A 57,671-nucleotide genomic window follows, 5' to 3' on the forward strand; every position below is an offset into this window, starting at 1 on the left:
TCGGCGCGGAAGGTCGGACCGAAGGTATAGATGTTACGAAATGCCATTGCGTAGGTTTCACCGTTTAGCTGACCGCTGACGGTAAGATTGGTTTCTTTTCCGAAAAAGTCTTTTGAATAATCCGGAAGTCCATCGTCGGTCAGAGGCACATCCTTCATATCAAGTGTTGTCACATGGAACATTTCACCGGCCCCTTCGCAGTCGTTCGCTGTGATCAGCGGGGTATGAACATATACAAAATCATGTTCCTGAAAGAAACGGTGGATTGCATAGGCTGCCAGAGAGCGGATGCGGAAGACAGCCTGAAAGGTGTTGGTGCGTGGACGCAGATGTGGGATTGTCCGCAGGTATTCCAGTGTGTGCCGTTTCTTCTGAAGTGGATAATCCGGCGAGGAAGCTCCTTCAATCCGGATGGATCCGGCGTGAAGTTCAAACGGCTGCTTGGCATCCGGTGTAGCGATAAATTGTCCGGTAATGATCAGTGCGGCACCAACATTGAGATGGCGGATCTGCTCCAGGTTGTCCAGAGATGAATCATAGACGATCTGGAGAGGCTCAAAAAACGTACCGTCATTGATGACAATAAATCCGAAATTTTTGGAATTGCGGATGCTTCGCACCCACCCGCATATGGTAATACTTTTATTATAATATTTTTTTGAATTTTCGAATAATTCCTTGATATGAATCGTGTGCATGATGTCCTCCTTTACTGATAGAACGATTAAACTTAACTTTCTAAATTATAGTATGCTCATTTTCACGGATAAGTCAAGAAAACATAATACCATTCACCTAATAGTATTATTGACTTTTAAACATGAACATTATACAATAGAAATATGTTTTTTAATTTTGGAGGAGATTATGAAAACAATTTTAATCAGTGGAGAACCCTGTGTGATCGAAGGATTTCTTCACGAAGCAGGAAATGTGGAGGAACTGGAGGTCTTAAGAACCTTCCAGGAAGAAAATGAAGCACTGGATATGGTCAGCAGGCAGGAGGTTGATCTCGCTGTGATCGATCTGGAAATGCAAAAGGTAAATGGTGCAGATATAGGCTGGGAGTTAAAAAAACGAAACCCGGACATACAACTTATTTATCTGACCAGACAACAGAGGAGCCTGATGGATCTGATCACACTTCATCCGGTAGCGGTTCTGGAAATGCCGTTTCAGGAGGGAGAGATCGAATACGTTGTCGAATCGGCTTATTTGCTGTCAAAACGAAAAAGAAAGCGGATCTATGCCAGAACTTTTGGTCATTTTGATGTATTTGTAGACGGACGTCCGATTATGTTTAAAAGTGCCAAGGCAAAGGAGTTTCTGGCGTTTCTGATCGACCGGAGAGGAGGTACCGTTTCGACCGATCAGATGATCAACGTGCTCTGGGAGGACAGGCCTAATGATGAGTCAACACAGAATCTGTGCTGTAAGCTTGTCAAAACTTTGCAGAGGGAGCTGCGTGCAGCGGGTGCGGAGGAGATGCTTGTGGTAGCACGGGGAAGCAGAAGCATCAATGTCGAAACATTTCAGTGTGATATGTATGAGATGCTGGATGGCAATCAGAAGATCAGATCGCAATATATGGGTGAGTATTTGGTTGACTACAGCTGGTCGGAAGGTCAGACGGCATTCTTAGACCGTTTTTTACATGAATAGCTATATTTTGCGGTGAATTCCATTTTGGCTCCTTTTTATTGACAAATAATTTCACTTTTTGTTCCATACTATGGCAAAGGAAGGTTGTAAAATGACGTTGTCAAAGAAACTTGAAAAAAGTAAAAAAGGAGAAAAAATATGGAAAAGAAAGGATTAAAAGTGGTACTTGCCGATAATAATGTACAAGACAGGGAAACCAGGACGAAGGCAATCGAAGAAGCGGGAATGCAAGTGGTCTTTTCGACAGGAGACGGAAAGAAAGCACTTGATGCCATTTACCGCGAGCAGCCGGACATTGTTGTAATGGACATGATTCTTCCGGGACTTGATGGCATTGGAATACTGGAAGAGATTGAGAAGGTGGACATGCTTCACAGACCGGTGACGATGATCGTAACAGCACTGAAAGCGTCACAAATGGTTTCAAGAGCACTGCAGAGAGGGGCAGGCTATTATATGATGAAACCAATCTCCAACAAGGTATTTGGAGAACGTTTGCAGCAAATTGCAGAGGAAATGAAGGAAAACAGCACAAAACAAGATAATTTGACAAAATCGGAACAGGAATATGCCGTAACGGAATATGCGGCAGCCGAGGAAAGCATGACAATCAGAAACAGAGAAGCCGGAAGGAGAGATAATGTGGTGGCAATTGAAACAAATCCATCCTGTCCGGAGAGAAAACAGGGATTTCCCCATAGCAGCAGATATTCCGGAGATCTGGAAAAGGATGTGACGAATGTATTGCTGGAAATTGGGATTCCCGCACATATCAAAGGATATCAGTACATACGGCAGGGAATCATCATGTCGTTTAATGATAGAAGTATGCTCCAGTATATTACGAAGTATCTGTATCCGGCAATTGCAAAGAAGAATAAAACGACTTCCAGCAGTGTCGAGAGAACGATACGCCATGCAATCGAGGTTGCATGGCGCAGAGGAAGTATGGATGTGCTGGAGGATATTTTCGGAAATACGGTCTGCGCCGGAAAGGGTAAGCCGACTAATTCCGAGTTTCTGGCATTGCTGACGGACCGGTTCCGTCTGGAATACCGCGAAAAGATTGTTTCTTAAGCAGCGCAGCTACAATCAGGACAATTAAATATTTTTGATTGAAATTTACGGGCGGGATGTCATTGATCGCAGGATCAAAATGACATCCCGCTTGACGTAACAGTGAAAATTAGGGTATACTTGAAAAGTTGTATGTTATATATAAGGAATACAATATGTAAACTCTGTATACATGTATACAATATAGTCGAGAAAGGGGGCCTGTATATGGATAGCAAATCAATGATGGAATTAACAAAGGAGCTTGATGCGGAATTTGACAATCTGGTGAACAATTGTATGACATCGGGCGCCATTGATTTAAATTTATATCAGGAATATGATGTGAAAAGGGGACTTCGTGATAGTGCCGGAAAGGGTGTACTGACGGGATTGACAGAGATCTCGGATGTCGTTGGTTTTCAGGTAGTCAACGGAGTGAAGGAGCCTGCCGATGGTAATTTATATTATCAGGGCTATGATGTGAAGCAGTTAGTAGGCTCTGATCCGCAGAAGCGATTTGCGTTTGAGGAGGCAACCTATCTGCTGCTGTTTGGACGTCTTCCGAATGAGACGGAGTTTAAGGTGTTCCAGCAGATCATAGCAAGTCTGCAGGAGCTTTCCGGTCCGTTTGTCCGTGACGTTATAATGAAGGCACCGAGTGAGAATCTCATGAACGGTCTGATGAAGAGTGTCCTGACACTGTATTCCTACGACAGCTGCCCGGATGATATTTCCGTTGCCAACGTACTTCGTCAGTCTCTGCAGCTGATCGCAAAGCTTCCGTTGATTGCGGTGTACAGTTATCATGCATACCGTCATTTTACATTTGCGGAAAGTCTGGTCATTAAGCAGCCGAAGAATGAGTATTCTACAGCAGAGAATATTTTATATATGCTTCGTCCAAACGGAAAGTTCACACCGTTGGAGGCGAGAGTGTTGGATGCAGCACTTGTGCTTCATGCAGAGCACGGTGGTGGTAACAACTCAACGTTTACGAATCATGTAGTTACTTCCTCCGGCACCGATACATATTCAGCAGTGGCAGCGTCCATTGCTTCTCTGAAGGGACCTCGTCATGGTGGAGCGAACCTCAAGGTTCAGCAGATGTTCGATGATCTTCGCGCAAATTGCGGCGATACGACAGATGATGAGCAGGTAAGAGCATATCTTTCCAAGGTATTAAACCGTGAGGCATTCGATAAGAGTGGTCTGATCTATGGTATGGGGCATGCCGTTTATACGATTTCCGATCCGAGAGAGGTTGTTTTGAAGTCGCTTGCCGGTATGCTTGCTGAGGAGAAGGGACTTTCTGAGGAATTTGCATTGTATGACAGAGTAGAGCATATTTCAGCAGATCTTCTGCAGAAGAACAGGCATGTGTTAAAGCCGGTTTGTGCAAATGTCGATTTCTACAGTGGATTTGTTTATACCATGCTTGGAATCCCGAGAGAGATGTTTACGCCGCTGTTTGCAATCTCACGTATTGCGGGATGGAGCGCACATCGTCTGGAGGAGTTGGTCAACAAAGGAAAGATTATTCGTCCGGCGTACAAATATGTAGGACATCACAGAAGATACAAGGAAAGAAGCAAGAGAAAATAGTGATGTCCGTGATCCCGTTCAGACGGAATAGTGCTTGAGACAGAGTTTTTCCAGCAGTGATATCAACAGATACAGCCCTGTTGATATCAGGCACAGGATCACAATGGAAAGCAGTACATAATCCAGCTTAAATACCTGGCTGCCATAAATGATCAGATAACCAAGACCGGCTTTGGCAGCAACAAACTCTCCGATGATAACTCCGACCAGAGTCAGCCCGATGTCAACCTTCATGGCACTGATGATGGCCGGGACATTACCGGGGAGTATTAATTTGCACAAAATATCCTTCTTTTGTCCGCCAAGCGTCCGGATCATCTTGATCTTGCCCGGATCCATTTCCTGAAATGTATTATAGAGCGTGATCGTTGTGCTGAACACGGCGACACTGACGGCGGCAACGATGATTGTTTTCATGTTATTGCCGAGCCATACGATAAATACCGGGGCGAGTGCTGTCTTTGGAAGACTGTTTAACACAACAAGATAAGGCTCCAATACCCTGGCAACGGTTTCGTTCCACCACAGCAGCACGGCGAGAAGGATTCCGATCACAATAACAAGGAAAAAACTGAAAAAGGTTTCCCCGAGAGTCACACCGACATGATAGAAAATGGTGTGGCTCTCTGCCATTTCAAGAAAGCAAAAAAGGATGCGGGAAGGACTGCTGAAAATAAACGAATCAATCCATTCCAGCTTTGTGGAAATTTCCCAGAGAGCAATGAAAAGAACAAAAATGAGCAGGCGCAGACCGAGAATGATTCTCTTTTGCCGGGCTGCCTGACGGATAAATGCAAGCTGACGATCACTCATCATGATTCAACTCCTTCCAAACCAGATTGAAATAGTCTTTAAATTCGGGAGAACTGCGGGAAAGAAATGGTGTCCGTTCTCCGGGACAGCTCAGTTTTACGGAAATCTCCTTTTTGACGGTGGCAGGACGGGCGGAGAGGATGATAATACGGTCTGCCATGCTGATCGCTTCCGAGATATCGTGGGTGATCAGAAGTGCGGTCTTTTTTTCATGTTTTAAAATATCCCACACATCATCGGAAACGGACAATCTTGTCTGATAATCCAGAGCTGAGAAGGGTTCGTCTAAAAGGAGCAGATCCGGCTCCGTCATCAGCGTGCGGATCAGGGCTGCCCGCTGGCGCATGCCGCCGGAAAGCTGGTTGGGCTTGGCGTTGCGGAAACCGTCAAGTTGATAATTGGTGAGCATGGTGTCTATTTTTTGGGACAGATCCAAGGATGACTGACAGGCGATTTCAGGACCGAGTGCAATGTTTTTGTAGGTTGTACGCCATTCTAACAGATGATCCTTCTGGAGCATGTAGCCGGTTTTTTTGTGATCACCCAGCACAATTTCGCCGCTGTCCGGTTCCAGAAGATGGCAGATCAGGGAAAGCAGCGTTGATTTGCCACAGCCGCTTGGACCGACGATCGCAACAAATTCGCCCTGCTCAATGGAAAAATTGACATGATCCAGTACAAGCGTTTCTCCCTGCAGCGTGTGATAGGCATAGGAGAGATTGTTTACTTCCAACAGGTGTTTCATATCCGCCCTCACAGAGACATTTATTTACGATAATATATTCAATAAAAAAAATAATGTGAAATCCGTGATAATGCATATTTTTAATTCCGGGTGAAATAATAGTACAGAACAATGAAAAGGAAAGGTATGGTATTGATATGAGAAAAAAGATATTGTTACTGGGAACTGTAATGACGTTGACTGCATTCTGCCTGGCAGGATGTGGCGCAAACAATTCCGTGACCGATCAGGCAACAGCATCTCCGGCGGCAGAGGATGATATGGATCGTACCAATGAACCGGCGGTTTCTCCGAATGGCGATGACAACAGTGCTGTGGATGATCTGGGAGACGGAGTGGAGGATGCTGTAGATGATGCCGGAAACGCTGTGAATGACGTGATCGATGGTGCCGAGGATGCTGTGGATGATGTCGGTGATGCGTTGGACGGCGATGACAGCACGAACAATACGGACAACAATCAGAAAAACAATAAGAATACGAAAAATAATCAGAAAAAGAACGCGAACAAAAATACAACAAAAAACAGATAACGGGATCCGGGGATCAAGGGCAGGGGACGGAAATTTTTATGCTTCCGTTCCCTCCTCGTTTACATATAAACGGCATGTCTGATTCTGGTAAACGGTATCCTTGACAAAGGTAAAACCGAGCTTCCCGGCAAGCCGGACCGATGCTTTATTATCCGGCGCGATCACAGCAGTGATACGGTCAAATTCCAGCTCTTCGCGGGCATATTCCAGAATTTTCCGACAGGCTTCCGCAGCGTATCCGCATGACCGGTAACGTCTGTCCAGAAAATAGGACAGCATGATCTCACTTTCTTCATCGATGCTCTGACATTCCAGACCCGCCTGACCAATCAGGGTGCCTGAGTCCTTCTTGAAAATACCCCATAATCCGAAGCCGTAAAAGCCGTAGACCATCTGGATGTATGACACAAAACGGGCATATTCCACATCGCGGTTGGTGGTGATGTGGGACAGATATGGATGAATCTCCTTCTGATGGCAGATGGTAAAATAGTCATCGAAATCCGCAGCAGTCAGCTCGCGTATGATGAGTCGTTTTGTTTCCAGTGAAAGCATAATAAATGAAGTCCTCCCGATTGTTGGATTTTGTAAGATACGTTCTTTAGAGTATATCATATTTTTTGTGAAAGGGGATAGGATTTGGCGTCATTTTTTGGTATAATTGATTTATTATTTTCAGGAGGTTGACAAAATACTATGGCACAGATAAAACCTTTTCAGGCAGTAAGACCAACGGAGGAGTTTGCAGACAGAGTTGCGGCACTTCCTTATGATGTATATAACCGCGAGGAGGCAACGAAGGAAGTACAGAGGGAGCCCCTTTCTTTTCTGAAGATCGACCGGGCAGAGACACAGTTTCCGGCGGACGTGGATACCTATGATGACCGGGTATATGATAAGGCAGCCAAGCTGCTTGGTGAGATGGAGAAGGACGGCGTATATATTTCGGATAACGAGCAGGCATATTATATCTACCGGCTGACGATGAACGGCAGAGCACAGACCGGAATTGTAGCCTGTGCAGGCGTTGATGATTATCTTAACAATGTGATCAAGAAGCATGAGAATACCAGAGAGGAGAAGGAACAGGATCGTATTCGTCATGTCGACACGTTGAGTGCGCAGACAGGACCGATCTTTCTGGCATACCGTTCCAGAAGTGAGATCAATGAGGTGGTAAGCCGGGTGATGGAGACACAGAAGCCGCTGTATGATTTTACGGCAGTGGACGGAATCTCTCATACAGTGTGGAAGATTGCGGATCATAAGCAGGTTGCACAGATTCAGGATACCTTTGCATCCATTAACGAGATCTATATTGCAGACGGACACCACAGAGCCGCTTCTGCAGTGAAGGTGGGACTCAAGCGCAGAGAGGAGCATCCGGGATACAATGGAACAGAGGAGTTCAATTATTTCCTGTCTGTACTTTTCCCGGACGACCAGCTGATGATCATGGATTATAACCGTGTGGTAAGCAGTCTGAACGGTTTATCCACAGAAGCATTTCTCGAGGAGACCGGTAAGGTATTCAAGGTGACGAAGCTTGGGGAGACTGCAAAGCATCCGGTGCATAAGGGACAGTTTACGATGTATCTGGATGGACAGTGGTATAGTCTGGATGCATCTGAGGAGATGCTTAAGGAGACCGATGCGGTGAAGTCACTGGATGTGTCTCTTTTGCAGAATTATCTGTTAGAGCCGGTGCTTGGTATTCATGATCCGCGAACGGATGCAAGGATCGATTTTGTCGGTGGTATCCGTGGATTGGAGGAACTGGAGCGACGTGCGCAGAGCGATATGAAGGTGGCGTTTGCAATGTATCCGACGTCTATCGCTGAGTTGTTTGCTGTGGCGGATGCAGGACTTTTGATGCCGCCGAAATCGACCTGGTTTGAGCCAAAGCTTCGCAGTGGATTATTTATTCATAAGATTTAGGGGATAGTTATGGATCGTTTTTTTGAGAGTAAACCTGTAGTATACATGTCTAAATTTTTTGACATGGTTCTTTTGAATGTGATATTTGTGATCAGCTGTATTCCAATCGTTACGATCGGAGCGGCATGTACGGCACTTTATTATACCTGTGTAAAGGTGATACGGCGTGACCGCAGTAAGCTCTGGAAGGAGTATAAGCAGAGCTTTGTGGACAATTTTAAGACATCGGTCGGGATATGGATTCCACTTATTCTGACGGAGACGGCACTTGCGGTTGTGACATACCGGCTGCTTTCACAGGGACATACCAGTATGTCGGCAGCATTGATCGGAATTTGTATGGCATTCTTTCTGTTTATACTTGCGATCATGATTTATTCGTTTGCAGTTCTGTCCCGTTTTACGGTCAGTGCAAAGGAAGCGATCCGGAATGCGACCGTGCTCTCAATCCATCATGGCGGAGAGACGATCTATATGCTGGTCATGACACTCGGACTTGCCACAATGTTTGTTATGGGTTGGAAGTTCATGCCATTGATCCTGCTGATCATGCCATCGGTGTATACCCTGCTGATCTCATATTTTATGGAAAAGGTTTTGATTCAATATACTCCAGAGGAGGAACAGGATGCTTCGGACGAGGACGAGGCGGTTTCTGAGGACATGCTTTATACCGAGGAACATAAGGAGAAGCCTTGGTATCTGGAGGGAGGAGATAAGGATGAATAAAAGGTTATATGATTTAATGGATTGGGAGGCAATCGAGGGGATTGTCTATTCGGAGGAGGATCACCCGGAGAATATTCTGGGACCGCATAAGATACGTGGCGGATTTCTGGTACAGACCTTTATACCGGGAGCACAAGAGGTTACGCTTCAACTCAGAAAGAGCGGTAAGACGATCGCAATGGAGCTGGCGGATGAGGCAGGCTTTTTCGCGGCGATCCTTCCGGAGAAGAAGCCGGTGTCATATTTTTATAATGTTGTGTACGATAATGGGGACAGTGAACAAAGAGAAGATCCATACCTTTATCCGGACCTTCTTGGCGCCAACGAATTAAAGCGTTTTGAAAGCGGGATCCATTATTCTGTTTATGATTATCTGGGTTCCCATACGATGGCAGTGTATGGCTGCGGAAGTCAGGCTGAGCCGGAGTGGGATGTGCGCACGGTGAAGAAGGACGGCGTGTTCGGTACTCATTTTGCAGTGTGGGCACCGAATGCCATGCGTGTCAGTGTTGTGGGGGATTTTAATCATTGGGACGGCAGAGTGCACCCGATGTGCCGCATCGGCGATTCCGGCGTATTTGCCCTGTTTATTCCGGGAGTGGATCAGGGAGCGGTCTACAAATACGAGATCAAGGTTAATTATAAGACCCTTTTACTAAAGACAGATCCGTACGGAACATATTGTGAAGAGCGTCCGGCGAATGCAAGTATTGTCTGCAATACGACGGGTTACAAATGGAAAGACAAGAAGTGGATGGATGCCCGTAAGAAGGACAGCTTTGAGAACGAGGCAGTATCTATTTACGAAGTTCATCTTGGTTCCTGGATGAAAAAGGAATGGGATGGAGAGGGTGAGCTGACCTGTGATAAGGAGTTTTATAATTATCGTGAGCTTGCACCGCTTTTAGCAGATTATGTCAAGAAAATGCACTATACACATGTGGAGCTTATGCCGGTGATGGAGCATCCGCTGGATGAATCCTGGGGATATCAGGTGACGGATTATTATGCGGTGACATCGCGCTATGGCAGTCCGGAGGACTTTATGTATTTCATCGATCATCTGCATCAGCAGGGAATCGGCGTGATCCTGGACTGGGTTCCGGCACATTTTCCGAAGGATGAGAATGGTCTGGCAAGATTTGACGGAACCTGTCTGTATGAGCATCTGGATCCAAGGCAGGGAGAGCATCCGCACTGGGGCACACTGATCTACAATTACGGACGCCCGCAGGTGGCGAATTTTCTGATTGCAAATGCATTGTTTTGGGTGAAACGTTATCATGCAGATGGTATCCGCATGGATGCGGTTGCTTCGATGCTTTATCTGGACTATGGCAAGAAGGATGGCGAATGGGTTGCCAACATGTATGGCAGTAATGAAAATCTTGAGGCGATCGAGCTTCTTAAAAATCTCAGTGAGATCTTTAAAAAGGAATGTCCGGGAGCATGGCTGATCGCAGAAGAATCTACCGCATGGCCGCAGGTGACAACGAGAGCGTCCGAGGGCGGACTCGGCTTTGATATGAAGTGGAATATGGGCTGGATGAATGATTTCATTGCCTATATGCAGACAGATCCTTTGTTTCGTAAGGGACGCCATGGCATGCTGACCTTCAGTATGATCTATGCGTACAGCGAGAAGTTTATTCTGGTGCTGTCACACGATGAGGTGGTTCATTTGAAGGGGTCTATGCTTGCCAAGATGCCGGGAGATGAGGATCAGAAGTTTGCCAATCTCAGGGCAGCGTACGGCTTTATGATGATGCATCCCGGCAAAAAGTTATTATTTATGGGACAGGAGTTCGGACAGACCACGGAATGGAATGAAAAGCAGAGTCTTCCATGGGATGAGGCGGAGAAGCCGGAGCACAGAAAGCTTCAGAAGTTTGTTGCCGGGTTAAATGAATTTTATCAGGCACATCCGGCATTGTATGAGATGGATTATGACGAGGACGGCTTTGAGTGGCTCAGCAGCATGGATGCGGATCACAGCATCATCACGTTTATGCGGTACAGTGCGCAGAAAAAGGAACGGTTGTTAGTGGTATGCAATTTCACGCCGGTATTATATGAGAATTTCAAGGTAGGTGTGCCGGAAGCCGGCAAATATAAAGAGATCTTCAACAGCGATGCAGAGGTCTATGGAGGATCCGGACACGGCAATCCGAGACAGAAACGTGCCAAGAAGGTTGCATGGGATGGAAAGGATTATTCCATTTCCATTGAGGTGCCGCCGCTTGGTGTCTGTGTATTTCGTTATATTGAGTCGTAATTAAATAGAGAGAAGTGGGCTATAATGACAGGAACAAGGATATATTCCCAAATGATGCTTTTGGCGGCATCGGCAACGCCAAGACCAACAGACAGTGCAGTGCCGGATGTGCAAGAGGTTGTGAATCAGATGAATTCCAATGCCTCGGCGGAGGATAAAACAAGCTTTCTTTTGGAATATCTGATGGCACAGAGAGAACCGCTGTTAAATTTCGGTAAGACATTACTGATCGCATTGATTGTATTTCTGATCGGTAAAAGGATCATCGCACTGCTGTTAAAGCTGTTGAACCGCTGGATGGAACGCAGTCATGTGGAGGTCAGTGTGCATAAGTTTATTATGTCGCTTGGCAGGGTGCTCCTATATATTTTATTGATCTTTTGCGTGGCAGGCATTCTCGGTGTCGGCACCAGCTCGATCATTGCAATCATCGGATCGGCAGGTCTGGCGGTTGGTCTTGCTCTGCAGGGAAGCTTATCGAATCTGGCGGGTGGTATTTTGATCCTTCTGATGAAGCCGTTCCTCGTTGGTGATTATATTGTCGCAGGTGGCGTGGAGGGAACTGTTCGCAATATTGATATTTTCTATACACGGATTGTTACAACAGACAATAAAGTGATCGTAATCCCGAATGGAACATTGTCAAATGGGAATATTATCAATACCTCACAGGAGGAATACCGTCTTTTGATTCTGGATTTTATGGTGGGATATGATGCGCAGATCAGTAAGGTACGCGAGGTTGTGTTAAATCTCATGGAGAAGGATGAGGGTGTCTGCAAGGATCGTCCGCAGAGCGTGAACATTGATAAGCTCAATCCCGGACGTGTCAGGCTTCAGCCAAGGCATGGGTAACGAATAAGGAATACTGGGACGTTCGCTACCGGATGCTGGAGGCGATCAAGGAAGAGCTTCCGAAGCAGGGGATTTCTCTGTTTTAGCAGGCGTTTTGTAAAAAGCAGGTAAAGATAGGGGCATTCCGGAAAATGTGCCTTGTCGAAATATGAGAGAACATGGTATACTTATATTTAGTGTAAGGGTATCAGATAGAAACTATAGATTGGTGTGATTGTATTGGTTAAGATATATCGTACGGATGACAGAAAGATTCACGAAGAGGAAGAACTGACCGAGGGTGTATGGGTTCAGATGGTTAATCCTTCCGAAGGAGAGGGCGAAGAATATGCCAGAAAGCTGGATGTTGATATTACAGACCTGCTGGCAGCGTTGGATGAGGAAGAGAGCTCCCGTATTGAACTGGAGGATGGATATACCCTGATTCTGGTGGATATCCCAACGACGGAGATCCGCATGGACAAGGAGGCATACACGACCATTCCTCTGGGCATCATTTTGACGAAGGATGCGATCATTACGGTGTGTACCGAGGATACACCTGTGCTTCAGTCCTTTGTGCTCGGCAGAGTTAAGGAGTTTAGTACCAAGAAACGTCTGCGTTTTGTGTATCAGATCCTGTTTCGGATCGCAACGCTGTATCAGAGTGCACTGCGCATTATAGACAAGAAGCGGACTGAGATCGAGGAACGGATTGACGGTGATACCGAGGACATCGATCTGATCGATCTGCATGCACTTGAGTCAACGCTTGTATATTTTGCAACCTCGCTTCGTGCGAATGCCGTTGTGTTGGATCGTCTGACCAGATATAAGAGACTGGAGCAGTATCCGGAGGATAAGGAGCTGCTTGATGATATTATTGTCGAGAACCAGCAGGCGATTGAGATGACGGGAATCTATCGAGATATTATAAACGGAACAAGAGAGCTGTTATCTTCTGTGATCGATAACCGGCTGAATAACGTCATGAAGTATTTGACATCGATCACGTTAGTGATGGCAGTGCCAACCATTATCTCCGGTTTCTTCGGAATGAACGTAAGAGTTCCGCTGGCACTGGCAACACATGCGTTTTTGATTATATCACTTGCCACAACTTTGATCTGTGGAGTAATCTTTGTTGTTCTGAAAAAGAATCGAATATTATGATCGGGTGATCCGATGAATTGTTTCATTCACCTTGGCGTAGATCCGCTCCGGATCCTCGTCAAGGTGAAATTTTTCGTTTTCGTATAAAATTTTCCCTGCAACCATAGTTAATTTCACATTTTGTTTGCTGCCGCTGTAGACGATATTCTTGGAAATTTCATTGACCGGCTGCATATTTGGCTGATGAAGGTCGAGCATGATCAGATCTGCCTGCTTGCCCGGGGCAAGACTGTCGCAGTCCGGCAGACACATTGCATGCGCACCGTTAGAAGCCGCCATTCGTAAAACGACATCAGCGTCCATCGCAGAGGCGTCCTGATCCTGAACCTTCTGCAAAGCGGTCGTAAGAAACATTTCCCGGAACATATCCAGACAGTTATTACTTGCTGGTCCATCCGTTCCGATGGCAAGCCGGATTCCGTTGCGAAGCATGCGTGTCAGAGGCGCGATACCGCTGGCGAGCTTGAGGTTGGAGGAAGGATTGGTGATGACCCAGAGTCCCCCGGAAAGACAGATATCAAGATCTTCCTCAGTCATGTGTACGCAGTGAAATCCACCGCCGCCATGCTCAAACATACCAAGACGATTCAGATACACGGTTGGTGTCGCACCATGACGTTTGATACAGTCAGCCACCTCGGAAGCTGTTTCGGAGCTGTGTGTATAAACCGGAGCACTGTATCTCTGACTTAAAGCAGCAATTTTCCGTAAAAGCTTCTCGTCGGTTGTGTATTCTGCATGAAAACCAAGCTGGAAGGAGATCAGCGGATCTGTGTCGTTGTAGCGTAAATACTGTTGCTCCAGCTCGGCAGGGCTGCTTACAAAATTGTTGACACTGCCGCACAGAACCGTGCGGAAGCCGGAATCAATCGAAGCCTGCACGATAGATTCTGTTTTCTGGTACATATCGAAATTGGCAGTGATACCGCTGGTTAAGTATTCCAGAATCGCAAGACGGGAGCTCCAATATACATCCTCAGCAGTCATTGCCGCTTCCAGAGGGAATACTTTATCATAAAGCCACTGCTGTAGCGGAAGATCATCTGCGTAGGAACGCAAGAAGGTCATGCCGGAGTGTGTGTGTGCGTTTTTGAAACCGGGCATGATCACATTGCCACAGGCGTCAATTTCCCGGTCCCACTGAGTCGATACCGGTGCATCGGCGGAGTTACCGACATAGGTGATCCGGTCATCGGCAATCTGCAGCTCGCCCTCTATGACAAGGGGCTTTGCAGTAACGTCTGATTCTGTCAGGGGAAGGATCAGGGCGTTGTAGATGCGGATCGTATGAGCTTCCGGTGTTGCAAATGTTTCCTGTGTCATATAAATCATCTCCTTTTATTCCGTTAAGTTCAGTTCTGCAGCGATATCCAGGATACATCCGGTCACAAGCTGTTCAAATACAGGAGCCCTGCGGTCGGCGACCTCCTGCACCTCCTTATGGTTTAACGGCTGGTCGGAAATGCCGCAGGCAAGATTCGATATGCAGGAGATACCGCAGATATGCATACCCATATGGTTGGCGGCGATCGCTTCACAGGCAGTGCTCATACCGACGGCATCTGCCCCCAGAGCCTTGCACATCTGAACCTCTGCAGGGGATTCGTAATTTGGTCCGGTAAGCTGGATATAGACGCCCTCCTGCAGCGGAATATCCAGTCTCGCTGCCGTGCGGCGGATTGTCAGGCGGAGCCGGTGGTCATAGATATCGCTCATATCCGGAAAACGAACGCCGAGTTCATCGATATTGGATCCGATGAGAGGGGATGGCACAAAGCTTGCGATCTGATCGCGGATCAGCATAAAATCACCGGCATGAAAATTCGCATTGATGCCACCGGAGGCATTGGTTAAGAACAGCACCTCAGCCCCCATCAGCTTCATCAGACGAATCGGGAGCACGACATCCTCCATCGCATAGCCCTCATAATAATGAACGCGTCCCTGCATGCATACGACAGGAACATCCGCCACATAACCGAAAATGAATCTGCCTGATGACCGGGAACCGTAGAAACCGGAAAACCATCAATATCATGATAATCCAGTGTAGATACAACATGGATCCGGGAGGCATAGTTGCCAAGCCCCGAACCAAGAACAAGTGCAATCTTCGGAGTGAAATTGATTTTTGACCGGAAACACTCATAGCATTTGGTCAGTTTATCGTAAATTGGATTCATAAAATTACCTGCCTTTCTGTCCACAAAAATGTACTGATAAGTACGAAATATTATGTAATTATATTGTAGCTGTAAAACAGGAAAATGTAAACGGTTTCAGGGGGAGAAACTGGCTTATATTCGTTGACATAGCGGATTAGAAGATATATAATTTTTTTTATATTAAAGAGTTATTTTAATTTTAGGAAGGGATAGAAAGTAATGGAAACGAGCAAGGGGAAAAAGAGAAAAAATATTGCAGTTTATCTTCCGCAGATATACTCAAGTTATTTTTCCGAATTACGAAACTCCATTGAGAAAGTTGCGAAGGAACGTGGATATCGTCTTGTGATTTTTACTTGCTTTGGGGATGAGAGCAGCATCGACAGCAGGGCTGCCACTAATGTCCGTTATGACGAGGGTGAGCGAAGCATATTCCGTATCGCCAACACGGATGCGGCAGACGGTGTGCTGATGCTTTACGATGCGTTCGCTAAAAATCAGTATGAGGAGATCTACGATCTGGTTTTGAACAGATACCGGTGTCCGATCGTGAATTTCAGGACGCCGATGGAGATTGAATCGGACAGGATCTATAATGTATATGTGGATGATAAAGCGGCGTTTGCGGATATGATACAGCATTTTATTGATGAACATCACTGCTCTAAGATTGATCTGGTGACAGGTCCGCAGGACAATATGCATTCTATGTTCCGACTGGATATTTATAAGGAAGTTCTGGAGCAAAACGGTATTTCTGTGCAGAAAGAGAGAATACACTGGGGGAATTTCTGGAAGAACTGCGGGGAAGGCGTTGTCGAAGAGATTCAGAATTCGGGAGTGGATTTCCCGGAGGCGATCGTGTGTGCCAATGATTATATGGCGATCTCAGTGATACAGGCATTACAGGCTCGGGGAATCAAGGTTCCGGCTCAGGTGCTTGTGTCCGGATATGACAATGTTGTGGAGAGCCGGTTCTCCAAACCGTCAGTTACAACGATCCGGCAGCCGATGCGTGCAATGGGTCGGAAAGCCTTTGAGATACTGGAACGATGCTGGGCAGGAGAGAAGGTCGAACAGGATAATTACCTGAAAGAAGAGATCGTGTATCGTCAGTCCTGCGGCTGCGGCGCAGAGGGCGGCGATGAGAATGGACAGTACGCGACAAAGCTCAGCGCCGAGTTAGACAAAGTTCTTTATCTGGAGACAGCCGCATCCGCCATGGTTACAATGCTTGCCAATGCCAAGGACATGAATGAATATACCGATTGCCTGAAACAGTATGTGCTGCGGGAGACAGGCTTTAAGAGCTTTGCACTTTGTCTGGCGGAGCACTGGGAGCAGAAGCTTCCTCTGCCGGAGAAGAATTATGGCACAAGTATGTGCAAGGTGGATATGGTTATGGGAATCCATAAGTCGAAAGTGCTGAAACCGGAGCGGTTCCCAATCTGTCAGATGGTTCCGAGTGAATTTGCAAGAGATTCGGATCCGATTTATGTGATCCCGCTTCATTATCTGCAGCAGTATATGGGATATGCGGTTCTTCAGATTGACTATGACCTGGTGTCCAATGTCAATATCAAGTCATGGTTTATTCATCTGGACAGTGCCCTGGAGAATTTCCGTATGAAGCAGAGATTACAGCAGGTGGCAAAGGAGTTGGAGTCTCTGTATATTCAGGATACTCTGACCGGTTTATACAACAGACGTGGTCTGGAAAAGTTCGGCGAGAGGATGTGTGAAGAGTGTATCCGTAATAACGGACAGTTCATGATCATGGAAATTGATATGGATGGACTGAAGCAGGTCAATGACAGATATGGTCATGAGGAGGGCGATGTCTGCATTACCACGATTGCCAATGCGATGATGTATGCTGCCAAAGACGGAGAGATATGTATTCGATCCGGAGGTGATGAATATATTGTCATGGGTAAGAATTATTCGGAGGAGAAAACGCAGAACTATATCCGGTTATTCCGGGAATACATCGACAGCGCCAATGCTTCGCTGAACAAGCCGTATACGATCGGTGCCAGTCTGGGATATTATATGGGAGTCCCGGATGGAAAGCGGACCATCGAGAATTATTTGAAAATTGCCGATGACCGCATGTATGAAAACAAGAAAATGCGAAAAGCGAAATCGCATCCGGGAGTAGAGGTACGATGATCAGTCCTCTGCCAGATTTTCCCATTCTTCCATGAGAGTAAGAAGCCGTTCATCGTTGGCTTCCTTTTCAGAAGCGAGTTTCTGGAGCAGAGCAATGTCTGTCCCGTTTTTGGGATCGGACAGCTGCTCATCCAGAGACTCGTTTTTTGCTTCTAATTCGGAAATTTCTTTCTCGACTTTATTCAGTGCATTCTGCTTCTTGCGAAGACGTGCCTGCTCTTCCTTCTGCTGCTGCCAGGTCAGCTTGGAATCGGAGGCACCGTTGTCTGCGGTATCGGTCGCTGGTTCTACAGGAGTCGTAAGCTGTGCCTGCTCATTTGCCTCCTTTTTCTCAAGATAGTAATCATAGTTACCGATATAGTTGACAAGCTGTTTCTGTGTCAGATCAAGGATACGCGTTGCGGTGCGGTTGATGAAGTAACGGTCATGTGATACATACAGAACCGTTCCCTCAAAGTGATTGACGGCACGCTCGAGGATCTCCTTGGAGTCGATATCCAGATGGTTGGTCGGCTCGTCCAGAATCAGTAAATTTGCATCGGACAGCATCAGCTTGGCGAGGGAGACGCGTCCGCGCTCACCACCGCTTAACTTAGAGATCTGCTTGAAAACATCATCGTCCGTAAACAGAAATGCGGCAAGAATATTGCGGATCTCTGTATTAGTCATGGATGGGTAATCATCCTGTAATTCTTCAAAGATCGTCTTCTCTGCATGCAGTACCTGATGTGCCTGATCGTAATAGCCGATCTCCACATTCGTTCCAAGACGGATCGTGCCGGCATCTGCCTTGACAAGGTCATTGATGATCTTAAGGATCGTCGTCTTGCCGGAGCCGTTATCGCCGATGATGGCAACACGCTCGCCACGTTTGAGCTCAAAGCTGATATCGGTGAAAAGAATCTCACTGTCAAAGGCTTTGCTGAGATGCTCGATAGAAAGGACATCGTTGCCGCTCTGGATCCGCGGGGAGAACAAAAGGTTCATGCGGGTATTTTCCTCAACCGGTTTGTCGAGACGTTCTATCTTGTCGAGCTGTTTCTCGCGGCTTTCCGCACGTTTGACAGATTTCTCGCGGTTAAAGGATTTAAGCTTGGCAATGACAGCCTCCTGATGCTTGATCTCTGCCTGCTGGTTCAGGTATTGCTTCATCTGTGTATCAAGAAGAGCCTGTTTTTTCTCGGAAAACTGGCTGTAATTTCCCTGATAAACGGTTGATTTATGCTGGCGGATCTCCACAACCTTCGTTACGATACGATCCAGAAAATAGCGGTCGTGTGCAACGATGATCACGGCTCCGCGGTAGCCGGAGAGATATCCCTCCAACCAGCGGATCGCCTTCATATCAAGGTGGTTGGTCGGCTCATCGAGGATGATCAGATCCGGGGAGGTTAAAAGCATTTTACCGAGGGCAACACGCGTACGCTCGCCACCGGAAAGGGCAGATACCGGTTTATTAAACTCTTCCTCGGTAAAGCCAAGCCCCTTTAAGACACCGATCAGCTCACTGTGGTAGGTGTAGCCGCCCGCCAGCTCAAAGCGGTGGCGGAGAGTGTCACTTTTGGCAATCAGGTGTTCTAACTCTTCGCCGGAGGCGTGGTTCATCTGCTCAGTGATATCGTTTAACTCCTGCTCAAGAGCGATCACATCCTTCTTGGCATCCTGCATTTCCTCCAGAACGGACTTGGCAGAATCAATGTCCTGATTCTGTGCAAGATAACCGATCACCGCATCCTTCTGGATAATGATCTCGCCGTCATCGGCCTCATATTCTCCCATAAGGATCTTAAGGAGTGTTGATTTGCCAGAGCCGTTGACACCGACGATTGCTGTTTTTTCCTGTTCATTTATATGAAAAGAGATATCATTCAGAATGGTGTTGCCATCGAATGATTTACTGATATGACTGCATTGTAAGATCATGAATAAATCCTCCCTTGTAATTTCGATGCCTCCGGCTGCATTTAACATGCAGGGAAGCTGGAATCATTGATTAGTATATATGAAAATGAAAAAAAAGAAAATACCAAATGCTTATTCTTGAATCGCAGAGGGGATATGTGTTACTATGGAAACGCTGAAAATGAATTACCAGAGCGAGAAAGGACAAAATAGATGACAAGACAGGAATTTCGTGAGTTTGTTCAAAAGGGAAGAATGATCTTAGACGGAGCGACAGGCTCCAATCTGCAGAAGAGAGGGATGCCGACCGGAGTATGTCCGGAGGAGTGGATCCTTGAACATCCGGACGTGTTGATCGGACTTCAGAGAGAATATATTGAGGCCGGTTCGGATGTGCTTTATGCACCGACCTTTTCCGGTAACAGGATCAAGCTGGAGGAGTATGGTCTGGCAGATCAGATCGGAGAGATGAATCACAGACTGGCAGAGCTGTCTTTTGAAGCAATCAGACAGGCAGATACGGACAGAAGAGTGCTTGTGGCCGGTGATCTGACAATGACGGGGCAGCAGCTGTATCCGGTCGGATCACTTCCGTTTGAGAAACTTGTGGATATTTATAAGGAACAGGTTGGTTTCTTAAAGGAAGCCGGCGTGGATTTTGTCGTTGTGGAGACGATGATGAGTCTGCAGGAGTGCAGGGCTGCCGTTCTGGCGGTAAAGGAGAGTTCAGAGCTTCCGGTTATGGTGACACTGACCTTTGCGGAGGATGGAAGAACCCTGTTTGGAACGAACCCGGAGACAGCCGCATTAGTGATGACGGCGATGGGCGTTGATGCGATCGGTGTGAACTGTTCGACCGGTCCGGATAAGATGGTGTCCGTGATCGAGAAGATGTGCCGTTATACCGCGCTTCCGATCGTGGCAAAGCCAAATGCGGGACTGCCGCAGCTTGTGGACGGTGAGACGGTTTATGACATGGGACCTGAGACATTTGCACAGGAGATGTGTGTGCTGGCAGAGGCAGGTGCGGATATTCTGGGCGGTTGCTGCGGAACGACACCGGAGCATATCCGTCAGCTTGTGGGGCTTCTGGAGGAGAAGGAACTGCGGGGAAAGGCAGCTTATCCTGAGAGAAAGGGAAAGGTTGTACGCCGTGCTCTTTCCACAGAGAGAAATATCCTGCCGATCGAGCTGGACGGTGCATTTAAGGTGATCGGAGAGAGGATCAACCCAACCGGCAAGAAAGCGCTGCAGGCACAGCTTCGCGAGGGCAGTCTGGAGTTAGTCGGTGAGATGGCAGAGGCACAGGTTGAGGCCGGTGCAGCCATTCTCGATGTCAACATGGGAACGAACGGTATTGATGAGAAGGAAATGATGTGGAAGGTTGTCAACGAACTGACCCTTTTAACGGACATACCACTTTCCATTGATTCCAGCTATGTGGATGTGATCGAGGCTGCACTCAGGATCTATCCGGGACGTGCGCTGATCAATTCCATTTCAATGGAGCAGGAGAAGATGAAACGTCTTCTTCCGATCGCAAAGAAATATGGTGCGATGTTTATCCTTCTTCCTCTGTCGGATGAGGGACTTCCAAAGGATATTGAGGAGAAAAAGCAGATCATTCACACGGTTCTTGCGGCGGCAGCAGAATATGAGCTGACGCCGGAGGATGTGATCGTGGATGGTCTGGTGGCAACGATCGGTGCCAATAAGATGGCTGCCGTGGAAACATTGGAGACGATTCGTTACTGCAAATATGAGCTTGGTGTAGCAACAGCCTGCGGTCTGTCCAATATTTCGTTTGGTCTGCCGGAGAGAGCATTTGTCAACAGTAACTTTATGGCGATGGCGATCATGAACGGACTTACCATGGCGATCGCCAATCCATCACAGGATCTATTGATGCATGCGGTATATGCATCGGATCTGCTGATGAACAAACCGGATGCAGATCTGCGCTATATTGAACGTGTGAATGAGCATAAGCTGACGATGGTCAGCGGAGAGGTGGACAGCCGGAGCCTGAAAGCGACTGTGAGCACCGGAGGAAAGACGTCTGCTGCAATTCCGGAGGATAAGCAGGGAGACGAGATCTTCGAGGCGGTCATTAAAGGTAAAAAGCAGAGAGCAAAACAGCTTGTGGAGCAGGCGGTGAAGGACGGAAGAGATCCGCAGCAGATCATTGATGAGAGTCTGATCCCGGGTATTATTCATGTGGGTGAGTTGTACGACAAGCAGATTTATTATCTGCCACAGCTGATCTCGAGTGCAGAGACCATGGAGGCATCCATCAATTATCTGGAGCCGATCCTGGCACAGAACCGTTCGAGTGAGTCTCTTGGAACGATCGTGATCGCAACGGTAGAGCATGATATTCATGATATCGGAAAGAATCTGGTTGCGCTGATGTTAAAGAACTATGGCTATCATGTGGTGGATCTTGGAAAAGATGTGCCGGCAGAGACTATTATCGAGGCTGCGATTGAGCATAACGCAGATATCATCGGATTATCGGCACTTATGACGACCACAATGATGGAAATGAAAAAAGTAGTCGATATGGTGCATGAGCAAAATCTTTCCTGTAAGGTACTGATCGGTGGCGCTGTGATCACACAGAGCTTTGCGGATGAGATCGGTGCGGACGGATACGCAGAGGATGCACAGGATACCGTGCGTGTTGTTGGCAGACTGCTTGGCAGATCCGAATAACGGATCAGAACGGGAGGAATGTAAGCGATGGAAGATCAAAATAAACCGGTCATTGATGTGATCATACCGGCATACCGGCCGGATGACTCCTTTCAGAAGCTGATCGGGCTTTTGCAGGAGCAGACGGTGAAGCCGCATCATATTTATGTGCTGCAGACGATGGGAGAGGGCGATGAGTTGATGCAGCCGATGAATTCCGATATGACAGTGCATTCGGTTGCCAAAAAGGATTTTGATCATGGTGCTACGCGCGATTATGGTGCCCGGCTGGCAGCAGAGGGGAATCAGGCAGCATCGGATCGGCATTATATATTATTTATGACGCAGGATGCGGTTCCGGCCAATACACATCTGATCGAGACGCTGGCGAAAGCGTTTGAGGATGAGAGAACGGCGATCGCCTATGCCAGACAGCTTGCGAGAGAGGGTGCCGATGTGGTGGAGGAGCTGACAAGAGTCCACAATTATCCGCCGCAGGATCAGATCAAGCGCAAGGAGGATCTGGAGCGCCTTGGTATCAAGACATATTTCTGTTCGGATGTCTGTGCGATGTATCGTCTTGACCGTTATCAGAAGATGGGAGGCTTTGTGCATCCTACGATATTCAATGAGGATATGATCATGGCATCCAGTGTGATCCGGGCAGGATATCAGGTTGCATATTGTGCCGGGGCAGAGGTGATCCATTCCCACAGTTACACCTGTATGCAGCAGTTTCACCGCAACTTTGATCTGGGTGTGTCCCAGAAACAGTACAGAGAGGTCTTTGAAAGCATTTCCTCCGAGAAGGAGGGCGCGGGCTATGCAAAGACCGTGCTTTTATATCTGCTGAAGAGAGGCAGGATATGGAAGGCGTTCTATTTCGCACTGCAGTGTGGTTTTAAGCTGGCTGGCTATAAGCTTGGAAAGAATTATGACAGACTGCCGAAGGGACTGGTGCTTGCATGCACGATGTCACCGGATTATGTGTTATTTCATGAAGATGCAGCATAATGTCTTGTTTCATGAGGACACATCATAAAGCACTGTCCGGAAAACGGGTCAGATAAGAAAAGAGGAATCAGATTGGATTGTATTAAAATAAAGAATTTGGAAATATTTGCGAAACACGGGGTGATGCCTGAGGAAAATGCACTCGGACAGAAATTTGTGATCTCGATCGAACTGGAATGTGATGTCCGTAAAGCGGGACAGACAGATGACCTCAATTACTCGGTCAACTATGCGGAGGTTGCCGCCTTTGTGACGAAGAAGGCAACCCGGAACACCTTTCAGCTGATCGAGAAGCTGGCAGAATATCTGGCACAGGAGATCCTGCTTCAATATGATGCGGTGCGTGCCGTCACCTTAGAGGTGAAAAAGCCGTGGGCGCCGGTGCATTTGCCGCTTGAGACGGTGTCTGTGACTGTGAAGCGTCAGTGGCATGTGGCTTATTTAAGCATCGGCTCCAATATGGGTGATAAGAAGGCACATCTCGATATGGCGGTTAAAAGCCTGAATAAGGATCCATGGACGAGGGTGAAGAAGGTCTCTTCTTATATTGTGACGGAGCCGGTTGGCGGTGTGGAGCAGGATGATTTCCTGAACGGAGCGGTTATGCTTGAGACGCTGCGGACACCGGAGGAACTGCTGGAGCTGATCGGGCGGATCGAGCAGGAGCAGAAAAGAGAGCGGATCGTTCACTGGGGACCGAGAACCGTGGATCTGGACATTATATTGTACGATCAGGAGATCATACAGACGAAGGATCTGATGATCCCGCATGTGGAGATGGCAAACCGGATGTTTGTACTCGAGCCGATGTGTGAGATCGCACCATATGCGAAAAATCCCCTGAATGGCTGCTGCATGCTCGAACTTAAGGAGCAGCTTCAGAGGAAGGAAATGGATTCTTAAACAGAATATAAAACGAAGCAAAACAACCCACACGAATTACCGGTGTGGGTTGTTTTGCGATATCGTTTCATTACTTTGCAGTCTTTGGATGAAATTCTTCGATCTGTTCATTGGCAAGATTCATCACATAGGCGGTACTCCCGTCAAAGTTTTCAAAGAACAGATAGTGATCAATAATATGCAGATAATTAAAATTGCCGGAGCGTAACTGGGTTTGCGCTCCTGATTTGGTATCCAGAGCATATAAACCATTATCACTGCCATTGTCAATCTGATAATATACTGTAGCACCGTCCCGGCTGATATTATAGGTGGCGATGCGAACCTGTGTCAGATGTGTCATTTCGCCGGTGGAAAGATCCAGCCGGCACAGCGTGTAATCGTTGTCCATATCCATACAATAAAGAAAGCCTTTGACAAAGGACAGACCGGTAAAGTTGCCCTCATAGATGACCCGGGCGCTTCCGCCATCGGTAGAAATGCTGTGGATGCTGTGATCGCTGTCAAGCCCGGTATAGTAGATCGTGTCATCATCGATCACCGGTGATGCACCCTCCTTCAGAATCATGGTGTCTTTCTTGCCGTCGATGCCGATGCGGAAAAGCTGCAGACCGAGCTTGCGGTCATAATGCTGATAAAAGATATGATTGCCAAGCAGACTTAACGACTGGGATGGTTCCCGGTAAAGCTGCTTTAAGCCCTGACCGTTGCTGTTGATCCGGTATAAGCCGGTAGTGCTGAAGGAAAAAAGTGCCTGTGAATCAGTGCCTTTCTTGTCATTACGTCTTGTATAAAAGATATATCTGCCTGCTGCATTGATGTAGCTGGTATAGTCATCGTGAAGCTTCTTAACATGGGAGAGCTTCTTATCCATGGAATAGAGCGAGTTCTGATCATAGGGATTGGCGAAATAGATCGTGTCTCCGGACTCAGCAAACAGACCACCGTTCAACAGATTAGTGCTTGTATTGCCGGTTGTATGCTCATCGGAATAGTAATGTATGCGGGAATTCCACTGGACAAATCCAAAGCAGAATGCTGCTGCAAGGATCAAAATGACTGTGATGATCCGGTTTCTGATATGGTGTGTTCTGCCTGGTTTATTCATACGATTCCCCCTGTTCTCTGTTGTGTTCGTGAGAAAATTTATCACTGCTGTCATAATGTGAACTTCTTGATATTATTATAAAGGTTACAAAAAGGAATTGCAATGAGTAAGGGAAAAGTTGTATAATAGGTCTAATTGAGAAAATTCATAGATTATCCAATCGGGAATGGAGGAGACTGATATCATGCTTAAATTACCAGCTATATTTAGTGATCATATGATCTTACAGAGAAGAAAACCAGTAGTTATCTGGGGGGAGTCCGATGCCAGAAAGGTGACGGTGACTATACAGGATGCCCGAGTGGTGACATACGTTCAGGATGGCAAATGGCAGCTTTTCCTGCCGCCGATGGAGGCAGGTGGTCCATATGTTCTTACGGTCAAGACGGACAATGACGAGGTCAAGACATATGAGGATGTTATGTACGGAGAGATATGGCTTGCAGGTGGTCAGTCCAACATGGAGTTAGAGCTTCAGAATTCCAAGGATGGCGCAGTCGCTGTTTCCGAAGCACACAATGAACTGCTTCGTTTCTATTACACACCGAAGGTATCCTACCTGTGTGATGAGCTTTACGAGCAGGAAGAGAAAAGCTGCTGGGAGCTTTGCTGTCCGGAGAATGTGGGACGCTGGTCTGCAGTAGGTTATTACTTTGCAAGAAAGCTGGCTGCACAGCTTGATGTTCCGGTTGGAATCATTGGATGTAACTGGGGCGGCACCTCCGCATCCTGCTGGATGAGCAGAGAAGCCCTGGAGAGTGATAAGGTGATTTCTTCTTATGTAGAGGAGTATGACGAGATCGTTGCCAATCAGGATTTTGATGCATACTGCAAGGAGCGCGAGGAGTACATTGTTTATCAGGCAGAGTTTGATAAGAACTGCAAGCATTATTATGAGACAACTCCAAACCCTACCTGGGAGGGTGCTTTGGAGGTTTGCGGTGAGAATAAGTATCCGGGACCGATGGGACCACGTTCCGAGTACCGCCCGGCCGGTCTTTATGAGACAATGATCCAGAGAATTGCACCATATACACTGGCAGGATTCCTGTATTATCAGGGAGAAGAGGATGATAAGAAGCCAAGAAGCTACTACAATCTTTTGAGCCGCCTGATCCGTCAGTGGAGAGAGGACTGGCATGACGATAAGCTTCCGTTTATGATCGTTCAGCTTCCGATGTTCTCTAATGTTGGTGAGGAGAATCTCACAAACTGGCCGTTGATCCGTGAGGCACAGCACAGAGTATACCGTACCGTTAAGAACACCGGTCTTGCGGTAGTGCTTGACAAGGGCGAGTACAGCAACATTCATCCGATCGATAAGCAGCCGGTCGGTGAGCGTCTGGCTTTGCAGGCAATGTATCACGCATATGGACTGGATAATGAGGTTCGTGCATTCGGTCCGTTCTATCAGTCCTGCTATACATTACAGTCCTATATCTGGCTGATCTTCAATCATGTAAGAGACGGTATCATATGTACCGGCGAGAAGCCTCTGGGCTTTGAGGTGGCAGGTCAGGATAAGGTGTTCTATCCGGCAGATTCCGTACAGATCCAGGGCAACCGTGTTCGTTTATTCTCTGCAAATGTAAAGGAGCCGGTATATGCAAGATATAACTGGAGAAACTACGCAGAGGTCAACATGTTTGGTAAGAACGGACTGCCGATGGCACCATTCCGTACCAGCATGAACGATGAACAATAAGAGTATCAGGCAGTCAGTCGATGCCGCGGGAGGCGTGGTTGACTGATGCAAGGGATTCGTGTTAGAATAACACGATAGCGTTATATGTATGGATAGCGCATGATAGCGAATATATCAATAGTTGGAGGGCTTGACATGGCAGAGAAGAAAAACATATTAACCTATGAAGGTTTGAAAGCGCTGGAGGATGAGCTTCAGGATTTAAAGCTGAATAGACGTAAAGAGGTAGCAGCAAAGATTAAAGAAGCACGTGAGCAGGGTGACCTGTCCGAGAATGCAGAGTATGATGCAGCAAAGGATGAGCAGAGAGATATCGAGCTTCGTATTGAAGAGATCGACAAGATCCTCAAGAATGCAGAGGTCGTTGTTGAGGAGGATGTTGACGTTAATGCGATCAATATCGGCTGTACGGTTCGCCTGAAGGATATTGAGTTTGATGAGGAAATGACATACAAGATCGTAGGTTCTACAGAGGCAGACGTTCTTGGCAATAAGATCTCCAATGAGTCTCCGGTAGGTGCTGCACTGATCGGCTCCAAGGTAGGAGATCAGATCGAGGTAGAGACACCGAACGGTGAGGTTGTTAAATACGAGATCCTTGAGATCCAGAAGTCAAAATAAGAGATAGAAACGGAGTGATAGAAAAGTGGCACAGCAGAATAAGAAGCCGCAGGCAGAGCAGGACGTGAATGCTTTGCTGAAGGTGCGTCATGAGAAACTTGCAAATTTACAGGAAGCGGGAAAGGATCCGTTCCGGATCACGAAATATGATGTGACAGTACATTCACAGGATATCAGAGACCGTTATGAGGAGTTAGAGGGACAGGAAGTGTCTCTGGCAGGCCGTATGATGTTTAAGCGTGTGATGGGTAAAGCATCCTTCTGTAATATACAGGATCTGAAAGGGAAAATGCAGCTTTATGTTGCAAGAGATGAGATCGGTGAGGAGTCCTATGCGGACTTTAAGAAATACGATATTGGTGATATCCTTGGCGTAAAGGGTAAGGTATTTAAGACAAAGACAGGTGAAATCTCTGTTCATGCAGAGGAGATCGTTCTTCTTTCCAAGAGTCTGCAGATCCTTCCGGAGAAGCATCATGGACTGACCGATACCGATACCAGATATCGTCAGAGATATGTGGATCTGATCATGAATGAGGACGTGAAAGACACCTTCATTAAGAGATCCAAGGTGATCAGCTGCATCAGACGTTTCCTTGATGAGCAGGGCTTCATGGAGGTTGAGACGCCGATGCTTGTGTCCAACGCAGGCGGTGCTGCAGCAAGACCGTTTGAGACCCATTTCAATTCTCTGAATGAGGACTTAAAGCTTCGAATTTCTCTGGAGCTTTATCTGAAGAGACTGATCGTAGGCGGCATGGAGCGTGTTTACGAGATCGGTCGTGTATTCCGTAATGAGGGTCTGGACACCAGACACAATCCGGAATTTACATTGATGGAGCTTTATCAGGCATATACAGACTATCATGGCATGATGGATCTGACCGAGAAGCTGTATCGTCACGTTGCAAAGGAAGTGACCGGATCCGAGATCTTAAAGTATGGAGATCATGAGATGGATCTGTCCAAGCCATTTGAGAGACTGACGATGGTGGATGCCGTTAAGAAGTATGCCGGCGTTGATTTCAACGAGATTCCGGATACTGAGGCTGCAAAGGCACTCGCAAAGGAAAAGGGAATTGAGTTCGAGGAGCGTCATCAGAAGGGTGACATCCTGAATCTGTTCTTCGAGGAGTATGTAGAGGATCATCTGATCCAGCCTACATTTATCATGGATCATCCGATCGAGATCTCTCCTCTGACCAAGAAGAAACCGGATAATCCGGATTATGTAGAGCGTTTCGAGTTCTTCATGAACGGCTGGGAGATGGCAAATGCTTACTCCGAGTTAAATGATCCGATCGATCAGAGAGCACGTTTTGAGGCACAGGAGAAAGCGCTGGCAGCAGGTGATGACGAGGCTGAGCATACCGATGAGGACTTCCTGAACGCTCTCAGCATTGGTATGCCTCCGACCGGTGGTATCGGCTTCGGTATTGACCGTATGGTTATGATGATGACCAACTCACCGGCGATCAGAGATGTGCTGCTCTTCCCGACAATGAAGTCCTTGAATGATGTAAACAAGGGCAATGATGTAAAAAATCAGCCTGTCGAGGAAATGAAAGCAGAGCCTGAAAAGATTGATTTCTCTAAGGTAAAGATTGAGCCTTTGTTTGAGGAACAGGTCGATTTTGATACATTCAGCAAGTCAGATTTCAGAGCTGTAAAGGTTAAGGCTTGCGAGGCTGTTAAGAAGTCGAAGAAGCTTTTACAGTTCACTCTTGATGACGGAACAGGCACAGACAGAACCATTTTAAGCGGTATTCATAGCTTTTATGAGCCGGAAAAACTGGTTGGAAAGACTCTTATTGCTATCACAAATCTTCCACCGAGAGCTATGATGGGCATTGACTCTTGCGGTATGCTCCTCAGTGCTATTCATGAAGAAGAAGGCGAAGAAAAGCTTCATCTTCTGATTGTAGATGACCACATTCCGGCAGGTGCAAAGCTCTATTAAGATGATGTAAAGATGTACCGTTTTACCGAATAGACGGGACGTACTTCATTTGATAAAAAACTAAAAAAACAGCGATTTACATCAAACTTACATCATTTGATGCAAAATTAAGTGCAAGCAAGAAAAAATCGCATAATTAGTGCAATGAGTGGGCAATTCCAATCGGAGTTGCCCATTTTTAAAACAAACAGAAATACAAATCAGAGTTTGAGATGGTAGATAATATGGAATGGTTTAATGTTTTTGGGCTGATTTTTATTGCAGTCATTATGATACCCAATGTTGTATTTGCGATTAAGTGCAAAGATGGATTTGATAATAAGTGGAACAATAAATATGTTGAGGTCACAGAACAAGTAGGGAGATTGGGTTGTTTCGGATTCATGATAATCAATATTCCGGGAACTTGGTTCGGGTGGTGGTCTGACGAAGCATTTGCACTATATCTGATTGTAGATACCATATTGGTAATGCTTTATTGCGCTATTTGGATTATATGTTTTAAGAAAAACAGCGTTTTCAGAGCATTAGCACTTTCTATTATTCCTTCAATGTTGTTCTTATTTAGTGGGATTATGAGTAGGTCAGTGCTATTGATTATTGCATCAGTATTATTTGCACCAAGTCATATTGTGATTTCATATAAAAATGTAAAATGATATTTACAAATTCAAGTTTGTTAAATTGGAAAATTAGAATTTATATATAAAGGAGAATATTGATGAAACTGTTTTTATGTTCGCACTTTTCAAGTGTAGGAAGTCTGATAAAGGAAGAAATTGAAAATAAAAAAGTCGCATTTATTCCAACAGCTTCGCTGCGTGAAGGCTACACCGGTTATGTCGGCTCGGCTCGAAAATTATTCAAAAAGTTGGGAGCAATCGTAACTGAAATTGATATTTCAACGGAGGCTTATTCAACGATACAGTCTGTTTTTGAAGATGCGGATGTGATATATTTTACCGGCGGAAATTCTTTTTTCCTTATAGACCAGCTCCGTAAAACGGGAACGGATGAGCTGGTGAAAAAAGAATTGGCAAAGGGAAGACTGATGATTGGTGAATCGGCAGGTGCGATTATATGCGCTCCAAGCATCCAATATATCGAGCAAATGGATGAAAAGCCGGAGGACTACTCACAAGAAGATGATGCAGGGCTTGATTTGATTGATTTCTATGTTCTTCCGCATTATCTTACAGCACCATTTAAGAAAGTTACCGAGAAAATAATGACTGAATTTTCGGATTTGAATCTATGCCCTATTAACAACCATCAGGGAATTGTAATTGATGGTGAAGGTTCAAAGGTTATTTGCAAAGACTAATTTGAAAAATCCTTTTTTTGAAACTGGAAAATCGGAAGCTGAGGAGATAGACTATTGAGAACATATGAGAATAAAGACGAGCTTAAAAACGAGATAAATAAAAGCTTTGCAAAGTATATTTCAGAATTTAATGATATTCCGGAGCATTTAAAAGATAAGAGAATTGATGAGGTCGATCGAACTCCGGCAGAAAATCTTGCTTATCAGGTTGGCTGGACAACTCTTGTTATTAAATGGGAATCAGACGAAAGAAAGGGTATTCCTGTCAAAACTCCTTCGGATAATTTTAAGTGGAATCAGCTTGGCGAATTATATCAATGGTTCACAGATACATATGCTCAGCTGTCACTGCAAGAATTGAAAGACAGATTGAATGAGAATATCAACTCTATTTATGTAATGATTGATTCTCTGAGTGAGGAAGAATTATTTAAACCACATATGAGAAAATGGGCTGACGAAGCAACTAAAACAGCTGTCTGGGAAGTATACAAATTCATACATGTTAATACAGTTGCTCCGTTCGGAACCTTTAGAACCAAGATTAGAAAATGGAAAAAGATTGCACTATAACTTCCAGTTTGCCAACTTGCCCTTTGAGAGAGGAGAAATCCCTTTCTCAAAGGGCTTTTCTATTTATACGGATATTCGCAAACTACAAGATAAAGCCAAAACTTCATATACTCTAAGCACAAGGAGGTTGAGGTTTGGCTATGAATAACAGTTTAGCAGAAGTACACCCGGAGCTTGTTTCGGAGTGGTCGGAAAAGAATTTAACGCTTACGCCTGATGACATTACTTTCGGTTCAAATAAAAAAGTATGGTGGAGAGGTGCTTGCGGTCATGAATGGCAGGCAAGCGTTAAGGCTCGTTCTAATGGAGAGAAATGTCCGATATGTTCCGGTGCGAGAGTGATTGCAGGTATTAACGATTTGGCGACATTAGAGCCACTATTGGTAAAGCAGTGGTCGAAAAAGAATAAGATAAAACCGACAGAGGTTTCTATTGGCTCTCATAAGAAAGTGATTTGGAGATGCGAGAAAGGTCACGAGTGGGAAGCAGCCGTTAAGAGCAGGACAATAAATAAAACAGATTGCCCGTATTGCTCCCATAACAAAGTGTTGGCAGGATTTAATGACCTTGCAACACTTCTGCCGGATATAGCAGCAGAGTGGTCGGACAGAAATTATCCGTTACTTCCAACTCAGGTTACGGTCTTTGCCAATCGTAAGGCTTGGTGGAAGTGTAAGGATTGCGGCAGAGAGTGGAACACCCTTATTTCTACCCGTTCCGGTGGGAGCAAATGCCCGTATTGCAGTGGGTACATATTCATGAAAGGGTTTAACGATTTGCAGACAACACACCCTAAAATTGCTTCGGAGTGGTCGGAGAAGAACTTGCCATTGAAGCCTGATGAAGTAAATGCAAAGGCGAGAAAAAATGTCTGGTGGAGGTGTAGTAAATGCGGTAACGAGTGGAAATCAATTATCAATGCCCGTGTGAAAGGGACGGTATGCCCCGTTTGTGCGGAGAGAGAAGTCCTTGCCGGATATAATGATTTGGCGACAACGGACAGTCAGCTTCTCAGTGAATGGGATTATGAACAGAATAAATTGAAGCCGACAGAGGTATCACGAACTTCAGCAAAGAGAGCGTGGTGGAAATGCAGGCACGGTCATTCATGGAGTATGAAGATAAATGAAAGAACGATATTGAAGAAAGGCTGTCGAATTTGTGAGCAGGAGTATTTGTCTCTATTTCCTGCTTTGGCTGTCAGCTATTATTCTAATAAGAAAGGCTTGAAAGCAGAACTTGGTTCTGACCGATTGCTTGGAGTTCCGCTTGAAACATACATACCTTCAGAAAAGTTGGCTATTGAGTCAGGAAGTGCCGATGAGAATTTAGAAATAATGAAAGCATATATGTGCAAGCAAAGAGGAATAAGGCTGATTAAGCTGCCGATGAAAGGCACAGAATTGGATTATGCCAATAATTTAAAGAAAGCTTTTCAGAACGTACATATATTTATTTCTTCTGATACCGAGGAAGATGTGGAGATAATCAAAAATACATTTGAAAGATGGAGGGACAGCCAATGAGAGAAAAAAACTATCATCTATACTTAAATGAAGAAGAACGAAGCCGAGTGATACAATCGCTCATTGAACTGAAGAACAATTTAGCAGCTCAGGGACGATACACCGATGCAGTAGATGATGTCCTCTGCAAAGTGCTTGAAGCAAAGAAAAAGAAAAAGAAAATTGAATACATTTAGAACGTGTTTTGCCGTCTGTTTCCTAACCGGAGCAGGCGGCTTTTTTAATTTCCAAAAATTTTTTTGAAATATTTTTGGAAAAGCGGAGATTTTGGGTGTGCATTTCATACCCCTTTGTCCAAATGAGTGAAGGGGTTCATTCCGGATAGCAAAAACGGAAGCCTTTTCGCTTGAAAATTGAATAAGTCATTCACTAAGACTTTATTTCTGATGATAGCCACTTTAGCAGGTACGCCGTGATTTCTGTATTTCAGAATAGCGAGAACTCCGGTTATGAGTATCAGGTTGCTCCTGATATGGCGATGACAGTCAGAATGATAATGATACTTCTCTACGGAGCTGGCGGAGTACCCGGCAGAGGTTAGAATCCTATGATACAGATAAGCAGTCTGTTCCTTAGTGACTTCCCATAAGCATTTTGCTTGGCAAGGGGTGTTGAGAACAAATATTGCTATGACCGATTAGGAAATGAGTCGGTCAGGTACATAGCCATAATGCGGTGGCTATGAATTTTCAGAAAGGAGGGCAAAAAGAAGTGTCAAACTGCAAAACGATTTCCGTATGTAACCAGAAAGGCGGAGTCGGAAAAACCACCACAACAGTTAATCTTGGAGTCGGGCTTGCAATGCAGGGCAAGAAAGTATTGCTTATTGACGCAGACCCGCAGGGAGATTTAACGACTTGTCTTGGTTGGCAGGATACAGACGGCTTGGGTATCACGCTTGCAACGAAACTCACAGATGTAATCAATGAAACGATGACAGACCCTATGGTTGGTATCCTGCATCACGAAGAAGGTGTTGACCTTGTTCCGGCAAACCTTGAGCTTTCAGCAATGGAATTTAACCTTGTGAACGCAATGAGCAGAGAAACTACACTCAAGAATTATCTGAGTCAAGTGAAGAACAGATATGATTATGTAATTATAGACTGTATGCCTTCACTTGGTATGGTTACTCTCAATGCTTTATCGGCGGCAGACAGTGTTATCATTCCAGTTCAGGCTCAGTATTTGCCTGCAAAGGGTATGACACAGCTTGTGCAGACCATTTCAAAAGTAAAGAAGTATATCAATCCGGATATTAAGATAGACGGTATGCTGCTTACTTTGGTGGATAGCCGAACAAACCTTGCAAAGAGTACGGTAGAAGCACTCAGGGCGAATTTCGGTAATCAGATAAGAATGTATCGAACACAAATCCCGATTGCCGTGAAAGCTGCTGAAACTTCTTCCAAAGGCAAGAGCATTTATGCTTATGAGCCAAACAGCACAGTGTCTAAGGCATACGCTGAATTTACAAAGGAGGTGTTAGCCGATGGCAGGAAGAAAGAGCGACTTCACTCTCACGAAGCTCGATGATTTATTTACCACGCAGGCACAGAGAGATGAAGAACAGCTTTCAAAAATCCGAGATATTCCATTGGAGCTGATTGATGATTTTCCCGACCACCCGTTTAAGGTCAGGGACGATGAAGATATGATGCAGCTTGTGGAGAGTGTCAAGGAAAGAGGGGTTATTACTCCGGCAACGGTAAGGCAGAAAGAGGACGGCAGATACGAACTTGTTTCAGGACACAGACGAAAGCGAGCGTGTGAACTGGCAGGATTTGAAACCCTGAGAAGTGAGATTGTAGACCTGAACAGAGATGAAGCGACCATTTTAATGGTTGAAAGTAATTTCCAGAGGTCAGAGATATTGCCGAGTGAAAAAGCCTTTGCCTATAAAATGCGTTTGGAAGCATTAAGCAGACAAGGGAAAAGAACAGATTTAACTTCCAACCCACTGGGTCGGAAGTCGGATGGCAAAGAAACTGCTCAAATAATCGGAGAACAATCGGGCGACAGTCAAACGCAAGTTCGTCGTTATATTCGTCTGACAAACCTTGTTCCTGAACTGCTTGAATTTGTTGACGAGGGGCGTATTAAAATGCGTCCTGCCGTAGAACTTTCCTATCTTGATGAAGATTGCCAGCGTGATGTGGTTGACGAAATCGACCTGAATGACGCAACCCCGTCACACGACCAGACAATCCGTATGCGAAAGTTATTCAACGAGGGCAACCTTACAACCGAAGCAATCCACGCTGTTATGTCTGAGGAAAAGCCGAACCAAAAGGAAAAAATCGTGTTGAGGGGCGACAGAGTAAGACAGCTTATCCCGAAAAATATTCCCGTCAGTCAGACGGAGGATTTTGTCTGCAAAGCATTGGAGCATTACAACAAGTTTTTGCGTAACCGTGCAGAGCGTGACAGCAGATAGCCTGATTTACAGTTCCCCTTTCTCACACTCTAACCCCTTAGTTATACTTCTACCTACCGAAAATGATATATACTATCTCACTTGAATATAACTATCTCAAAGTATATGTCTATCTCTAAGGGGGGAATCGCACAATATGAACGGACTGGAGGTGTATGGTAAAATGAAAAATTAACGAAAAATCCGCATTTGTTTTTCGGCAGGTAAATCTTGTCGTAAGAGAAAATCCACAAAGGCACATCGTAGAGATACGGTGTGTTTTTCAATTTTACAGGAGGAAACGCAATGATAAAGTCAAAATTCAAAAGAGTCACGTCGCTTTTCTTGGCGACCCTTATGTGTGTGACCACTTTTGCAGGCATTGGCTCGACAACAGCATATGCTGCTTCGGGAGAAAAAGCCGATGTCTATATGGTCGATTTTCCTCGTGATGGCGATGCTAATTACGATGGGGTATGGGGACACAGCAATTTGACCTTGAAAAATGGTTGGCATACCGGACGTTCCAATTTTACCAATCTTAAGGCTATTGGCTCATACTCAGGCAATGTTGCTTATTGTATTGAGCCGGGAATTTCGCTCAAGGTCGGTCAGACAATGAATAAGTATGACGAAAATTATTTTAATAACCTTGCATCCAACGGGGTTATTTCCGGAGATGAAATCCGTCTTTTCGTTGGTCGTATTTTACAGTATGGCTATCGTGGGACAATCTCGACTTCTTGGAGGTCACAGAATGAAGCGGCAGCAAACAGCATTGCACAGGCTTATGCTACACAGCTTCTTATCTGGGAAACTGTTATCGGAGAGCGTGATGCAAACTTCAATCATGTAGCAGCCAGTGGTTGCAGCAATGTGAAAGATGTCATCAATGCAAAGCATCCGCTCCGCAATAAGATTTTCAGTTATTACAACAGTATGGTGCAGAGTGTACAGAACCATGCGACCATACCGAGCTTTTGTAATAAATCATCCGGTTCGGCAAAGACAATAGAACTTGAGTGGAACGGAAGCAAGTACACCACTACCCTGACAGACTCAAACAATGTGCTGTCCAAGTATAATTTCAAGGCAAGTATCAGTGGAGTGAGCTTTTCAGTGAATGGTAACAAACTTACTGTTTCTATGGATACTGCACCGAGTAAGGAATTTACCATTACCGCAACGAAGAAAAATGCAGTCCGCAGAGGTGTGGTTGTATGGTCAGAGGGCAAACACGGTCAGAACTCCAGTGTGCAGGATGTTGTCAGCTATGCTCAGGAAGTAAGCGACAGTATCAACGGTTATGTGAAGATGAAAGTCAGCTATGGTTCTTGTCAGATTGTAAAGACCAGTGAGGACGGCAAGGTTGACGGTATCAACTTCACGATTACCGGAAACGGTATCAATCAGACAGTTACAACAGCTAATGGCGGTAAGTTCCAGATTGATAACCTTATGCCGGGTATCTATACTGTAACCGAGCAGGCATACGATAAGTACGAGCCGCAGGAAACACATAGAGTTACTGTTGTAGCAGGACAGATTGCAAAGGTCACTTTCAATAACAAATTGAAGCGTGGCGACCTTCAGGTAGTGAAGTCCTCGGAAGATAACCTTGTTGAAGGTGTGAAGTTCCATCTTTTCGGTACTTCTCTTTCCGGTGATGCTGTTGACCAGTATGCAGTTACGGATAAAGACGGTGTGGCAACTTTCAAAGATGTGCTTATCAGTGGTTCTGAACCATATACTCTTGAGGAAGTGGACACAGCTATCCGTTATGTTGTGCCAAAAAATCAGACTGCACCAGTGAAGTGGAAAGAAGTAACCACAAGAAACTTCAATAACATTTTGAAGAAATTTACTGTAACAGTAACAAAGAGCGACGCTGAGAAAGGCGAAGCACAGGGAAATGCCAAACTTTCGGGAGCAGTTTATGGTATCTATAAGGGCGAAACGCTTGTAGATAAGTATGTTACTGATGAAAACGGTCAGTTCACTACCAAAGAATATGTTTGTGATACCGACTGGACAATCCGAGAAATTACACCGTCAGAGGGATATTTGCTTGATAAGACTATCCATGAAGTAGGTGCAGACCCGAAACTTTATGAGGTGGAACACAACCTTACTTCCAATGATGTAACCGAGCAGGTAATCAAAGGTAACGTGGCTATCATTAAACACACTGATGATGGAGAAACAAAGATTGAAACTCCTGAAAAGGGTGCTTCCTTTGAGATTTATTTGAAATCTGCTGGAAGCTATGACGCAGCCAATAAAGACGAGAGAGATACTATCGTTTGCGATGAAAATGGCTTCGGTCAGACAAAAGATATGCCGTATGGTATTTATACCGTACACCAGACTTCTGGTTGGGAAGGCAGAGAGATGATGGACGATTTTGATGTGTTCATTTCACAGAACGCACAGACGTATCGTTATCTTATCAATAACCGTAACTTTGAGAGCTTTGTCAATGTAGTCAAGGTGGACGCAGAAAGCGGAAAGAGTATTCCGTATGCAGGAGCAGGATTTAAGATTTACGACCCGCAGGGCAATCAGGTCAAAATGACCTTTACTTATCCGACACCAACCACGATTGATGTGTTCTATACCGACGCAAATGGTTCTCTTGTAACACCTGAGAAACTGGATTACGGCAAGGGATATTCTATCGTAGAGGTACAAGCTCCATACGGGTATGTACTTGATGATACTCCGGTATATTTTGATATTACCGAAGAAAATTCCACAGAGGAAGGCGGCGTAACTGTTGTGAAAGTCAATAAGCCGAATATGGCACAGAAAGGTACTATCACGGTTGAAAAGACTGGAGAAGTATTTAGTGGTGTCAATGTAAGTGGTTCTGAGGACAGTGATGTTATTTATCAGCCTGTTTATGAAGTGGCAGGACTTGAGGGTGCAGTTTATGAAGTCCGTGCTGCGGAAGATATTAGTACACCGGACGGTACACTCCGCTTTTCAAAGGGCGAAGTGGTAGATACTATCACAACAAGCTCCGATGGATTTGTGAAGAGCAAAGAACTTTATCTCGGAAAATACGAGGTCAAGGAAATTACCGCACCTTATGGAATGGTAGTGAGTGGCGAAACACATACGGTTGAGCTTACTTACGCAGGTCAGAATATCTCTGTTACCGAAACTTCCACATCATTCTATAACGAAAGACAGAAAGTGCAGGTAAGCCTTGCAAAAGTCATTGAAAAGGATAAGACATTTGGTATTGGCGACAACGGAGAAATCAAAAACATCAGCTTTGGTCTTTATGCCGCAGAAGATATTGTATCTACAAGCGGTACAGTTATTCCGGCTGATGGACTGATTGAGATTGTCAGCGTAAATGAAAATGGAATTGCTGTTATGAAGTCAGACCTTCCGTTTGGCAAATACTATGTCAAAGAGATTGCAACCGATGAGCATTATATTCTCTCTGATACGAAGTATCCGGTTGTATTTGAATACGCAGGTCAGGATACCGCAACGGTTGAAATCAAAGTGAATGACGGAAAAGAAATCAAGAATGAACTTATCTATGGTTCTGTATCAGGTAAGAAGATTGACGAGAATGGAGAAGCACTTGAGGGTGCTGTTATCGGTATCTTCAAAGCCGAAGAAACAGAATTTACAAAGGATACTGCACTTATGACGACTACCTCTGCAAAAGACGGTAGTTTTTCTTTTGCAAAAGTTCCTTATGGCAAATGGATTGTAAGAGAAATCGAGCAGCCAAAGGGATTTGTTCTTGATGAAAAAGCGTATGAGGTCAATATCAGCAAAGCCGAGCAGGTAGTTGAAATTGAGATTATCAATGAGTATGTTCACGGCAATATCATACTCGCGAAGGTGGATGCTGAATATCCGGACAACAAGCTTACGGGTGCAACCTTTGAGGTATATAAGGACACCAATGAGAACGGAAAGATTGATGATGGAGATGAACTTATCGGAAATCTTGAAGAAACTGAAACCGGAATTTATGAGATGAAAGAGCTGCTTTACGGAAAATATATTGTCCGTGAAACAAAAGCACCGGAGGGCTTCCTGCTTGATAAGGGAGAATACTCTGTTTTCATTGAGAAAGACGAAACAACTTATTCCGTTGAGAATAAGGCTGGTGTTGGATTTATCAATGAAGCTATGCGTGGAACACTGAAAATCGTCAAGACATCTTCAGATGGTAAGGTTAAAGGTTTTGCGTTCAGAGTAACCGGAGCAAACGGTTATGATATGACATTTGAAACAGATAAGAACGGCGAAATTGTGATTGATGGACTTCGTATTGGCGAATATACCGTATCCGAAGTGGCAAACAATGCCTCTGCCGCATATATCACACCTGCCGACCAGAATGTTACTATCAAACTTGATGAAACAGCCGTTGTAAAAATGCACAATGAGTTGAGGGATACTCCGAAAACAGGAGATGATACCAATATGAAACTTTGGTATGTCCTTGCCGGACTTTCTGCTGTCGGTATCGCCGTAACTTCTGTTGTTGCACACAAAAAGAAGAAAAAGGAGGGTAACGAGTAATGGAAGCAAAGACAATTATCGCTATCGCATTAGTTGCCGTTATTGTCGGCGGCTTTATCTTTCTTCAGGTTAAAAACCGTAAGAAGTAAGTAACAAGCGAACATTAACCAGTCGGGGCAGAGCGTAAAAACTCTGTCCCTTTAATTTTTGGAGGGACATTATGAAACAACAGAAAACGGTGGAGAGCCGAGTGCTTGAAATATTAAAGGAATGCCCGATGTCGAGGTATGATGATATGCTTCTCATTCTGCATTATTACAATCGGTACGGATATATACCTGCCGGAAATCTTCCGCTTGAGGATATTGTATTTAATTACCGAGCATACGGACTTCCTTGTTTTGAAACCATACGCAGGGCAAGGCAGAGAGTACAGTCCATTTTTCCTGAGTATTCACGTAATCCGCAGAAAGAAGAACAGAGCGGCAGTATTTCTATTGTAATCAACATTAACTAAGGAGGTGTTTTCGTGAAAGACAAAGCAACTTTTCAGAATAAGGTCAAGGTGCTGAATAAACTCTTTGACTCCGGTTGTGATACGGAGAAAAAGTTGCAGCAGCTTGATATGGAAGCAATCCTGAAAATCCCGAATATCACGATTCCTGATATGGGTGTGATTATGGAGCTTCAGAAGAATACAAAGTCCGGTAAACTCTTTTCGTATTTGGGCGGCGGTTCTGATGAAGCAACAAAAATGAGAGGTAAGGAAAATGAAGCAACAGGAGAATAGAGCAGAGCCGCAGGAAAAGCAAATTCGATTTATAGACAGTCATTACAATTTAAAATTCTATATTCCCGATGGTGGAAAAATCAGGATTACTTTTCGTGATGGACACACAGCAGACAGAGTGTGCAAGTATATTGATGACTACCATTTGTATGTCGGAAATTGCTGCTATCATATATGCGAGTTTGCTGAAAAAATGGAGCTTAGTGGAAGTAAAGTTGAACCTGTCAATCAATCCGAACCGTCAAAAAACAAGACAAGAAACAGAGAAAAACAGCGATAAGGAGGTGCAAGAGTAATGGCACGAAAATATGACCTTATTTCTGAGCTTTACAACCGCACCTGCAAAACGGTTGTGTCAAATCCTCAGAACTGGCAGGCATTCTTAGCTTCGGCTTGCCGAAATTATAAGTTACGTTATGACGAACAGCTTCTTGTATATGCACAGCGACCTGATGCAACAGCAGTTCTTGAGATAGAGCAGTGGAACAAAATTTTTGGCAGATGGGTCAACCGAGGTGCAAGAGGTATTGCTGTTTTTGCTGATGAAAACCGTTCACGGCAAAGACTGACACATTACTTTGACATTTCAGATACTCACGAAAGCAGATATTCAAGAACAGTCCCGATTTGGGATATGCGTCAGGAATACGAAGCTGATGTGATTGAAACATTGGAAAGCACTTTCGGAGAGATTGAGAATAAGAGCAGTCTTGCCGAAGCAATTATGGGAGCAGCAAGAAATGCGGCAGAGGATAATATCCCTGATTATCTGCAAGACCTTTACTATGCAACTGAGGGCAGTTCCTTTGAGGAAGTGGAAGAGGATATTGTAGCTTCCATTTATAAAAATGTTGTAGCAAACAGTGTGGCATATATGATGATGTCAAGGCTTGGCATCGATACGGATGGTTATTTTGAACTTGATGATTTCAGAGATGTTACCAATTTCAATACGCAGGAAACACTCAATGCACTTGGATTTGCTACCAGTGATATTGCAGAAATGGGATTGACGGAAGTATCTAAAACAATTACTGTACTCAACCGTCAAAATCGCATAATTGTCGGTCAGGACAGAAATGAATACAATAAGGTTGAAAATAACGACGAAAGGAGTTTGGACAATGAACGAACTGACCTACACGATGGTGGGCGATTACAGCCTTCCGAACCTGAAACTTCCACAGCAGCCGGAAGTGACTTTGGGCAGATACGCTCAGATGAGGAGAGAGTTTCTGAAGGAACATCACAGAGTCCTTTACTACAATCTCCTGACGAGGGGAGAATTGACACAGCACTTGGCGGAAGTGGAACAGAGAGCCAGCAAGATGGAGGAAACAATCCTGAGCCAGATGGCACAGAAAGAGGGAGTGACCGAACAGATGAAAGCAGAGGATATGATGAAATGGGTTCGTCTGATGAACTCCCTTCGCAGCTCGGCACAGGAAATCGTGAAAGCGGAAGTGATATTCGCTTAGAGTATTACGACAGAACGCACGAGGATAAAAGCCTTCCGTTTTTTGGACGTGATGAAGTAATCAATGAAATTCTCAGAACGACACCACATTTGTCAGCAAGTCTGGAAGAAATCAAAGATTATTATGAACGTAATCCTGATAACAAAGACCGCACAGAGTATATAAAGAGTATTTTCAATAATGATTATACCGAGCTTACTTTAGAGGATGGCAGGACAGTAGGGTACAAGACCTTTGAAAACGTTCTGCATTTGTGGGAGGGCAAATACGACAGCAGAACCGCACAGAGTTTTTATGATTGGGCTGTTATTGCTCGACATTTTGAAGCTATGCGATTATTGGGAGAATTAAGTGACAGCATAAAACCATTACCGTCAATGGACGGTCAGATGACATTCATATTAGACGGTCGGGCAGAGGAAAAGAAAACCTCTGCCTTTACTTTTTCTCAGGAGATTATCGACGCTGTTCTTGCGAATGGAAGCGGATTTTCTGAGGGTAAAATGCGTATCTATGAGCAGTTTGAAAAAAGCCTTTCAGCAAAAGAAAACGCAGACTTCTTAAAAAATGAGTACGGTTGGGGCGGCTCTTATCCAGTAATAATCGGAGCAGGAATTGATGAGAGTCACGATGGAAAAGGTATTACGATTACGAAAGGTATCGGTAAAGAAAATCCACATATCACGCTTTCGTGGTCGCAGGTGGAGAAACGTATCGGGGAACTTATCCGAATGGCAGATACTTAAATCCAAAGGAAAAAGAACGCTATCCTCAGTGGCTTGAAAGTCAAGAGGAACGCAGAGCCAAAATCGAGGAAACGAAAAGAAACCGTGAGATACTCTCTAATGCACCACCGGAGCAGGAACTAGCCGAAAAAGAACCTGAAGAAGCGGAAATATCGCAAGATGTGAAATATGAATATCATCTTGGCGATAAGGTGTATATCGGTGCTTCTGAGTACGAAATCTTATCTGTTGATGATGAGAGAGTAATGCTCTATGACTATGATATGCCACTGTTCAATAAGGAATTTTCACGCACAGAGTTTGACAGAAAAGTGCGTGAGAATCCGATGAATGAGCATTTGATTGTAAAGGAAGAACCTGCCGAAGAAAGAAATGAAACGGAAGAAGTTCAGACCAATATGGGCAGTATGCCGATTGAAGATTATCGAGAGATAGTAGCTTCGCAGTCAGGTTTTGACAGCTATGATGAGATGTATCATCAGGGGTATCGCATAGGAAACGGTTATGATAAAGAGCCTGAGCCGGTAGTTCCCGCTTGGGAGCAGAAGAAAAAAGTCAAAGGCTTTGACTTGCACCCTGATGTATCTATGGCAGAACGCCACACCTTTAATCTCAAAGAAAATGAGGTTGAAACAGTTGGTAAAAAGGAACGCTTCCGCAGAAATATTATGGCGATACAGCTTCTAAAAAAAATGTCAGGAAGAAAACAGATTTGCCACTCCTGAAGAACAGATTATCTTATCAAAGTACGTTGGTTGGGGTGGGCTTTCAGAAGCCTTTGATGAAAATAATTCAGCGTGGGCAACGGAATATCTGGAACTTTCTTCGGTATTAACACCGGAGGAATATGCTTCGGCAAGAGAAAGCACGTTGACTGCGTTCTACACGCCGCCCGAAGTTATCACAGCCATTTATAAGGCAATGGAGCAGATGGGCTTTAAGGAAGGCAACTTGTTAGAGCCGTCCTGCGGTATCGGTAATTTCATCGGTATGCTGCCGGACACAATGCAGGACAGTAAGATTTACGGTGTGGAACTTGATACGATTTCCGCAGGGATTGCACAGCAGCTTTATCAGAAAACAACCATTGCGGCACAAGGATTTGAAGAAACCAATCTGCCGGACAGCTTCTTTGATGGAGTGGTTGGCAATGTGCCTTTTGGAGATTTTAAGGTGTCGGATAAAAGGTACGACAAGCATAAGTTCCTGATACACGATTACTTTTTTGCCAAGTCCCTTGATAAGTTAAGACCCGGCGGTGTGATGGCACTTGTAACGAGCAAAGGCACAATGGATAAGGAAACTTTAGCAGTACGAAAGTATATTGCACAGAGGGCAGAGCTTCTTGGAGCAATCCGATTGCCGAATAATACCTTTAAGGGTAATGCAGGAACGGAAGTCATTTCGGATATTCTTATCCTGCAAAAGCGTGACAGACTGATAGATATTGAGCCGGATTGGGTTCATCTTGATACCGATGAGAACGGAATTAAGATGAACTCTTATTTTGTGCAGCACCCCGAAATGATACTCGGAGAAATGAAAATGGTATCGGGGCGTTTCGGTATGGAAGCAACTTGTGTGCCGTATGAAAATGCAGACCTTGCAGCACAGCTTGATGAAGCAGTAGCAAACATTCACGGAGAAATCACGGAATATGAAGCCGAGGAAGAACTGGAGGAGGAAGATAATTCTATTCCGGCAGACCCGGCAGTGAGAAACTTTTCATATACGGTGGTAGACGATAAAATCTATTATCGTGAAAATTCCCGTATGACTCCGGTGGAAGTGTCGGCAACCGCAGAGAACCGAATTAAGGGTATGATTGCTATTAGAAATTCCGTCAGAACGCTGATTGAATTGCAGACAGAAGATTACCCTGACAGCGAAATCAAAGCGGAGCAGGAGCGATTAAACAGACTTTATGATACCTTTTCAGGTAAGTACGGACTCATTAACAGCCGTGCAAATACCTCTGCTTTTTCGCAGGACAGTTCATTCTCTTTGCTTTCCGCATTGGAGATAATCGGAGAGGACGGAGAACTGGAACGTAAGGCTGATATGTTTTCTAAGAGGACAATTAAGCCGCATACTCCGGTTACTTCTGTTGATACGGCAAGCGAAGCGTTGGCGGTATCTCTTGGAGAAAAAGCCACGATTGATATGGACTATATGATGGAGCTTTCCGGTAAATCGGAGAATGAAATCTTTGAGGACTTAAAGGGTGTTATCTTCCTAAACCCGCTTTATGAGTATGGAAATTCTTACGAACCGAAGTATCTGATGGCTGATGAATACCTTTCGGGTAATGTCAGGGAAAAGCTGAAGATTGCAAAGAACTCGGCAGAACTCTATCCGGAAGATTATAAGGTCAATGTGGAAGCACTTCAAAAGGTGCAGCCGAAAGACCTGACTGCAAGTGAAATTTCCGTGCGACTTGGTGCAACTTGGCTGCCACCGGACGATGTGCAGGAGTTTATCTTTCATTTGCTTGAAACACCACGCTATGCACAGTGGAATATCAAAGTTCACTTCTCTCCATTTACGAGTGAGTGGAATATTGAGGGCAAATCCTATGACAAAGGAAATGTAAGGGCATATAACACTTACGGAACTTCCCGCATCAATGCCTATAAGATTATTGAGGAAACGCTGAATTTAAAAGATGTGCGTATCTTTGATTATATCGAAGATGATGAGGGAAAGAAAAAGGCTGTCCTAAATAAAAAGGAAACAGCGATTGCTCAGTCGAAGCAGGAAATGATTAAGCAGGAATTTCAGGACTGGATATGGTCTGACCCTGAACGAAGGGAAAGGCTTTGCAAATCTTACAATGAGAAATTCAATAGCGTCAGACCTCGTGAGTATGATGGAAGTCATATCATCTTCAATGGTATGAATCCTGAAATTGAACTCAGGGAACATCAGAAAAATGCGGTTGCTCATATCCTTTACGGAGGAAATACACTTCTTGCACACGCAGTCGGAGCAGGAAAAACTTTTGAAATGGTAGCGGCAGCACAGGAGTCGAAAAGGCTTGGGCTTTGTAACAAGTCACTGTTTGTTGTACCAAATCACTTGACCGAACAATGGGCGGCTGAGTATTTGCAGCTCTATCCGGCGGCGAATATCCTTGTCGCAACAAAGAAAGATTTTGAAACCAAGAATCGTAAAAAGTTCTGCGGCAGGATTGCAACCGGAGATTATGACGCCGTTATTATCGGACATTCACAGTTTGAGAAAATCCCGATGTCCATTGAAAGACAGAGGGCAATCTTAGAACAGCAGCTTGAGGAGATAACTGGAGGAATTGCAGAACTCAAGCGAAACCGAGGGGAAAACTTCTCCATAAAGCAGCTTGAAAAGTCAAAGAAATCTATCAAGCAGAAACTTGATAAACTCAATGACCAGACGAAAAAAGATGATGTTGTAACCTTTGAGGAACTTGGTGTAGACAGGCTTTTTGTTGATGAAAGCCATTATTACAAGAACCTTTATCTTTATACAAAAATGCGTAATGTGGGCGGTATCGCACAGACGGAAGCACAGAAATCTTCCGACCTCTTTATGAAGTGTCGTTACCTTGACGAGATTACCGGAGGTCGAGGAACCGTATTTGCAACGGGTACACCTATCTCAAACAGCATGGTGGAACTCTATACGATACAGCGATATTTGCAGTATAACACGCTTGTGAAAAATGGGTTGCAGCACTTTGACGCCTGGGCATCCACTTTCGGAGAAACCATTACGGCAGTGGAACTTACACCGGAAGGAACAGGATACAGAGCAAAGACAAGGTTCGCAAAATTCTATAACCTGCCTGAACTAATGGCGATGTTCAAGGAGATAGCGGACATTAAGACAGCGGATATGTTGAACCTGCCAGTACCGGAAGCAAAGTACCATAACATTGCAGTAAAGCCGTCAGAAATGCAGAAAGAAATGGTTGCTTCCCTTGCAGAGAGAGCCGAGCAGGTGCGTGGCGGCGGTGTGGATTCAAGCGTAGATAATATGCTGAAAATCACGAATGACGGAAGAAAACTGGCTCTTGACCAGCGTATGCTAAACGATATGCTGCCTGATTTTGAGGGCAGTAAAATCAATGCCTGCGTCGATAACATCTATCGGATATGGAAAGAAAATGCCGACAAGAAATCGGCACAGCTTGTGTTTTGTGACCTTTCCACGCCGAAGAATGACGGCACATTTTCCGTCTATAACGACATCAGAAAGAAGCTGATTGAGAGAGGTATTCCTGAAAGTGAAGTGAAGTTCATACACGAAGCCGACACGGATATGAAGAAAAAAGAACTGTTCCAAAAGACCCGCAAGGGAGAAGTCAGGGTGCTTCTTGGCTCTACTCAGAAGATGGGAGCAGGAACGAATGTGCAAGACAAACTTATTGCACTTCACGATGTGGATTGTCCGTGGCGACCTTCAGATTTGGAGCAGCGTTCCGGCAGAATTGTCCGTCAGGGCAATGAAAATCCGCAGGTAGAGATTTATCGCTATGTAACAGAGCAGACCTTTGATGCATACCTCTATCAGCTTGTGGAAGGTAAGCAGAAGTTCGCAAGTCAGATTATGACGAGCAAATCTCCGGTCAGGTCGGCAGAGGACATTGATGAAACCGCACTGTCCTATGCAGAGATAAAAATGCTTGCAACAGGCAATCCGTATATCAAAGAAAAGATGGACTTAGACATTCAGGTGCAGAAGCTGAAGATGTTAAAATCCAATTTCTTATCGGAGAAATACGGACTGGAGGATAAGGTCATCAAGTTCTATCCACAACAGATTGCTTACTTAAAATCCCGTGTAGAGGGACTTACAAAAGATGTTGAAACAGCAAAATCACACCCGAAACCGATAGACGAGCAGCCGCTTGGAATGATGGTATCGGGTGTTTCTTATTCCGAAAAAGCCAAAGCAGGTCAGGCAATCATCAATGCCTGCAAGTCAATGAACAGTCCTGATGCGATACCACTTGGTGAGTACCGTGGCTTTCAAATGGAACTGTATTTTGATACGGTGCAACGTAATTATGTTGTGAAATTAAAAGGCGAAACGAGCAGAGATGTACCGCTTGGCGACGACGCTCACGGTAATATCGTGAGAATAGATAACGGCATTGAACGCTTTGAGGAAGCACTTGCTGATACGAAAAACAGCCTTGAAAATATGGAAAAGCAGTTTGAAACAGCGAAGCAGGAAATCGAAAAGCCGTTTGCCAAAGAGGAAGAATTGAGGCAAAAACTGCCAGACTTGATGAGCTGAATATCCTGCTCAATATGGATAAAAAAGAAAATGAGATTGTCGGCGGAGAGCCTGATGAGGGCGAGCCAGTCGGCGGCAGAAAGGAGAAATCGTATGAGAGATAAACAGGAAGGCGGTGGTCGATATGCCTTTTATCGCACCTGAGTTAATCATTCAGGCGAAGCAGATGGACTTACTAACTTACCTGAAAAATTATGAACCGTATGAGTTGGTTAAGTTTTCAGGTAACACCTATTGCACCAGAACCCACGACAGCTTGAAGATTTCAAACGGGAAATGGATATGGTGGTCGAGAGGTATCGGCGGCAGGAGTGCTTTGGATTATCTGATTAAGGTCAAAGGTTACAGCTTCCTTGAAGCGGTGGAAACCATTATCGGACACACAGCGATTCAGGCTCCGGTCTATGAAAAGCCACAGCCAAAAGAGGAAAATAAACCGCTTCTTCTCCCTGAAAAATGTGCTTCCAACAGAGTGATTACAGAGTATCTTTTCGGGAGAGGAATAGATTTTGAAATCATCAATTACTGTATCTCTAATGACCTTATCTTTGAGAGCCTGCCGTATCACAATGTTGTGTTTGTAGGCTATGACGAGAAGAAAGAGCCGAAATATGCAGCCTACCGTTCCACGAATAAGCGTAGGATTATGGGCGATTGCAGTGGCAGTAAAAAAGATTATTCTTTTCGGCTTGGTAAGGAAAACTTGGAGGAAGTACACCTCTTTGAGTGTGCCATAGACCTGTTATCCTATGCCACGCTTGCGAAGCTGAACGGGCAGAACTGGAAAGAAATGAGCTTTGTTTCGCTGTCCGGGGTGTATTCTCCGGCAAAGAAAATTGAGGACAGTAAAGTGCCGATTGCACTGGAAAAGTATCTTGGCAGTAACCCATCTGTCAGGAAAATCCGTATCCATTTTGACAATGATATAGCGGGCAGAAAGGCAGCACAGACCTTAAAAACCATTCTGCCGGATAAGTATGAAATCGTTGATGAGCCACCAAAAGCAGGTAAGGACTTCAACGATTTTCTTTGTATGCGGATGGGCATTTACAATAAAAAAACACACGAAAGGAATGAAGAACGATGAATGATTCTAAGATTAAAGTTCTCTTGGTAGAACCGGAAAAGTACCCGAAGGAAATTGTAATCGACGACAGTCTGGAAGCAATGCAGGAGGTTGTCGGCGGGGATATTGAGGAATATATGCCCTATGATGATGACGTTGCAATCATCTGTAATGAGGAAGGAAAGATGAGAGGACTTCCGCTTAACCGTGCAGTTTATGTGCAGGACAATGATAAGAAAGAGATGGTAGATATTATCTGCGGCAAATTCTTTGTCTGTTATGCACCGCCTGAGAGTGAGAGTTTTCAGAGCTTGCCGGACGATATGATGAAGAAATACAAGGAGCAGTTCAAATATCCTGAACGCTTTTCTAAGGAAGTGGGCGGCAATATCGTGGCTGAACCTTTTAAGCCGAAATCAAAGGATTATGAGAGATAGTAGACTGAGAACGGGGCAACCCGGAGGAGATGTTTATTCTTAGCGAGCAGACCATTTGGATAAACACAGTTTCCCAAACGGTAAAAGGCTCGTTAGGGGTTGCCCCTAATACCTCGTGAGAAAGGAGAACTTGATTTGAGAGAGTTATTACTTATCGCCGCCGGAACACTGCTCGGCAGTTGTCTTGGCGTTACGATGATGTGCTTATTCCAGATTAACAAAGATTGCAGAGTAAAGAGAAAGGAAGATACCGATTATGAGAAAGAGAAACATTCAGAAGATTGTACGCTTTAACCGCAAGGAAGCACAGGATTTGGCAGCTAAGGCAAAGAAGGCTTGTCTTTCCGAAGCAGGACTTATCCGTTTGCTTATCAGAGGTTACGAACCGAAAGAGAAACCCGATGACCGTTTCTATGATGTGATGAGGGAACTTTCCTCTATCGGTAATAACATCAATCAGCTTGCTGCCAAAGCGAATACACTTGGTTTCATTGACGCACCTATGCTGAAGAATGAAGCTGCGAAGTGGAATAAGTTCCAGTCAGAGATTGAGAGGACATATCTTCGTCCGAATCAGAGCGAAATGAAATGGCAGTAACAAAGTTGTGGTCGGTAACAGAAAGGCTTGGTCAGGTCATTGACTATGCAACCAATCCCGAAAAGACTTCTGCAAATATCAAAAGGGAGTTTTCACCAGAACAGTATCAGGCTCTTGCTGATGTTATTGCTTATGCAAAGGACGAAGAAAAAACAGAGCGAGAATTTTATGTTGAGGGTATCAACTGTAATGTGGCGATTGCCCGTGACCAGTTTATAACGGTTAAGGAACAGTACCAAAAGACAGAAGGTATCCAAGCCTACCACGGATATTTGAGTTTCAAGGAAACAGATATATCTCCTGAGATGGCACAGAAAATCGGAATGGAGTTTGCAAATGAAGTGTGGGGTAAAAGATTTCAGGTTGTTGTGACAACCCATCTGAATACAAAGCATCTGCACTGCCATTTTGTCATCAACTCTATTTCTTTTGTCGATGGGAAACATTTGTGGGGCGAGGAAAAAGCGTGGTTCAAATTCCGAAAAGTTGCAGACAGAATTTGTGAGAAGTACGGACTTTACTATGACCCGAATCCGAACCGCAGTAAGCAGTCGGATTATCTGACGATGAAAGAAAAGGCAGGTATGCTGACACGCTACTCGGTTGCAAAAGAAGCCATTGATTATGCTATCGACCACAGCAAGACCCTGAAAGAATTTCAGTTTGCTCTCAAGGAAATGGGATATGCCTATAACCTAAGTCCAAGCCGAAAATACTGGACGGTCATTCCAAAGGGATACGATAAGCCGATACGACTGAAAAATCTCGGAGCAGATTATACCAATGACCGGATTGTAGAGCGTATCAAAGAAAATCGTGACAGATGGGCAGAGATTGAGCCGTTCCAGAGGGCGACCTATAAACCAAGACAGTACCGTATGCAGACCAGAGGGCAGAAGCTGAAAAAGAAAGGCGGACTTTATGGGCTGTATCTGTATTACTGTTACAGACTCGGTTATCTGCCCAAGTATAAGAAACAGAATAACGCAAGGCTTCATTATCTTTTGAAAGATGATTTGATGAAGCTCGATAAGATTACTGATGAAGTAAGGCTGCTCGGACGAGAAAATATTTCCACGGACGAACAGCTTTTTTCATATAAGATTTCCTTAGAGGAGCAGATGAAAAATCTGATTGCCGGAAGAACACATCTCCGAAAAAAGATAAGAACAAATATTGATGATGGTCAGCTTCAGGCGGCAAAAGATGAAATCGCTTCTATCAATGGAGAATTGAAGAAACTCCGACGGGAAGTAAAACTCTGCGAAAATATTGCGGAGAGGTCAAAGGTTATGGAAGAAAACCTTGAGCATATCGAAACAGAGGAACAAAAACAGCAGAGAAAGGAGAAATCACGCTATGAACAACGGTGGTGACGCAGCAGAGCAGGTCGTTAGACTTTCGCTTGAAGGATTTGAAGTTGCTGCAAGATTAAGTGGTTCGGCGGCGAAGAATATCGCATTGCTTTTGGTATCTGTTCTGAAGCAGGAACAAAAGACGAAGGGTAAAGCAAGGCTTACCAATATGATTAAGTCAGGCAAGGAGCTGAAAGTCTTTTCCATTCCGCAAAAGGATTTGAAGAAGTTTACCGAACAGGCAAAACGCTATGGCGTTCTTTATTGTGTCCTCAGAGATAAGAACACAAAGGGAGAGAACGCTCCGGTAGATATTATTGCAAGAGCAGAGGACGCTTCTAAAATTCAGCGTATCGTTGAAAGATTTGAACTTGGCAAGGTGGATAAGGCTTCGATTGTCAGTGAAGCAGAGAAGGCTATCGCAGACCGTGAAGCGGTTGAGAAAGAAAAGCCGACTAAATCCAAGAGTGAAATCATTATGGAAGAAGCGGTCAGAAATCCAATGCAGAAAGAGGAGCGAGCAAACGCAAACCCCTCAGTCGCCAAAACAGACAAAAGCCCTCTGTCAAGGCAAAACTCAGAGCCGGTAGAAACGCAATCTGATAAGGGTGTTGCAAAGCCAGTGGAAAAACCATCGGTCAAAGAGAAACTTGACCGTTACAAGGCACAGGCAAAACAGCAAAAAGAAGCAGAGCGTAAAGAGCCGGAGGTTAAGAAAGGCGGCAAGAATCCGCAGCAGAAAAACGGTCAGACGGTACACCGTCAGCCGAAGAAGAAACCCAAAACAAAAGAGAGGTAATTCACTATGACAAATGATTTCAAACCCGCAAAGGCTGGCGGTAATCAGCCAAGATTATCCAAAGAGGAGTATGCAGAAAAGAAGCGAGCAGAAAAAGAAAAAGTCTATCAGATGATTGATGATGCTGCCCGTGAGATTGTGAGTGACCCTGAGAAGTTCAAGAACTTTCTTGATACGCAGAGTCGAATGGACAGATATTCCGCAGCAAATGCTCTCCTTATTTACAGTCAGTATCCGCAGGCGACACAGCTTAAAGATTTTGATGATTGGGGTAAGGACAATGTGAAGATTACCAAAGGGGCAAAGAGTATTTCTATTCTTGAACCAGTGGAATACACAAGAACAGATGGTTCTCCGGGTATTTCCTACAATGTCAAAAAGGTATTTGATGTTACGCAGACAAATGGAAGAAAAGCTCCGGCAGTATCAGCAAACCGTGACCCGAAAGCACTTATCACGGCAATGCTTGATGTATCTCCGGTGGAGGTTGCGGCAACCGATGAACTTCCGTATCCGAATATGGCAGCTTTCTATAATAATGAAAAGCAGACCTTGTATGTGAAACGTAATGTGGGCGACAGCGTAGCAGTTGCTCAGTGTGTCGCTCAGGAACTTGGACACGCACAGCTTTCCATCAACAGCGAAAGTTACAGCCGCAGGGATATGGGCTTTCAGGCAGTGTGTATCGGATATATGATTTGCAAGAAGTATGGCGTAGATACACAGAATTTTGCAATTAACCGTATTCCGGAGGGACTGGCTTCCAAAGAGCCGAAAGAAATCCGTGCGGAGCTTTCCAAGACACGAAATGCAATGGCAGAAATTCACAGTCATATCTCTGATGAAATGTTCCGCAAGAAGCAGGAGCGTTCAAAGGACTATGAGAGATAACGGAGGGCAGATATGGAAAAAGAAAAACTCTACCACATTGCTTTGGACGATTATGAACACGGTGTTGTCATTCGCTCCTTAAACGATGAGAAAACAAAGTTGATGGAGGAAGGCAAGTCCGCAGACGCAGTAGACGACCTGCTTGTAAAAGTCGGAAATGCCCCATTGAAAAAGTTCAAAGTGATTGAAAGGAAACGCTCAGATGAAGCGAGATAATGACAGGCAGACTGCCATTATTTTATCCATTGTCGGTATCGTTCCGGTTATATGGCTGTCACTTCTGATTGCACCTTCCATAAGCGGAGGATTGCCGGAGATAGCAGCCAATCTTGCGACACTTTTTGATAATCCATTTTCCATAAAATTATGTGGGGACAGCTTAAAAACTGTCCTCATTTTGCTTTTATGCTATGGAATGGGTATCGGGATTTACTTTTCGACAAGAAAGAATTACCGCAGACGAGAAGAACACGGTTCTGCCAAATGGGGCAATGTCAGAGCCATTGATAAAAAGTACCGACAAAAGCCACTATCAGAAAATAAGCTGATGACTCAGAATGTGTGCATTGGACTTAATGCCAAGAAGCACAGACGAAATCTGAATACGCTTGTGTGCGGTGGCTCCGGTGCAGGTAAGACAAGATTTTATGCAAAGCCTAATATTATGAATGCTGCAAGAAACAGCTATGTGATATTAGACCCGAAAGGGGAAATCCTGCGAGATACGGGACATCTTCTTGAGAAGAAAGGTTACGAAGTGCGTGTGCTTGATTTGATTTCAATGGAGAAAAGCCATTGTTACAATCCTTTTGTTTATTTGCAGAATGACAATGATGTGCAGAAGCTCGTAACCAATCTTTTTAAGAGTACCACTCCGAAAGGTTCACAGAGCAATGACCCATTTTGGGATACGGCAGCGTCAATGCTTCTGCTTGCACTTGTATTTTATCTGCATTATGAAGCACCGCCGGAAGAACAGAATTTTGCGATGGTAATGGAAATGCTCAGAGCCGGGGCGATTGAGGACGAGGACGACCCAAGTCCTTCTCCGCTTGATAATCTGTTTTCGGATTTGATGATAGATAATCCTGACCACATTGCTTTGAAGTATTACCACTCTTATCATTCCGGTTCTTCCAAAACATTAAAATCCATACAGATAACCCTTGCAGCAAGGCTTGAAAAGTTTAACTTGGAAAGTCTTGCTGCTCTTACTTCTGCCGATGAACTGGATTTGCAGTCACTCGGAGAGAAAAAGGTGGCACTGTTTGCACTGATACCGGATAACGACTCCAGTTTCAACTTCTTGGTATCCATTCTTTACACACAGCTCTTTCAGCAGTTGTTTTATGCAGCCGACCATATCCACGGCGGTTGTCTGCCGATGCCTGTTCATTTTATGATGGACGAATTTGCCAATGTTTCACTGCCGGACGATTTCGACAAGATACTGTCGGTTATGCGTTCCCGTGGGGTATCGGTAAGCATCATCTTACAGAACTTGGCACAGCTTAAAGCCTTGTTTGAAAAACAGTGGGAGAGCATTGTGGGTAACTGCGATGAATTTCTTTACCTCGGTGGAAATGAGCAGTCAACCCATAAATATGTGTCGGAGCTGTTAGGCAAGGAAACCATTGATACCAACACGTTCGGAAAGAGTACTGGAAGAAGCGGTAACTATTCCACCAACTATCAGATTAGCGGCAGAGAGTTACTTACCCCTGATGAGGTGCGTATGCTCGATAATCAGTACGCTATTTTATTTATCCGTGGGGAAAGACCCATTATGGATTTCAAATATGACATTATGAAACACCCGAATGTGGCACTTACCACAGACGGAAAGGCAAGTCCTTATAAGCACGGAGAAGTTACAAAAGATATTGCTTCGATTGCCATTTGGGATATTGACCCTGCAACACTTCCTGAAAAGGAAATGGAAGAAACGAACTGGGAACTTCTTTCCGATGAGGAGATGGAAGCTCTGTTTATAAACAATCAAACAAATTAAATTTTGGAGGTATTCAACTATGACTATTTTTAAGAAAAAAGCAACTGACACTCAGGAAACAAAGAAACTGCCTATGACCGGAAAGGTCAAGAAAGGCTTCCGTGCTTACTGCACAATGGTTATTGTCGGTGCGTTGGCACTTGGAATGACAACGACTGCATTTGCAGCGAATGACCCGCTTACCGTAGTCAACAATCTGTCTGACTTTATCTTCGGACTTATCCGTGCCATCGGTATGATTTTGCTTGGCTTTGGTATCGTGCAGGTCGGTCTTTCGCTCAAATCTCACGACCCTTCTCAGAGAGCCAATGGATTCCTGACTCTTGCAGGTGGTGTCATTATCACTTTTGCGAAAGAAATCCTTACTCTTATCACAGGCTAAGATAAGAGTTACACAGTTATCGAGGGGTGTGCCAAGTTACGGGACACCCCTTAATTGTAAGGAGGTGCTTTGAATGAGTGATAACTGGGTAGTTCAAAATCTTGAAAATGCCCTTGAAACTTGGAATGAAAAACTGTCGGAAATATGGGCACTCATCACAACTACACCGCAGAACTTTAAGGGCGGGAATATCTGGAATGTTATTGTTGACATCAACGGTGCAGTTCAGGCTATCGGGCTTGCCTTACTTGTATTGTTTTTTGTGATAGGTATGGTAAAGACCTGCGGAAGTTTTACAGATGTGAAGAAACCAGAACACGCACTGAAACTCTTTGTTCGTTTTGCACTGGCGAAAGGTGTTATCACATACGGAATGGAGCTTATGCTTGCATTATTTAATATCGTGCAGGGGACAATTTCAACCATTATGAATGCTGCCGGATTTGGAACTCCGGAACAGACGACCTTGCCCGCAGAGATGGTAACGACCATAGAGGATTGCGGATTTTTCGAGAGTATTCCATTGTGGGCGGTAACGCTTATCGGAGGATTATTTATCACGGTGCTGTCGTTCATTCTGATAATGACGGTGTACGGAAGATTTTTTAAGTTGTATATGTACACAGCACTTGCACCGATACCGCTTTCCACATTTGCAGGAGAACCGACACAGAATGTCGGCAAGAGTTTTATCAAGAGCTATTGTGCAGTTCTGCTTGAAGGGGCAGTCATTGTACTTGCTTGTATTATTTTCTCCGTATTTGCTTCATCGCCGCCAGTGGTTAATCCTGACGCAGCAGCAGTTACGCAGGTGTGGGCATATATCGGGGAATTGGTATTTAATATGCTCGTTCTTGTCGGTGCGGTAAAGATGTCTGACCGTATTATCCGAGAAATGATGGGACTTTAAGGAGAGATTTTGAGATGAACCAAAGAAATTGTAAGAAATGTGTTTACTATGGCGGTAAACGGAAGGGCAAAGTCTTTTGCCTGAATGATAAATGCGGGAGGGAGAACGACCGAAACCGCAGGAAAGGAAACAGATATGGAAGTAAAAATTAACCGTGAAATCAGAAATTATACAGAGTCAATGTTTTTTGGACTGTCGCTCAGACAGTTCATTTTTTCTGTTCTTGCTTGTGGCGTTGCGGTAGGACTGTATTTCTTGCTCAGACCGTATGTTGGCACGGAAACCGTATCGTGGGTGTGCATTTTGGGTGCTGCTCCGTTTGCGGCACTTGGTTTTGTGAAGTACAACGGTATGACCGCAGAAAAAGCAATCTATGCGTGGATAAAGTCGGAGTTTTTAATGCCGAAGAAGCTGGTGTTTCATTCTACCAATGTGTATTACGAACTGATGAAGTCAAGCATTGAACAGAAGCAGAAAGACCATTTCCGAGAATCTAAAACATAAAATGAGATTTAAGCTATTGACAGACAAGTGCTTTCTGAATATACTATAATGATTTAGCATTTGACTAGATGGGCGGCTTGGGAAGAAAGGAGAAATGTTAATATGTATAAGTATGTGGAAGACAAACAGTTTCTGAGCCGTATGCGTTCGTTATGTGGAGAAATAATGCAAGACCTTTGTCATACGCTTAAAGAAGAATATGATATTGGTGCTTCATTCTATCTCGTGGGTAGTGGTGCAAGAAACCTGATATTACAAAATGCTAATCGACCGATTGATTTGGATTATAATCTTGAAATTACAAGAATAGATGATTGGGAAGATTGCAAAGAAATCAAAGAATGTGTCAGAAAGGCTTTCAATATTGTTCTTAGAGAATATGGGTGGAGCGACTGCCAAGATTCTACCTCATCTTTGACAACGGAAAAGCGGCACTTTAATCAGGGGAATAGTACAGAGTTTTCAATGGATATTTGTATTG

48 protein-coding genes and 2 pseudogenes (2 of these 50 cut by a window edge) are annotated in these 57,671 nt (G+C 44.8%); 42 read left to right on the forward strand and 8 right to left on the reverse strand.

What is annotated here, in order from left to right:
- Positions 1–698: the 5' portion of an asparagine--tRNA ligase gene (asnS, locus tag DXA20_RS00270; protein WP_118558896.1), read on the reverse strand. The gene continues 694 nt to the left of window position 1, outside the view; only the first 698 of its 1,392 coding nucleotides appear in the window; the start codon lies at positions 696–698; the stop codon falls past the left edge of the window.
- Positions 699–867: 169 nt separating this feature from the next.
- On the opposite strand from asnS, the gene DXA20_RS00275 reads away from it, so the two are divergent.
- The 3 genes from DXA20_RS00275 (at position 868) to DXA20_RS00285 (ending at position 4,323) form a co-directional block, all read left to right on the forward strand.
- On the forward strand, positions 868–1,662 hold the full coding sequence (locus DXA20_RS00275; protein ID WP_022305969.1) for a response regulator: 795 nt from the start codon (positions 868–870) through the stop codon (positions 1,660–1,662).
- A gap of 138 nt (positions 1,663–1,800) precedes the next feature.
- On the forward strand, positions 1,801–2,739 hold the full coding sequence (locus tag DXA20_RS00280; protein ID WP_022305970.1) for a sporulation initiation factor Spo0A C-terminal domain-containing protein: 939 nt from the start codon (positions 1,801–1,803) through the stop codon (positions 2,737–2,739).
- Positions 2,740–2,946: 207 nt separating this feature from the next.
- Positions 2,947–4,323 (forward strand): citrate/2-methylcitrate synthase, encoded by a 1,377-nt coding sequence (locus tag DXA20_RS00285; RefSeq protein WP_022305971.1) that lies wholly within the window; start codon positions 2,947–2,949, stop codon positions 4,321–4,323.
- Between the two features lie 18 nt (positions 4,324–4,341).
- Here DXA20_RS00285 and DXA20_RS00290 read toward each other — a convergent pair whose 3' ends face one another.
- Together DXA20_RS00290 and DXA20_RS00295 are read right to left on the reverse strand one after the other, a co-directional pair.
- Positions 4,342–5,139, reverse strand: a complete 798-nt coding sequence (locus DXA20_RS00290) for an ABC transporter permease (RefSeq protein ID WP_330420532.1) — start codon at positions 5,137–5,139, stop codon at positions 4,342–4,344.
- Positions 5,129–5,881, reverse strand: coding sequence for an ABC transporter ATP-binding protein (locus tag DXA20_RS00295; RefSeq protein WP_118558898.1), 753 nt, complete (start codon positions 5,879–5,881; stop codon positions 5,129–5,131). The genes DXA20_RS00290 and DXA20_RS00295 overlap by 11 nt, the downstream gene beginning before the upstream one ends.
- A 137-nt stretch (positions 5,882–6,018) precedes the next feature.
- On the opposite strand from DXA20_RS00295, the gene DXA20_RS00300 reads away from it, so the two are divergent.
- The gene (locus tag DXA20_RS00300) at positions 6,019–6,414 is read left to right on the forward strand and encodes a hypothetical protein (RefSeq protein WP_118558899.1); all 396 of its coding nucleotides are present in this window, start codon (positions 6,019–6,021) and stop codon (positions 6,412–6,414) included.
- Positions 6,415–6,450: 36 nt separating this feature from the next.
- On the opposite strand, the gene DXA20_RS00305 is transcribed toward DXA20_RS00300, so the two are convergent.
- On the reverse strand, positions 6,451–6,969 hold the full coding sequence (locus tag DXA20_RS00305) for a GNAT family N-acetyltransferase (RefSeq protein WP_158577076.1): 519 nt from the start codon (positions 6,967–6,969) through the stop codon (positions 6,451–6,453).
- 141 nt (positions 6,970–7,110) lie between these two features.
- Between DXA20_RS00305 and DXA20_RS00310 the strand changes: the two genes are divergently transcribed.
- From DXA20_RS00310 to DXA20_RS00330, 5 genes are all read left to right on the forward strand, one after another.
- Complete coding sequence (locus DXA20_RS00310) at positions 7,111–8,352, forward strand: DUF1015 domain-containing protein (protein ID WP_118558901.1); 1,242 nt, start codon at positions 7,111–7,113, stop codon at positions 8,350–8,352.
- A 9-nt stretch (positions 8,353–8,361) separates the two neighbouring features.
- Positions 8,362–9,081, forward strand: coding sequence for a YesL family protein (locus tag DXA20_RS00315; RefSeq protein ID WP_118558902.1), 720 nt, complete (start codon positions 8,362–8,364; stop codon positions 9,079–9,081).
- The gene (glgB, locus tag DXA20_RS00320) at positions 9,074–11,356 is read left to right on the forward strand and encodes a 1,4-alpha-glucan branching protein GlgB (RefSeq protein ID WP_118558903.1); all 2,283 of its coding nucleotides are present in this window, start codon (positions 9,074–9,076) and stop codon (positions 11,354–11,356) included. The genes DXA20_RS00315 and glgB overlap by 8 nt, the downstream gene beginning before the upstream one ends.
- A 24-nt stretch (positions 11,357–11,380) precedes the next feature.
- The gene (locus tag DXA20_RS00325) at positions 11,381–12,211 is read left to right on the forward strand and encodes a mechanosensitive ion channel family protein (RefSeq protein WP_118558904.1); all 831 of its coding nucleotides are present in this window, start codon (positions 11,381–11,383) and stop codon (positions 12,209–12,211) included.
- 219 nt (positions 12,212–12,430) lie between these two features.
- Complete coding sequence (locus DXA20_RS00330; RefSeq protein ID WP_118558957.1) at positions 12,431–13,363, forward strand: magnesium transporter CorA family protein; 933 nt, start codon at positions 12,431–12,433, stop codon at positions 13,361–13,363.
- Here the strand turns inward: DXA20_RS00330 and DXA20_RS00335 are convergent.
- A complete protein-coding gene (locus DXA20_RS00335) occupies positions 13,358–14,686 on the reverse strand; it encodes an amidohydrolase family protein (protein WP_118558905.1) in 1,329 nt (442 codons plus the stop codon). The genes DXA20_RS00330 and DXA20_RS00335 overlap by 6 nt on opposite strands.
- Before the next feature lie 15 nt (positions 14,687–14,701).
- Positions 14,702–15,546: pseudogene (locus tag DXA20_RS00340) on the reverse strand (purine-nucleoside phosphorylase).
- Between the two features lie 201 nt (positions 15,547–15,747).
- Here DXA20_RS00340 and DXA20_RS00345 point away from each other — a divergent pair.
- The gene (locus tag DXA20_RS00345) at positions 15,748–17,700 is read left to right on the forward strand and encodes a diguanylate cyclase (RefSeq protein WP_118558906.1); all 1,953 of its coding nucleotides are present in this window, start codon (positions 15,748–15,750) and stop codon (positions 17,698–17,700) included.
- Here the strand turns inward: DXA20_RS00345 and abc-f are convergent, their stop codons facing one another.
- Positions 17,701–19,623, reverse strand: a complete 1,923-nt coding sequence (gene abc-f / locus DXA20_RS00350; protein ID WP_118558907.1) for a ribosomal protection-like ABC-F family protein — start codon at positions 19,621–19,623, stop codon at positions 17,701–17,703. It lies immediately after the preceding gene.
- 192 nt (positions 19,624–19,815) lie between these two features.
- Here abc-f and DXA20_RS00355 point away from each other — a divergent pair, with 192 nt between their 5' ends.
- From DXA20_RS00355 to folK, 3 genes are all read left to right on the forward strand, one after another.
- Positions 19,816–22,317 carry a homocysteine S-methyltransferase family protein gene (locus DXA20_RS00355; RefSeq protein WP_118558908.1) on the forward strand — a complete coding sequence of 834 codons (2,502 nt, stop codon included), beginning with the start codon at positions 19,816–19,818 and terminating at the stop codon, positions 22,315–22,317.
- Between the two features lie 27 nt (positions 22,318–22,344).
- On the forward strand, positions 22,345–23,310 hold the full coding sequence (locus tag DXA20_RS00360; RefSeq protein ID WP_118558909.1) for a glycosyltransferase family 2 protein: 966 nt from the start codon (positions 22,345–22,347) through the stop codon (positions 23,308–23,310).
- A 72-nt stretch (positions 23,311–23,382) separates the two neighbouring features.
- Positions 23,383–24,213, forward strand: coding sequence for a 2-amino-4-hydroxy-6-hydroxymethyldihydropteridine diphosphokinase (folK, locus tag DXA20_RS00365; protein ID WP_243100474.1), 831 nt, complete (start codon positions 23,383–23,385; stop codon positions 24,211–24,213).
- A 70-nt stretch (positions 24,214–24,283) separates the two neighbouring features.
- Here the strand turns inward: folK and DXA20_RS00370 are convergent, their stop codons facing one another.
- Positions 24,284–25,321, reverse strand: coding sequence for a DUF5050 domain-containing protein (locus DXA20_RS00370; protein WP_158577077.1), 1,038 nt, complete (start codon positions 25,319–25,321; stop codon positions 24,284–24,286).
- A 184-nt stretch (positions 25,322–25,505) separates the two neighbouring features.
- Between DXA20_RS00370 and DXA20_RS00375 the strand changes: the two genes are divergently transcribed.
- From DXA20_RS00375 to DXA20_RS00510, 29 genes and pseudogenes are all read left to right on the forward strand, one after another.
- Positions 25,506–27,026, forward strand: a complete 1,521-nt coding sequence (locus tag DXA20_RS00375; RefSeq protein ID WP_022305989.1) for a sialate O-acetylesterase — start codon at positions 25,506–25,508, stop codon at positions 27,024–27,026.
- 135 nt (positions 27,027–27,161) lie between these two features.
- Complete coding sequence (gene greA, locus DXA20_RS00380) at positions 27,162–27,647, forward strand: transcription elongation factor GreA (protein ID WP_022305990.1); 486 nt, start codon at positions 27,162–27,164, stop codon at positions 27,645–27,647.
- A gap of 25 nt (positions 27,648–27,672) precedes the next feature.
- Positions 27,673–29,607 (forward strand): lysine--tRNA ligase, encoded by a 1,935-nt coding sequence (lysS, locus tag DXA20_RS00385; protein WP_118558912.1) that lies wholly within the window; start codon positions 27,673–27,675, stop codon positions 29,605–29,607.
- 224 nt (positions 29,608–29,831) lie between these two features.
- Positions 29,832–30,266 carry a hypothetical protein gene (locus DXA20_RS00390; protein ID WP_144123350.1) on the forward strand — a complete coding sequence of 145 codons (435 nt, stop codon included), beginning with the start codon at positions 29,832–29,834 and terminating at the stop codon, positions 30,264–30,266.
- A gap of 62 nt (positions 30,267–30,328) precedes the next feature.
- Positions 30,329–30,931, forward strand: coding sequence for a Type 1 glutamine amidotransferase-like domain-containing protein (locus tag DXA20_RS00395; RefSeq protein WP_118558913.1), 603 nt, complete (start codon positions 30,329–30,331; stop codon positions 30,929–30,931).
- 54 nt (positions 30,932–30,985) lie between these two features.
- The gene (locus DXA20_RS00400; RefSeq protein ID WP_055264514.1) at positions 30,986–31,504 is read left to right on the forward strand and encodes a ClbS/DfsB family four-helix bundle protein; all 519 of its coding nucleotides are present in this window, start codon (positions 30,986–30,988) and stop codon (positions 31,502–31,504) included.
- Positions 31,505–31,644: 140 nt separating this feature from the next.
- Positions 31,645–33,030, forward strand: a complete 1,386-nt coding sequence (locus DXA20_RS00405) for a zinc-ribbon domain-containing protein (protein WP_118558914.1) — start codon at positions 31,645–31,647, stop codon at positions 33,028–33,030.
- Positions 33,027–33,206, forward strand: a complete 180-nt coding sequence (locus DXA20_RS00410) for a hypothetical protein (RefSeq protein WP_118558915.1) — start codon at positions 33,027–33,029, stop codon at positions 33,204–33,206. Before DXA20_RS00405 ends, DXA20_RS00410 begins: the two co-directional genes overlap by 4 nt.
- Before the next feature lie 236 nt (positions 33,207–33,442).
- Positions 33,443–33,571, forward strand: a complete 129-nt coding sequence (locus DXA20_RS17020; RefSeq protein WP_255601781.1) for a hypothetical protein — start codon at positions 33,443–33,445, stop codon at positions 33,569–33,571.
- A 170-nt stretch (positions 33,572–33,741) separates the two neighbouring features.
- On the forward strand, positions 33,742–34,566 hold the full coding sequence (locus tag DXA20_RS00415) for a ParA family protein (RefSeq protein ID WP_054754259.1): 825 nt from the start codon (positions 33,742–33,744) through the stop codon (positions 34,564–34,566).
- Entirely contained in the window at positions 34,523–35,467 is a 945-nt protein-coding gene (locus tag DXA20_RS00420) for a ParB/RepB/Spo0J family partition protein (RefSeq protein ID WP_117825218.1), read from the forward strand. The genes DXA20_RS00415 and DXA20_RS00420 overlap by 44 nt, the downstream gene beginning before the upstream one ends.
- Positions 35,468–35,752: 285 nt before the next feature.
- Complete coding sequence (locus DXA20_RS00425; RefSeq protein WP_118558916.1) at positions 35,753–40,003, forward strand: SpaA isopeptide-forming pilin-related protein; 4,251 nt, start codon at positions 35,753–35,755, stop codon at positions 40,001–40,003.
- A gap of 160 nt (positions 40,004–40,163) precedes the next feature.
- Entirely contained in the window at positions 40,164–40,460 is a 297-nt protein-coding gene (locus DXA20_RS00430; RefSeq protein ID WP_118558917.1) for a hypothetical protein, read from the forward strand.
- Positions 40,461–40,472: 12 nt separating this feature from the next.
- On the forward strand, positions 40,473–40,733 hold the full coding sequence (locus DXA20_RS00435) for a hypothetical protein (protein ID WP_023920501.1): 261 nt from the start codon (positions 40,473–40,475) through the stop codon (positions 40,731–40,733).
- The gene (locus DXA20_RS00440; RefSeq protein ID WP_015512771.1) at positions 40,714–41,013 is read left to right on the forward strand and encodes a hypothetical protein; all 300 of its coding nucleotides are present in this window, start codon (positions 40,714–40,716) and stop codon (positions 41,011–41,013) included. The genes DXA20_RS00435 and DXA20_RS00440 overlap by 20 nt, the downstream gene beginning before the upstream one ends.
- 15 nt (positions 41,014–41,028) lie before the next feature.
- A pseudogene (locus DXA20_RS18565) lies at positions 41,029–48,341 on the forward strand (N-6 DNA methylase).
- A gap of 20 nt (positions 48,342–48,361) precedes the next feature.
- Positions 48,362–49,324, forward strand: a complete 963-nt coding sequence (locus tag DXA20_RS00450; RefSeq protein ID WP_118538337.1) for a DUF3991 and toprim domain-containing protein — start codon at positions 48,362–48,364, stop codon at positions 49,322–49,324.
- Positions 49,321–49,740: a DUF3846 domain-containing protein gene (locus DXA20_RS00455; RefSeq protein WP_118558918.1), complete on the forward strand. Its 420-nt coding sequence runs from the start codon at positions 49,321–49,323 to the stop codon at positions 49,738–49,740. Before DXA20_RS00450 ends, DXA20_RS00455 begins: the two co-directional genes overlap by 4 nt.
- A 135-nt stretch (positions 49,741–49,875) precedes the next feature.
- Positions 49,876–50,034 (forward strand): DUF3789 domain-containing protein, encoded by a 159-nt coding sequence (locus DXA20_RS00460; protein WP_087203228.1) that lies wholly within the window; start codon positions 49,876–49,878, stop codon positions 50,032–50,034.
- On the forward strand, positions 49,997–50,338 hold the full coding sequence (locus DXA20_RS00465) for a plasmid mobilization protein (protein WP_002594670.1): 342 nt from the start codon (positions 49,997–49,999) through the stop codon (positions 50,336–50,338). Before DXA20_RS00460 ends, DXA20_RS00465 begins: the two co-directional genes overlap by 38 nt.
- Complete coding sequence (locus DXA20_RS00470; RefSeq protein WP_118558919.1) at positions 50,329–51,714, forward strand: relaxase/mobilization nuclease domain-containing protein; 1,386 nt, start codon at positions 50,329–50,331, stop codon at positions 51,712–51,714. Before DXA20_RS00465 ends, DXA20_RS00470 begins: the two co-directional genes overlap by 10 nt.
- Positions 51,698–52,492 (forward strand): PcfB family protein, encoded by a 795-nt coding sequence (locus DXA20_RS00475; protein ID WP_066517854.1) that lies wholly within the window; start codon positions 51,698–51,700, stop codon positions 52,490–52,492. Before DXA20_RS00470 ends, DXA20_RS00475 begins: the two co-directional genes overlap by 17 nt.
- Before the next feature lie 6 nt (positions 52,493–52,498).
- Positions 52,499–53,383, forward strand: coding sequence for an LtrC-like protein (locus tag DXA20_RS00480; protein WP_118217386.1), 885 nt, complete (start codon positions 52,499–52,501; stop codon positions 53,381–53,383).
- Positions 53,384–53,395: 12 nt separating this feature from the next.
- Positions 53,396–53,599, forward strand: coding sequence for a hypothetical protein (locus DXA20_RS00485; RefSeq protein ID WP_008789327.1), 204 nt, complete (start codon positions 53,396–53,398; stop codon positions 53,597–53,599).
- A complete protein-coding gene (locus DXA20_RS00490; protein ID WP_055062740.1) occupies positions 53,586–55,394 on the forward strand; it encodes a VirD4-like conjugal transfer protein, CD1115 family in 1,809 nt (602 codons plus the stop codon). The genes DXA20_RS00485 and DXA20_RS00490 overlap by 14 nt, the downstream gene beginning before the upstream one ends.
- Before the next feature lie 19 nt (positions 55,395–55,413).
- Positions 55,414–55,776 carry a hypothetical protein gene (locus DXA20_RS00495; protein WP_015530024.1) on the forward strand — a complete coding sequence of 121 codons (363 nt, stop codon included), beginning with the start codon at positions 55,414–55,416 and terminating at the stop codon, positions 55,774–55,776.
- 73 nt (positions 55,777–55,849) lie between these two features.
- Positions 55,850–56,686, forward strand: a complete 837-nt coding sequence (locus DXA20_RS00500; protein ID WP_118558920.1) for a hypothetical protein — start codon at positions 55,850–55,852, stop codon at positions 56,684–56,686.
- 135 nt (positions 56,687–56,821) lie between these two features.
- The gene (locus DXA20_RS00505) at positions 56,822–57,190 is read left to right on the forward strand and encodes a PrgI family protein (RefSeq protein WP_055062742.1); all 369 of its coding nucleotides are present in this window, start codon (positions 56,822–56,824) and stop codon (positions 57,188–57,190) included.
- Positions 57,191–57,292: 102 nt separating this feature from the next.
- A protein-coding gene (locus DXA20_RS00510) for a hypothetical protein (protein WP_118558921.1) crosses the window boundary here: on the forward strand, positions 57,293–57,671 show its 5' portion. Its footprint extends 272 nt past the window's final position; 379 of the gene's 651 nt are visible here — the first part of the coding sequence; its start codon is at positions 57,293–57,295; its stop codon lies off the right edge, out of view.

This window comes from Roseburia sp. AM59-24XD (assembly GCF_003478445.1).
Lineage (GTDB): Bacteria > Bacillota > Clostridia > Lachnospirales > Lachnospiraceae > Jutongia.

Excerpts from the sequence above, each read along its gene's own strand:
- DXA20_RS00335 (WP_118558905.1), bottom strand. The coding sequence starts at position 14,686 with ATGACACAGGAAACATTTGCAACACCGGAAGCTCATACGATCCGCATC.
- DXA20_RS00490 (WP_055062740.1), top strand. The coding sequence starts at position 53,586 with ATGAAGCGAGATAATGACAGGCAGACTGCCATTATTTTATCCATTGTC.
- DXA20_RS00360 (WP_118558909.1), top strand. The coding sequence starts at position 22,345 with ATGGAAGATCAAAATAAACCGGTCATTGATGTGATCATACCGGCATAC.
- DXA20_RS00465 (WP_002594670.1), top strand. The coding sequence starts at position 49,997 with ATGAGAAAGAGAAACATTCAGAAGATTGTACGCTTTAACCGCAAGGAA.
- DXA20_RS00470 (WP_118558919.1), top strand. The coding sequence starts at position 50,329 with ATGGCAGTAACAAAGTTGTGGTCGGTAACAGAAAGGCTTGGTCAGGTC.
- DXA20_RS00495 (WP_015530024.1), top strand. The coding sequence starts at position 55,414 with ATGACTATTTTTAAGAAAAAAGCAACTGACACTCAGGAAACAAAGAAA.
- DXA20_RS00325 (WP_118558904.1), top strand. The coding sequence starts at position 11,381 with ATGACAGGAACAAGGATATATTCCCAAATGATGCTTTTGGCGGCATCG.
- DXA20_RS00480 (WP_118217386.1), top strand. The coding sequence starts at position 52,499 with ATGACAAATGATTTCAAACCCGCAAAGGCTGGCGGTAATCAGCCAAGA.
- DXA20_RS00375 (WP_022305989.1), top strand. The coding sequence starts at position 25,506 with ATGCTTAAATTACCAGCTATATTTAGTGATCATATGATCTTACAGAGA.
- DXA20_RS00275 (WP_022305969.1), top strand. The coding sequence starts at position 868 with ATGAAAACAATTTTAATCAGTGGAGAACCCTGTGTGATCGAAGGATTT.
- DXA20_RS00345 (WP_118558906.1), top strand. The coding sequence starts at position 15,748 with ATGGAAACGAGCAAGGGGAAAAAGAGAAAAAATATTGCAGTTTATCTT.
- DXA20_RS00395 (WP_118558913.1), top strand. The coding sequence starts at position 30,329 with ATGAAACTGTTTTTATGTTCGCACTTTTCAAGTGTAGGAAGTCTGATA.
- DXA20_RS00390 (WP_144123350.1), top strand. The coding sequence starts at position 29,832 with ATGGAATGGTTTAATGTTTTTGGGCTGATTTTTATTGCAGTCATTATG.
- DXA20_RS00450 (WP_118538337.1), top strand. The coding sequence starts at position 48,362 with ATGCCTTTTATCGCACCTGAGTTAATCATTCAGGCGAAGCAGATGGAC.
- DXA20_RS00420 (WP_117825218.1), top strand. The coding sequence starts at position 34,523 with ATGGCAGGAAGAAAGAGCGACTTCACTCTCACGAAGCTCGATGATTTA.
- DXA20_RS00505 (WP_055062742.1), top strand. The coding sequence starts at position 56,822 with ATGGAAGTAAAAATTAACCGTGAAATCAGAAATTATACAGAGTCAATG.
- DXA20_RS00295 (WP_118558898.1), bottom strand. The coding sequence starts at position 5,881 with ATGAAACACCTGTTGGAAGTAAACAATCTCTCCTATGCCTATCACACG.
- DXA20_RS00300 (WP_118558899.1), top strand. The coding sequence starts at position 6,019 with ATGAGAAAAAAGATATTGTTACTGGGAACTGTAATGACGTTGACTGCA.
- DXA20_RS00285 (WP_022305971.1), top strand. The coding sequence starts at position 2,947 with ATGGATAGCAAATCAATGATGGAATTAACAAAGGAGCTTGATGCGGAA.
- glgB (WP_118558903.1), top strand. The coding sequence starts at position 9,074 with ATGAATAAAAGGTTATATGATTTAATGGATTGGGAGGCAATCGAGGGG.
- greA (WP_022305990.1), top strand. The coding sequence starts at position 27,162 with ATGGCAGAGAAGAAAAACATATTAACCTATGAAGGTTTGAAAGCGCTG.
- DXA20_RS00485 (WP_008789327.1), top strand. The coding sequence starts at position 53,396 with ATGGAAAAAGAAAAACTCTACCACATTGCTTTGGACGATTATGAACAC.
- DXA20_RS00310 (WP_118558901.1), top strand. The coding sequence starts at position 7,111 with ATGGCACAGATAAAACCTTTTCAGGCAGTAAGACCAACGGAGGAGTTT.
- DXA20_RS00305 (WP_158577076.1), bottom strand. The coding sequence starts at position 6,969 with ATGCTTTCACTGGAAACAAAACGACTCATCATACGCGAGCTGACTGCT.
- DXA20_RS00315 (WP_118558902.1), top strand. The coding sequence starts at position 8,362 with ATGGATCGTTTTTTTGAGAGTAAACCTGTAGTATACATGTCTAAATTT.
- DXA20_RS00455 (WP_118558918.1), top strand. The coding sequence starts at position 49,321 with ATGAATGATTCTAAGATTAAAGTTCTCTTGGTAGAACCGGAAAAGTAC.
- DXA20_RS00355 (WP_118558908.1), top strand. The coding sequence starts at position 19,816 with ATGACAAGACAGGAATTTCGTGAGTTTGTTCAAAAGGGAAGAATGATC.
- DXA20_RS00430 (WP_118558917.1), top strand. The coding sequence starts at position 40,164 with ATGAAACAACAGAAAACGGTGGAGAGCCGAGTGCTTGAAATATTAAAG.
- DXA20_RS00500 (WP_118558920.1), top strand. The coding sequence starts at position 55,850 with ATGAGTGATAACTGGGTAGTTCAAAATCTTGAAAATGCCCTTGAAACT.
- DXA20_RS00410 (WP_118558915.1), top strand. The coding sequence starts at position 33,027 with ATGAGAGAAAAAAACTATCATCTATACTTAAATGAAGAAGAACGAAGC.
- DXA20_RS00405 (WP_118558914.1), top strand. The coding sequence starts at position 31,645 with ATGAATAACAGTTTAGCAGAAGTACACCCGGAGCTTGTTTCGGAGTGG.
- DXA20_RS00475 (WP_066517854.1), top strand. The coding sequence starts at position 51,698 with ATGAACAACGGTGGTGACGCAGCAGAGCAGGTCGTTAGACTTTCGCTT.
- abc-f (WP_118558907.1), bottom strand. The coding sequence starts at position 19,623 with ATGATCTTACAATGCAGTCATATCAGTAAATCATTCGATGGCAACACC.
- DXA20_RS00370 (WP_158577077.1), bottom strand. The coding sequence starts at position 25,321 with ATGAATAAACCAGGCAGAACACACCATATCAGAAACCGGATCATCACA.
- DXA20_RS00425 (WP_118558916.1), top strand. The coding sequence starts at position 35,753 with ATGATAAAGTCAAAATTCAAAAGAGTCACGTCGCTTTTCTTGGCGACC.
- DXA20_RS00280 (WP_022305970.1), top strand. The coding sequence starts at position 1,801 with ATGGAAAAGAAAGGATTAAAAGTGGTACTTGCCGATAATAATGTACAA.
- DXA20_RS00440 (WP_015512771.1), top strand. The coding sequence starts at position 40,714 with ATGAAGCAACAGGAGAATAGAGCAGAGCCGCAGGAAAAGCAAATTCGA.
- DXA20_RS00290 (WP_330420532.1), bottom strand. The coding sequence starts at position 5,139 with ATGATGAGTGATCGTCAGCTTGCATTTATCCGTCAGGCAGCCCGGCAA.